At 72.7% G+C, this 56,706-nt stretch carries 47 protein-coding genes (2 of these 47 cut by a window edge); 22 read left to right on the forward strand and 25 right to left on the reverse strand.

The window, feature by feature from the left end:
• Window positions 1-14, forward strand: the 3' portion of a protein-coding gene (locus ACFYM0_RS00770; protein WP_388495268.1) for a DUF5990 family protein. 406 nt of this gene lie to the left of the window's left edge; the window shows 14 of its 420 coding nt (coding positions 407-420); its start codon lies beyond the left edge, outside the window; the stop codon is at window positions 12-14.
• 33 nt (window positions 15-47) lie between these two features.
• On the opposite strand, the gene ACFYM0_RS00775 is transcribed toward ACFYM0_RS00770, so the two are convergent.
• Entirely contained in the window at window positions 48-593 is a 546-nt protein-coding gene (locus ACFYM0_RS00775) for a SixA phosphatase family protein (RefSeq protein WP_388495269.1), read from the reverse strand.
• 67 nt (window positions 594-660) lie between these two features.
• Here ACFYM0_RS00775 and ACFYM0_RS00780 point away from each other — a divergent pair, with 67 nt between their 5' ends.
• From ACFYM0_RS00780 to ACFYM0_RS00790, 3 genes are all read left to right on the forward strand, one after another.
• On the forward strand, window positions 661-1,158 hold the full coding sequence (locus ACFYM0_RS00780) for a MarR family winged helix-turn-helix transcriptional regulator (protein WP_388495270.1): 498 nt from the start codon (window positions 661-663) through the stop codon (window positions 1,156-1,158).
• A 128-nt stretch (window positions 1,159-1,286) separates the two neighbouring features.
• Complete coding sequence (locus ACFYM0_RS00785) at window positions 1,287-3,398, forward strand: MMPL family transporter (protein ID WP_388495271.1); 2,112 nt, start codon at window positions 1,287-1,289, stop codon at window positions 3,396-3,398.
• 125 nt (window positions 3,399-3,523) lie between these two features.
• Window positions 3,524-5,071: a hypothetical protein gene (locus ACFYM0_RS00790; RefSeq protein WP_388495272.1), complete on the forward strand. Its 1,548-nt coding sequence runs from the start codon at window positions 3,524-3,526 to the stop codon at window positions 5,069-5,071.
• 46 nt (window positions 5,072-5,117) lie between these two features.
• On the opposite strand, the gene ACFYM0_RS00795 is transcribed toward ACFYM0_RS00790, so the two are convergent.
• Together ACFYM0_RS00795 and ACFYM0_RS00800 are read right to left on the reverse strand one after the other, a co-directional pair.
• Window positions 5,118-5,495 (reverse strand): FKBP-type peptidyl-prolyl cis-trans isomerase, encoded by a 378-nt coding sequence (locus ACFYM0_RS00795; RefSeq protein WP_388495273.1) that lies wholly within the window; start codon window positions 5,493-5,495, stop codon window positions 5,118-5,120.
• Between the two features lie 127 nt (window positions 5,496-5,622).
• Complete coding sequence (locus ACFYM0_RS00800; protein ID WP_388495274.1) at window positions 5,623-6,045, reverse strand: MarR family winged helix-turn-helix transcriptional regulator; 423 nt, start codon at window positions 6,043-6,045, stop codon at window positions 5,623-5,625.
• Between the two features lie 162 nt (window positions 6,046-6,207).
• Here ACFYM0_RS00800 and eno point away from each other — a divergent pair, with 162 nt between their 5' ends.
• Window positions 6,208-7,524, forward strand: coding sequence for a phosphopyruvate hydratase (eno, locus tag ACFYM0_RS00805; RefSeq protein ID WP_388495275.1), 1,317 nt, complete (start codon window positions 6,208-6,210; stop codon window positions 7,522-7,524).
• A 136-nt stretch (window positions 7,525-7,660) separates the two neighbouring features.
• Here eno and ACFYM0_RS00810 read toward each other — a convergent pair whose 3' ends face one another.
• A complete protein-coding gene (locus ACFYM0_RS00810) occupies window positions 7,661-8,332 on the reverse strand; it encodes a response regulator (protein ID WP_388495276.1) in 672 nt (223 codons plus the stop codon).
• Window positions 8,329-9,288, reverse strand: a complete 960-nt coding sequence (locus tag ACFYM0_RS00815; protein ID WP_388495277.1) for a histidine kinase — start codon at window positions 9,286-9,288, stop codon at window positions 8,329-8,331. The genes ACFYM0_RS00810 and ACFYM0_RS00815 overlap by 4 nt, the downstream gene beginning before the upstream one ends.
• Before the next feature lie 284 nt (window positions 9,289-9,572).
• Here ACFYM0_RS00815 and ACFYM0_RS00820 point away from each other — a divergent pair, with 284 nt between their 5' ends.
• Both ACFYM0_RS00820 and ACFYM0_RS00825 read left to right on the forward strand, forming a co-directional pair.
• Window positions 9,573-10,043 carry a TrkA C-terminal domain-containing protein gene (locus ACFYM0_RS00820; protein WP_327251501.1) on the forward strand — a complete coding sequence of 157 codons (471 nt, stop codon included), beginning with the start codon at window positions 9,573-9,575 and terminating at the stop codon, window positions 10,041-10,043.
• A 5-nt stretch (window positions 10,044-10,048) separates the two neighbouring features.
• Complete coding sequence (locus ACFYM0_RS00825; RefSeq protein ID WP_388495278.1) at window positions 10,049-11,302, forward strand: cation:proton antiporter; 1,254 nt, start codon at window positions 10,049-10,051, stop codon at window positions 11,300-11,302.
• Between the two features lie 55 nt (window positions 11,303-11,357).
• On the opposite strand, the gene ACFYM0_RS00830 is transcribed toward ACFYM0_RS00825, so the two are convergent.
• Window positions 11,358-13,421: a SpoIIE family protein phosphatase gene (locus ACFYM0_RS00830; protein WP_388495279.1), complete on the reverse strand. Its 2,064-nt coding sequence runs from the start codon at window positions 13,419-13,421 to the stop codon at window positions 11,358-11,360.
• 415 nt (window positions 13,422-13,836) lie between these two features.
• On the reverse strand, window positions 13,837-16,542 hold the full coding sequence (gene lanKC / locus ACFYM0_RS00835; RefSeq protein WP_388495280.1) for a class III lanthionine synthetase LanKC: 2,706 nt from the start codon (window positions 16,540-16,542) through the stop codon (window positions 13,837-13,839).
• Between the two features lie 349 nt (window positions 16,543-16,891).
• On the opposite strand from lanKC, the gene ACFYM0_RS00840 reads away from it, so the two are divergent.
• Window positions 16,892-18,151: an FAD-dependent oxidoreductase gene (locus ACFYM0_RS00840; RefSeq protein ID WP_388495281.1), complete on the forward strand. Its 1,260-nt coding sequence runs from the start codon at window positions 16,892-16,894 to the stop codon at window positions 18,149-18,151.
• Window positions 18,152-18,315: 164 nt separating this feature from the next.
• Here ACFYM0_RS00840 and ACFYM0_RS00845 read toward each other — a convergent pair whose 3' ends face one another.
• Together ACFYM0_RS00845 and ACFYM0_RS00850 are read right to left on the reverse strand one after the other, a co-directional pair.
• Complete coding sequence (locus tag ACFYM0_RS00845; RefSeq protein WP_388495282.1) at window positions 18,316-18,699, reverse strand: VOC family protein; 384 nt, start codon at window positions 18,697-18,699, stop codon at window positions 18,316-18,318.
• Window positions 18,700-18,707: 8 nt separating this feature from the next.
• Window positions 18,708-19,664, reverse strand: a complete 957-nt coding sequence (locus ACFYM0_RS00850) for a nucleoside hydrolase (RefSeq protein WP_388495283.1) — start codon at window positions 19,662-19,664, stop codon at window positions 18,708-18,710.
• Window positions 19,665-20,090: 426 nt separating this feature from the next.
• On the opposite strand from ACFYM0_RS00850, the gene ACFYM0_RS00855 reads away from it, so the two are divergent.
• The 3 genes from ACFYM0_RS00855 (at window position 20,091) to ACFYM0_RS00865 (ending at window position 24,183) form a co-directional block, all read left to right on the forward strand.
• Window positions 20,091-20,438 carry a VOC family protein gene (locus tag ACFYM0_RS00855; RefSeq protein ID WP_388495284.1) on the forward strand — a complete coding sequence of 116 codons (348 nt, stop codon included), beginning with the start codon at window positions 20,091-20,093 and terminating at the stop codon, window positions 20,436-20,438.
• 688 nt (window positions 20,439-21,126) lie between these two features.
• Window positions 21,127-21,708, forward strand: a complete 582-nt coding sequence (locus tag ACFYM0_RS00860; RefSeq protein ID WP_388495285.1) for an ATP-binding protein — start codon at window positions 21,127-21,129, stop codon at window positions 21,706-21,708.
• Between the two features lie 402 nt (window positions 21,709-22,110).
• Window positions 22,111-24,183 (forward strand): SpoIIE family protein phosphatase, encoded by a 2,073-nt coding sequence (locus tag ACFYM0_RS00865; RefSeq protein WP_388495286.1) that lies wholly within the window; start codon window positions 22,111-22,113, stop codon window positions 24,181-24,183.
• 354 nt (window positions 24,184-24,537) lie between these two features.
• Here ACFYM0_RS00865 and ACFYM0_RS00870 read toward each other — a convergent pair whose 3' ends face one another.
• The 4 genes from ACFYM0_RS00870 to ACFYM0_RS00885 form a co-directional block, all read right to left on the reverse strand.
• Window positions 24,538-26,061 (reverse strand): aldehyde dehydrogenase family protein, encoded by a 1,524-nt coding sequence (locus ACFYM0_RS00870; protein WP_388495287.1) that lies wholly within the window; start codon window positions 26,059-26,061, stop codon window positions 24,538-24,540.
• Window positions 26,062-26,116: 55 nt separating this feature from the next.
• Window positions 26,117-27,505 carry a GAF domain-containing protein gene (locus tag ACFYM0_RS00875; protein ID WP_388495288.1) on the reverse strand — a complete coding sequence of 463 codons (1,389 nt, stop codon included), beginning with the start codon at window positions 27,503-27,505 and terminating at the stop codon, window positions 26,117-26,119.
• Window positions 27,506-27,628: 123 nt separating this feature from the next.
• Entirely contained in the window at window positions 27,629-28,987 is a 1,359-nt protein-coding gene (locus tag ACFYM0_RS00880) for an SWF or SNF family helicase (RefSeq protein ID WP_388495290.1), read from the reverse strand.
• Between the two features lie 5 nt (window positions 28,988-28,992).
• Entirely contained in the window at window positions 28,993-31,941 is a 2,949-nt protein-coding gene (locus tag ACFYM0_RS00885) for a DEAD/DEAH box helicase (RefSeq protein WP_388495291.1), read from the reverse strand.
• 223 nt (window positions 31,942-32,164) lie between these two features.
• Here ACFYM0_RS00885 and ACFYM0_RS00890 point away from each other — a divergent pair, with 223 nt between their 5' ends.
• Entirely contained in the window at window positions 32,165-32,347 is a 183-nt protein-coding gene (locus tag ACFYM0_RS00890; protein ID WP_266875995.1) for a hypothetical protein, read from the forward strand.
• Window positions 32,348-32,367: 20 nt separating this feature from the next.
• The gene (locus tag ACFYM0_RS00895; protein ID WP_388495293.1) at window positions 32,368-32,913 is read left to right on the forward strand and encodes an MOSC domain-containing protein; all 546 of its coding nucleotides are present in this window, start codon (window positions 32,368-32,370) and stop codon (window positions 32,911-32,913) included.
• A 195-nt stretch (window positions 32,914-33,108) separates the two neighbouring features.
• Here the strand turns inward: ACFYM0_RS00895 and ACFYM0_RS00900 are convergent, their stop codons facing one another.
• From ACFYM0_RS00900 to ACFYM0_RS00915, 4 genes are all read right to left on the reverse strand, one after another.
• Window positions 33,109-33,495, reverse strand: a complete 387-nt coding sequence (locus ACFYM0_RS00900) for a hypothetical protein (RefSeq protein ID WP_388495295.1) — start codon at window positions 33,493-33,495, stop codon at window positions 33,109-33,111.
• Window positions 33,496-33,668: 173 nt separating this feature from the next.
• Window positions 33,669-34,148, reverse strand: a complete 480-nt coding sequence (locus tag ACFYM0_RS00905; RefSeq protein WP_388495297.1) for an SAM-dependent methyltransferase — start codon at window positions 34,146-34,148, stop codon at window positions 33,669-33,671.
• A 102-nt stretch (window positions 34,149-34,250) separates the two neighbouring features.
• The gene (locus ACFYM0_RS00910) at window positions 34,251-35,039 is read right to left on the reverse strand and encodes a hypothetical protein (RefSeq protein WP_388495299.1); all 789 of its coding nucleotides are present in this window, start codon (window positions 35,037-35,039) and stop codon (window positions 34,251-34,253) included.
• Window positions 35,040-35,338: 299 nt separating this feature from the next.
• Window positions 35,339-36,010: a methyltransferase domain-containing protein gene (locus tag ACFYM0_RS00915; RefSeq protein WP_388495300.1), complete on the reverse strand. Its 672-nt coding sequence runs from the start codon at window positions 36,008-36,010 to the stop codon at window positions 35,339-35,341.
• A 167-nt stretch (window positions 36,011-36,177) separates the two neighbouring features.
• Here ACFYM0_RS00915 and ACFYM0_RS00920 point away from each other — a divergent pair, with 167 nt between their 5' ends.
• From ACFYM0_RS00920 to ACFYM0_RS00940, 5 genes are all read left to right on the forward strand, one after another.
• Window positions 36,178-36,981 carry an MHYT domain-containing protein gene (locus ACFYM0_RS00920; RefSeq protein ID WP_388495301.1) on the forward strand — a complete coding sequence of 268 codons (804 nt, stop codon included), beginning with the start codon at window positions 36,178-36,180 and terminating at the stop codon, window positions 36,979-36,981.
• A gap of 86 nt (window positions 36,982-37,067) precedes the next feature.
• The gene (locus ACFYM0_RS00925; RefSeq protein ID WP_388495303.1) at window positions 37,068-39,797 is read left to right on the forward strand and encodes a nitrate- and nitrite sensing domain-containing protein; all 2,730 of its coding nucleotides are present in this window, start codon (window positions 37,068-37,070) and stop codon (window positions 39,795-39,797) included.
• Window positions 39,797-40,240, forward strand: a complete 444-nt coding sequence (locus ACFYM0_RS00930) for a roadblock/LC7 domain-containing protein (RefSeq protein WP_327251413.1) — start codon at window positions 39,797-39,799, stop codon at window positions 40,238-40,240. Before ACFYM0_RS00925 ends, ACFYM0_RS00930 begins: the two co-directional genes overlap by 1 nt.
• Window positions 40,241-40,251: 11 nt before the next feature.
• Entirely contained in the window at window positions 40,252-40,638 is a 387-nt protein-coding gene (locus tag ACFYM0_RS00935; RefSeq protein WP_388495305.1) for a DUF742 domain-containing protein, read from the forward strand.
• Complete coding sequence (locus ACFYM0_RS00940) at window positions 40,638-41,276, forward strand: ATP/GTP-binding protein (RefSeq protein ID WP_327251411.1); 639 nt, start codon at window positions 40,638-40,640, stop codon at window positions 41,274-41,276. The genes ACFYM0_RS00935 and ACFYM0_RS00940 overlap by 1 nt, the downstream gene beginning before the upstream one ends.
• Before the next feature lie 86 nt (window positions 41,277-41,362).
• On the opposite strand, the gene ACFYM0_RS00945 is transcribed toward ACFYM0_RS00940, so the two are convergent.
• Window positions 41,363-41,791 carry a PPOX class F420-dependent oxidoreductase gene (locus ACFYM0_RS00945; RefSeq protein WP_388495307.1) on the reverse strand — a complete coding sequence of 143 codons (429 nt, stop codon included), beginning with the start codon at window positions 41,789-41,791 and terminating at the stop codon, window positions 41,363-41,365.
• Between the two features lie 106 nt (window positions 41,792-41,897).
• On the opposite strand from ACFYM0_RS00945, the gene ACFYM0_RS00950 reads away from it, so the two are divergent.
• Both ACFYM0_RS00950 and ACFYM0_RS00955 read left to right on the forward strand, forming a co-directional pair.
• Window positions 41,898-42,296 carry a roadblock/LC7 domain-containing protein gene (locus tag ACFYM0_RS00950; protein WP_243340556.1) on the forward strand — a complete coding sequence of 133 codons (399 nt, stop codon included), beginning with the start codon at window positions 41,898-41,900 and terminating at the stop codon, window positions 42,294-42,296.
• Between the two features lie 113 nt (window positions 42,297-42,409).
• Window positions 42,410-43,300: a DUF6397 family protein gene (locus ACFYM0_RS00955; RefSeq protein ID WP_388495309.1), complete on the forward strand. Its 891-nt coding sequence runs from the start codon at window positions 42,410-42,412 to the stop codon at window positions 43,298-43,300.
• Here ACFYM0_RS00955 and ACFYM0_RS00960 read toward each other — a convergent pair.
• The 3 genes from ACFYM0_RS00960 to ACFYM0_RS00970 all read right to left on the reverse strand — a co-directional run bounded on the left by ACFYM0_RS00960 (window position 43,264) and on the right by ACFYM0_RS00970 (window position 47,240).
• A complete protein-coding gene (locus ACFYM0_RS00960) occupies window positions 43,264-43,674 on the reverse strand; it encodes a YchJ family protein (RefSeq protein WP_388495311.1) in 411 nt (136 codons plus the stop codon). The two genes, ACFYM0_RS00955 and ACFYM0_RS00960, sit on opposite strands and share 37 nt — an antisense overlap.
• A gap of 34 nt (window positions 43,675-43,708) precedes the next feature.
• Window positions 43,709-44,611, reverse strand: coding sequence for an acyl-CoA thioesterase II (locus tag ACFYM0_RS00965; protein ID WP_327251407.1), 903 nt, complete (start codon window positions 44,609-44,611; stop codon window positions 43,709-43,711).
• A 106-nt stretch (window positions 44,612-44,717) separates the two neighbouring features.
• On the reverse strand, window positions 44,718-47,240 hold the full coding sequence (locus ACFYM0_RS00970; protein WP_388495313.1) for a DEAD/DEAH box helicase: 2,523 nt from the start codon (window positions 47,238-47,240) through the stop codon (window positions 44,718-44,720).
• Window positions 47,241-47,385: 145 nt separating this feature from the next.
• Between ACFYM0_RS00970 and ACFYM0_RS00975 the strand changes: the two genes are divergently transcribed.
• Window positions 47,386-48,177, forward strand: a complete 792-nt coding sequence (locus tag ACFYM0_RS00975; protein WP_388495314.1) for a metal-dependent hydrolase — start codon at window positions 47,386-47,388, stop codon at window positions 48,175-48,177.
• Window positions 48,178-48,265: 88 nt separating this feature from the next.
• On the opposite strand, the gene ACFYM0_RS00980 is transcribed toward ACFYM0_RS00975, so the two are convergent.
• The 4 genes from ACFYM0_RS00980 to ACFYM0_RS00995 all read right to left on the reverse strand — a co-directional run bounded on the left by ACFYM0_RS00980 (window position 48,266) and on the right by ACFYM0_RS00995 (window position 55,583).
• Window positions 48,266-50,047 (reverse strand): ABC transporter ATP-binding protein, encoded by a 1,782-nt coding sequence (locus ACFYM0_RS00980; protein WP_388495316.1) that lies wholly within the window; start codon window positions 50,045-50,047, stop codon window positions 48,266-48,268.
• Window positions 50,044-51,900: an ABC transporter transmembrane domain-containing protein gene (locus ACFYM0_RS00985; protein WP_388495318.1), complete on the reverse strand. Its 1,857-nt coding sequence runs from the start codon at window positions 51,898-51,900 to the stop codon at window positions 50,044-50,046. Before ACFYM0_RS00985 ends, ACFYM0_RS00980 begins: the two co-directional genes overlap by 4 nt.
• Window positions 51,901-52,036: 136 nt before the next feature.
• Complete coding sequence (locus ACFYM0_RS00990; protein ID WP_388495319.1) at window positions 52,037-54,973, reverse strand: FAD-binding and (Fe-S)-binding domain-containing protein; 2,937 nt, start codon at window positions 54,971-54,973, stop codon at window positions 52,037-52,039.
• 85 nt (window positions 54,974-55,058) lie between these two features.
• On the reverse strand, window positions 55,059-55,583 hold the full coding sequence (locus ACFYM0_RS00995; protein ID WP_388495321.1) for a MarR family winged helix-turn-helix transcriptional regulator: 525 nt from the start codon (window positions 55,581-55,583) through the stop codon (window positions 55,059-55,061).
• 107 nt (window positions 55,584-55,690) lie between these two features.
• On the opposite strand from ACFYM0_RS00995, the gene ACFYM0_RS01000 reads away from it, so the two are divergent.
• Window positions 55,691-56,706: the 5' portion of an ABC transporter ATP-binding protein gene (locus tag ACFYM0_RS01000; RefSeq protein WP_388495323.1), read on the forward strand. 937 nt of this gene lie beyond the right edge of the window; the window shows 1,016 of its 1,953 coding nt (coding positions 1-1,016); it begins with the start codon at window positions 55,691-55,693; its stop codon lies beyond the right edge, outside the window.

A 56,706-nucleotide genomic window follows, 5' to 3' on the forward strand; every position in this document is an offset into this window, starting at 1 on the left:
TCGCCTGGAGCTGATCTGAGCTGAGGCGGCCCGGCCGCGTGCGTGCGTCAGGGTTTCGGGCCCCGGGGGACGGCGAAATCGGCCAGCCGGGCCGAGCCCGGTGCGAGTTCCCGCCAGGGACCGGGGCAGGCGAGCACCGCGATCGCAGACGTCGGGAACTTCTCCGACAGACGCGCGATCGCTTCGGCCTCCGCGGCGTCCGCGGCGTCCACGGCCTCCCGGGCGAGGCTCAGGGCCAGATCCTCCAGGCCCGGGTTGTGACCGACGAGCAGCAGCGTCCTGACCTCCTCCGGCGCTTCCGACACCACCTCCAGCAGTTCCTCCGGCTCGGCGGCGTAGACCCGGTCGTCGAAGCGCACCGGTACCGCCGCGCCGAGCTGCGCGGCTGCCAGCGCCCAGGTCTCGCGGGTCCGCCGGGCGGTGGAACAGATGACCAGCGAGGGCACGCAGCCGGCGTCGCGCAGCCAGAGACCTGCCGCGGGCGCATCCCGGAGCCCCCGCGGACCGAGCGGCCGCTCATGGTCCGCGACATCGGGCCAGGCGGACTTGGCGTGGCGCAGCAGCACCAGGCGGGCGGCGGATTCCGCGCTCATGATCTCGGCCTCATGGCCCCAGCCTCGCACGTTCCCGATGCCCGATGCCCTTCTATACGCTGGTCCGATGGCCGACACGGGTGAGCGCAGTTCCGGTGGGAGCGTCCCGGAAGGGACCGGTGAGGTGAGCCTCCAGGCTTTCGCCGTGCAGTTGAGGCGGTTGAACGGAGAGACCAACCGCCTGGTCCACGGCTTCGCGCACGACCAGGGCCTGCATCCCACGGACGTCCATGCCCTGTCCGTCATCCTGGACAGTGCCGAACCCCTCACTCCCGGCGGTCTTCGCGAGCACCTCGGCCTCACCTCGGGCGCCGTCACGGCCTGCCTGGACCGGCTGGAGCGCGCCGGACACGTCACGCGCTCGAGGGAGAGCGAGGACCGCCGCGTCGTGCACGTCCGCTATGCGCAGGGTGCCAGGGCGGCGGCACGCTCGTCCTTCATGCCCCTGGCCGCCGCCACGGACCGCGCCCGGCAGCGCTTCAGCGACGAGGAGCTCGCGATCGCCCTGAGGTTCCTCGGCGCGGTCAACGAGGAACTCGGCGACCTTCGCGCCCCGCGGCGCTGAATCCGAGTCCGCCGCATCCAGACGCGCCGTTCGCGGAGAAGTAGGAGGTGTGCGAACGCGCATGGGCTAATTTATTTCAATCATTGAGATTCTTGATCAGTGAATTGGATCGGATCCACAGGAGCGTCATGTCCGCAGGCTCATCACGGCTCACCCGATGGCTGGTCCCCGTCGTCCTGGTCGTCACCTGGCTGCTCGTCGGAGGCGGTCTCGGCCCGTACGCCGGGAAACTCGGCGAGGTGGCCACCAACGACCAGGCCGCCTTCCTGCCCACGACCGCCGAGTCCACCCGGGTCGTCGAGGAGCAGAAGGCCTTCCGGCAGAGCGAGAGCCTTCCCGCGGTCATCGTGTGGACCGGGAAGACCGCGGGCGGCAAGCTCGCAAGCCGTCAGCAGGAGGAGGCCACCCGGGCCCTGGCCGGTTTCAACGGCACCGACCTGGTGGCCGGACCGTCCACTCCCGCGGTCCTCTCGGACGACGGCGAGGCCCTGCAGGGCGTCGTCCAGCTGAAGCCCGACCTCGGGGAGATGCTGCCCGGGGCCCTGCGGGAGGTCGCGGACGCCGCAGCCCACGTCCCCGGTACCACCGTGCGGATCGCCGGACCGGCGGCCACCCAGGCCGACCTCGCCGACGCGTTCGCCGGGATCGACGGGCTGCTGCTCGCCGTCGCCCTCGTCGCCGTCCTGCTGATCCTGCTCCTGGTCTACCGCAGCGTGCTGCTGCCCTTCGTGATCATCATCGGTGCGGTCTTCTCCCTCGGCCTCGCCTGCGCGATCGTCTACGCCCTCGCCGACCGCGGTGTCGTCCGCGTCGACGGACAGGTGCAGGGGATCCTTTCGATCCTCGTGATCGGCGCGGCCACCGACTACGCCCTCCTGTTCACGGCGCGCTTCCGCGAGGAGCTCCGGAAGCACGAGGACCGCTTCACGGCCGCGCGTGCGGCCCTGCGCCGGTCGGCCGGACCCATCACGGCGAGCGCCGCCACCGTCGCCCTCGGACTGCTGGCCCTGCTGCTGAGCGATCTCACCAACAACCGCGCACTGGGCCCCGTCGGAGCCGTCGGCATCCTCTGCGCACTCCTGAGCACGCTCACCTTCCTGCCGGCCGTCCTGCTCCTCCTCGGCCGCACGGCCTACTGGCCCGCCCGCATCCGACACGCGGGAGAGGAGGGCGCCGGCCGCGGGATCTGGGAAACCATCGCCAAGACCGTCGACCGCGGGCCGCGAAAAGTCTGGGCCGTCAGCCTGGCCGCACTCCTGGCGTGCGCCGCGTTCGCGCCGACCCTCGACGCCAAGGGGGTACCCCTGGACGAGATCTTCGTGAACGACGCCCCGTCCGTTGCCGCCCAGCAGACCCTGAGCAGGCACTTCCCCGGAGGGTCCGGGAACCCCGCGGTCGTCATCGCCAACGAGAAGCAGCTCGCCCAGGTGGTGCAAGCCGCCCTTCGCGTCGGCGGAGTCGCCGGCGTGACCCCGGTGGGCGCGGCCGGACCGGCGGACAGGACCCCGCTCGTGGCGGGCGGCAGAGTCCGCGTCGACGCCACCCTCGAAGCCCCCGCCGACAGCGGCGCCGCGCAGCAGGCCGTCGTCCGGCTGCGGGAGGCCGTCCACGCGGTCCCGGGCGCCGACGCCCTGGTCGGCGGCTACACCGCGCAGCGGTACGACACCCAGCGAACGGCCGAGCACGACCGCACCCTCATCATCCCGGTCGTCCTCGTCATCATCCTGGCCATCCTCATCGCCCTGCTGCGGTCGCTCCTGATGCCCCTGCTGCTGGTGGCCACGGTCGCCCTCAGCTTCGTGGCGACACTGGGGGTTTCCGCGATCGTGTTCCAACAACTGCTGGGATTCAGCGGAACCGACTCCTCCGTACCCCTCTACGGATTCGTCTTCCTGGTCGCCCTCGGCGTCGACTACAACATCTTCCTGATGTCCCGCGTACGCGAGGAATCCTTGCTGCACGGCACCCGCCAGGGAGTGCTGCGCGGCCTCGTCGCCACCGGCGGCGTGATCACCTCCGCGGGCGTCGTCCTCGCCGCCACGTTCGCGGCGCTCGGCGTCATCCCGCTGGCCTTCATGCTGCAGATCGCCTTCATCGTCGCCTTCGGAGTCCTCCTCGACACCCTCGTCGTGCGCTCCCTCCTTGTTCCGGCCCTCGTCCGGGACATCGGCCCGGCGGCCTGGTGGCCCGGCCGCCTCAGTCGCCGCCAGGAAGAGGCCCCGCCCGTACCCGGCGCCTGACGTACCCGGACCCGCGCCCGGTGCGCGTACCGGGCGGCCCGGCGGAGGATCGGCCGTTCGGCCGAGGCCCGCGGTGCGGGGATTGCGGCAACCTGGGCGGTCAGCCTCGGATCGGGACGGACACAGTGGCACGGCACACGCAAGCACGCGGCGGGCAGGACTCTCCCCGCTCCGCCGCGGCCCTGCGCGTGGCCGGGTGGGCGATGCCGGTCCTCGCCTTCGCGCTCGGAGTCCGGGGCAACACGGGCCCGTCCCCGTGGACGGACGAGATCGTCACCATGGACGTGGCGCGTCGGTCGTGGCCGGAGCTGTTCGCGCTGCTCGGCCGGGTCGACGCCGTACACGGTCTGCACTACGCACTGATGCACCTGGTGGGGCAGGTCGCCTCGGTGAACGAGTTCACGATGCGGGTCCCGTCCGCGGCGGCCGTCGCCGTCGCCGTGGCCGGGACGGTGTGGCTGGGCCGGTCGCTCGGCGGGGCCCGACTCGGCGCGTGCGCGGGACTGGCCCTCGCGGTGGCGCCGACGGCGTCCAGGTACGCGCAGGAAGGGCGCTCGTTCGCCTTCGTCATGGCGGCGGCCGTCCTGGCCACCGGAGCCCTGGCCAAGGTCCTGACCGGCGACCGCCGGCGACGGTGGCCGATCACGTACGCGGTACTCGTCGCGGTGTTGGGCTGGTTCAACATCATGGGGCTGCTCCTGCTCGCGGCCCACGCGATCACCGTCGCCTGGATCCGTCCCGGGCGCGGCACGACGCTCCGCCTGGCCGTCGCCCAGGCAGCGGGCATCACTGCCACGGCGCCGCTCCTCTTCCTGGCCCTGACCCAGCGCTCCGCCGTAGGGACGTCCGCCCCGGTCACCGCCGGCACCCCGTTGGCCCTCTGGTCCTGGCTCCTGTATCCCGGCCAGGACACCCTCCTGACCTCGTTCAAGCTGCTGCTCATCGGCTCGACGCTGATCGCCCTGGGAGCTCTCGCCGTACGGCGGCGCACCAGCCCGCCCCTGATCCGTGCCGTGGGCGTCCCATGGCTGGTCGTACCCCCGGCGCTCCTCGCCCTGGCCACCCTGGCCCAGCCCGTGTTCGCCTACCGCTACCTGGTCTTCTGCCTGCCCGCGCCGGCCCTGCTGATCGCCGCCGGAGTCCTCGCACTGCCCTGGTGGTCCCGTGTCGCGCTGGTCCTGGCCGTGTCCGCGCCCCTGGCCTTCTGCCACCGCGCGATCCGGCTGGAGCAGAGCCGTTCCTGGGACACCCTGGCCGTCGTCAGGATCCTGCGCGTCCACGGCGCACCCGGTGACGCCGTCCTGTTCACCGGTGCCCGCTGCGGCCTGATCTCCACCGCGTTTCAGGAGGCGTTCGCCCGGCGCACCGACCTGGGCCGCTCCGGCACGGCCGCCGCGGCCGATGCGCTCGACAATCCGCCCGCCGACCCGGCCACCCTGGCCCACCGCCTGGAAGGCGCGCCCCGCGTGTGGCACGTGATGTGCACCCATCTCTCCGCCGCGGCCCGGACGGCCGCCGAGGAGACCGCCGCCGCCCAGGAACGGGCCATGCGGGCCGCCGGCCTGCACCCGGGTCGCCACTTCAGCATCCGCGGCATCGAGATCACCCTCGAAACCCGGTCCGAAGAGAAGTACGCCACCACGCCGAAGGCCGCCGTCGCGGACGTCCCCTGAGGGCCGGGCGGGCACGGCCGCGGTGCCGGGGAGGGGCAGGTCTTGCTCAGACCACGGAGAGCAGGTCCACCACGAAGACGAGGGTGGAACCCGCCGGGATCAACGGGGAGGGGGACTGGTTGCCGTAGCCGAGGCGCGGGGGAACGACGATCTCGCGCCGGCCGCCGACCTTCATCCCCCGGAGTCCCCGGTCCCAGCCCTTGATGACCCGCCCGCCACCCACGGCGAACTTGAACGGTTCGCCCCGGTCCCAGGAGGCGTCGAACTCCTTGCCGGACTCGAAGGTGACCCCGACGTAGTGGACCCGTACGACCCTGCCCGGCTTCGCCTCGGCCCCGTCCCCGAGGACGAGGTCCCGGATCGTCAGCTCCTGGGGAGCGTCACCCTCCGGACGTTCGATCTCGGGCTTCGTCAGTTCACTCATCGCAGCCTCATCGCTCTCCGCCGGAATCCCTCGTACGGGCCGGCCGGGCGCATGGTCACTCCATGCCGTAGATGATCACGCTACCCAGAACGCCGATCGACCGAAGTACATCAAACCCCACGGGGTCCTAGCGCGTGGCGAGCCGCTCCAGCAGGGCGGCGCTGCGTGCCAGCACCGACCGCTCCTCGTCGTCGAGTTCGGCTTCGATGGCCTGCGCGAGCCAGCCGGCCCTGCGGCCGCGCTCCGCTTCGAGCGCCGCCCGGCCCGCGTCCGACAGCTCGACCAGCGACTTCCGGCCGTCCGTGGGGTGCGCCCGGCGCGTGATCAGGTTCTGTTCCATGAGGAGCCCCACGGCGCGGGCCATCGACTGGGGGCGGACGCGCTGATCGGCGGCGAGGTCGCTGGTGGTCATGGCGCCGTCGCGGTCGAGGGTGCCGAGCACGGCGACCTGGCCCAGCGGGATGCGGTCCTCGTGCTTGATGCGCCGGGTCAGCTTGCCCATCGCGGTGCGCAGTTCTGCGGCGATGGCGGCGGCTTCCGAGGTGGGCATAGGGCACTTTACCCCGCTGTGCAGCATTGCTGTGCACCTGACCTGCACAGCAATGCTGCACAGCAAAACTGAACAGCATTGCTGTAGGGTTTGAGTCGTCGGGCCCAGCGCCAGCGCTGTCGCAGCCGGGGCCACGGCACACGAGAACGGGGAGGAACCACCATGTCCGCACAGGCAGCCGGACCCACCGAAGTCACCGACGCCACCATCGAGAGCGTGACCGCCCGCCGGATCATCGACAGCCGGGGCAACCCCACGGTCGAGGTCGACGTCGTCCTGACGGACGGGTCCCTGGGGCGGGCGGCCGTCCCCTCGGGCGCCTCCACCGGCGCCCGGGAAGCCGTGGAGCTGCGCGACGGGGACTCGACGCGCTGGCACGGCAAGGGCGTCGACCGCGCGGTGGCCCACGTCAACGGGGAGATCGCGGCGACCGTACGCGGCCGGGACGCCGCGGACCAGGCGGGTCTCGACGCCGCCCTCGTCGCCCTCGACGGCACGGCGACGAAGTCCCGGCTCGGCGCCAACGCGATCCTCGGCGTCTCCCTCGCCACCGCGAAGGCCGCCGCAGCGGCCCACCGCCTGCCCCTCTACCGCCACCTCGGCGGCGCCGGTGCCCACCTCCTGCCGCTGCCGATGATGAACATCGTCAACGGCGGGGCCCACGCGGACAATCCGCTGGACTTCCAGGAGTTCATGATCGCGCCCGTCGGCGCGGACACCTTCGCCGAAGCCGTGCGCATGGGCAGCGAGGTCTTCCACACCCTGCGCCGCGACCTGCTGGCCGCCGGCCACTCCACGGGCGTCGGCGACGAGGGCGGCTTCGCGCCCGCGCTGCGTACCGCCGAAGAGGCGCTCGACTTCGTGATGGCCGCCATCGAGCGCACCGGCTACCGCCCCGGCACGGACATCGGGCTGATCATGGACCCGGCGTCCTCGGAGTTCTTCCGCGACGGGGTCTACGACTACGCGGGCGAGGGAGTGCGCCGCACCCCCTCCGAGAACGTCGACTACCTGGTCAAGCTCATCGACTCCTACCCGGTCATCTCCATCGAGGACCCGATGGCGGAGAACGACTGGGACGGCTGGCGCGAGCTCACCGCCCGCGTCGGCGACCGCTGCCAGCTCACCGGCGACGACCTGTTCTGCACCAGTGAGACCTTGCTGCGCGAGGGCATCCGTACCGGAGCCGGCAACTCGATCCTGATCAAGGTCAACCAGATCGGCACCCTGACCGAGGCACTGGCCGCAGTTGCCACGGCCCACCAGGCGGGCTGGACGGCCGTCATGTCGCACCGCTCGGGCGAGACGGAGGACACCACCATCGCGGATCTGGCCGTGGCGACCGGCTGCGGTCAGATCAAGACCGGCTCGCTGTCCCGGTCCGACCGCACGGCGAAGTACAACCAGCTGATCCGGATCGAAGAGGAGCTGGGCTCCTCGGCACGCTACGCGGGCCGCTCCGCACTCCGCCGGGCATGAGGCTGCCGGCGGGGCCCGTCGGGCAACTGCTCGCTGAAGCCGCCGATTCGGCGTCGCACACCGTCCGCCACGGCCTCGACCAGCCAGGACGGGAAAAGGCCCCGGCCGTCCTGCCCGGCTCCTGTCGATTCGGCTCCTACGGCTCGATCAGGCCCACCCGGATCGCATAGCGGGTCAGCTCCACGCGGTCTCGCATCCCCAGCTTCTGGAGCAGGTTCGACCGGTGGCGTTCCACCGTCTTCGCGCTGATCACCAGCAGCTCACCGATCTCCTTGGACGAGTGGCCTTCGGCCACGAGCTTGAGGATCTCCTCCTCGCGCTCGGTGATCGCCCGGGCCGGCAGCGGATCCCGCTGGCGGGCGCCGTCCAGGTAGTTGCGGATCAAGGTGGTCTCGGCGCCCGGGTAGATGAACGGCTCGTCCCGGATCGCCGCGCGGCAGGCCTCGACCAGGTCGCGGTCGGCGACGTACTTGGGGACGTAGCCGGCGGCTCCGGCCTTCAAGGCCTCGAAGAAGTACTGCTCGTTGTCGTACATCGTGAGGATGAGGATCCTCAGCTCCGGCCGCAGTCGGGAGAGCTCCCGGGCGGCCTGGAGGCCGGTCATGCGGGGCATCGAGACGTCCAGAACGGCGAGGTCGACGTCCTGGGTACGGGCCAGGGCGACGGCTTCGGCTCCGTCTCCGGCCTCGGCGACCACCGTCAGGTCCGGCTCGGAGTCGAGGATGAGCCGTACGCCCCGCCGGACGAGGGCGTGGTCGTCGGCGAGCAGGACGCGGGTCGGGGCGGCCGGTCGTCGCGGTGCGGTCATCGGCGGCTTTCCCCGGTCCTGTCCGTGGGGACGTCCAGTCGTACGTCGGTTCCGCCGTGCGGGCCGCCTCCGATGGCGAGATCGGCGCCGATCAGCAGGGCGCGTTCACGCATGCCCTGAACCCCGGCACCCTCGGCCGCCAGGCCGATGCCCGCGCCGTCGTCCCGCACGAGGAGTCGTACGGCTCCCGCGGGCCGGTCGCAGAGGTGCACTTCGACGTTGCTCGCGCCCGCGTGGCGAGCCGCGTTGGTCAGGGCTTCCTGGGCGACCCGGTAGACGACCAGTTCCGTGGCCTCGTCCAGCTCGGGCAATCCCGGCGCGATGAAGTGCCGTACGGAGAGCGACACGGTGCCGAACTCCGTCGTGAGCGCCCGCAGCGCGCTGTGCAGGCCCAGTTCTTCCAGCACGCCCGGGCGCAAGCGCCGGGCGATGCGGCGGATTTCGTCCAGGCTGGTGCGGGTGGTCTCCTGCACCTGGCGCAGTTCCTCGCGCAGAGGGGCCGGGGTCCGGTCGGCGGCGTGCTTGAGCTGGAGCAGGACGGCCGTGAGGGTCTGGCCGACCTCGTCGTGCAGCTCCTGGGCGATGCGGCGCCGTTCGGCCTCCTGCGCGGAGAGGGCCCGGGCACTGCTGCTCGCGCGCTCGGCCTCCAGCCGGCCCAGCATCGCGTTGAACGAGGTGGTCAGCTCGGCGACCTCACCGGGACCCTCCACACGGGTCCGGCCACCGGGACGCAGCAGGTCGACCGAGCTCATGGCCCGGGTCAGCCGGCCGAGGGGTGCGAGGCCGACGCGGAGCAGAACGGCGTTCGCGATCAGCATGGCCGCCAACCCCCCGAGCAGGACGACGGCTTCTCCGAACAGGACCGGGGTGGAGACGGTGACCGGGCCCAGCAGCAGCGACACGGCCGCGACGAGAACGGCGGCGTTCAGCAGGAAGATCCGCCAGTACAGCGACATGTCCGCCTCTCCCTCGTTGCCCGCCCGGTCGGCGCGCTCACCCCCGCTGGTTCGTCAGCACACGCACGCACCCACTGTGAGCTGCGGTGGGGCCGGTGACCCCTGCAGCCTGTCGTCTTGCCGGGCCTATGTCCATCCGTGCCGGCACCCATATTCCGACCGCTCGGAAAATGGCACGATGGGGCTGCCGAGCGGCCGTCTCCTGCCGGGACCAAGCCCACACCGCCGACGGCATCACGCGTACGGAACGAACACGAGGGGGGACAGCTGTGCCTGCTCCACGGATGAGCACCACACCACTGCCCGGCATCGGGGTCCAGTACGACCTCACCACCCGCGAGCGCCGCCACCTGTCCGTGGTCGCGCACCGCGACGGCACACGGACCGTGAACCTCTACCGGGCCGACGACCCCGACGCCTGCGCCCAGTCCCTGCACCTGACGGGTGCGGAGACGGCCTCGCTGATCGACGCGCTGATGCCCGCCCACCACAGCCCCAACGTCCTGCACACCACCGATCTCGGCCTGGTGGCCGAGCGGATCGAGCTGTCGGCCCACTCGTACTGGAACGGACGGGTGCTGGGCGAGACCCGGATGCGCACCGATACCGGCGTCTCGATCGTGGCGGTACTGCGCCGGGCGGAAGCCCGGCCCTCGCCCGCGCCGGACTTCCGCCTCGCGGGCGGGGACACCCTCATCGTGATCGGCACCCGCGAGGGCGTCGATGCCGCCGCCGCGATACTCGGGCGGGAGTGACGCCGGTGCACTCCGCTGTGTTCCTCATCGAGTTCGGCGCGATCATCCTCGGCCTGGGCCTGCTCGGCCGGGTCGCCGGACGCCTGAAGTTCTCCCCCATCCCCCTCTACCTCCTGGCCGGTCTGGCCTTCGGTACCGGCGGACTGCTGCCCATGGGGGCGAGCGAGGAGTTCGTCGCGATCGGCGCCGAGATCGGCGTGATCCTCCTCCTGCTCATGCTCGGCCTGGAGTACACGGCCACCGATCTGGTCTCCAACCTCAAGACCCAGTACCCGGCCGGGTTGGTCGACTTCGGCCTCAACGCGGTTCCCGGCGCGGCCGCCGCCCTGCTCATGGGCTGGAGCCCCGTCGCCGCCGTGGTCCTGGCCGGCGTCACATGGATCTCCTCCTCCGGAGTCATCGCCAAGGTCATGGGAGACCTGGGCCGGGTCGGCAACCGCGAGACTCCGGTCATCCTGTCCATCCTGGTCCTCGAAGACCTCGCGATGGCCGTCTACCTGCCGATCATCACCGCCCTCCTCGCCGGCGTGAGCCTCGCCGCGGGCAGTGCGACCCTGGCCATCGCCCTCGGCGTCGCCGGAGCGGTCCTGTTCATCGCGGTCCGCTACGGACGCCACATCTCCCGCTTCGTGTCCAGCGACGACCCCGAGAAGCTCCTCCTCGTGGTCCTCGGCCTGACCCTGCTCGTCGCGGGCATCGCCCAGCAGCTCCAGGTCTCCGCCGCCGTGGGCGCGTTCCTCGTGGGCATCGCCCTGTCCGGCGAGGTCGCCGAGGGCACCCACACCCTGCTCAGCCCGCTCCGGGACCTCTTCGCCGCCGTGTTCTTCGTCTTCTTCGGCCTGCACACCGACCCCGCGAGCATCCCGCCCGTCCTGCTGCCCGCACTGGCCCTGGCGGTCATCACCGCCGGCACGAAGATCGCAACCGGGTACTGGGCCGCGAAGCGGGCCGGCATCGGGGTCAAGGGGCGCTGGCGGGCCGGGGGCACGCTCGTGGCCCGCGGGGAGTTCTCCATCGTCATCGCCGGTCTCGCCGTCACCTCCGGCATCGAGCCCGCGATGGGCCCGCTCGCCACCGCATACGTGCTGATACTCGTGGTGATCGGCCCGCTGACCGCCCGCTTCACCGAACCCGTGGCCGCCTGGGTCGGCAGCTCCCGCACCCCTGCGGGAGCGGCCACCCCGGCCGCGGTGCCGTCCGGGCAGGGACCCTCGGAGGACCTTCAGGACCAGGCACAGGATCCCGCCGGCCGGGCGTGAGCGGGGACACGGGGGCGGTGGTCGGCGGCAGCCGTCTTCGCCGTCTCGCCGTGTTCTACGGGGCGCGGTGGACGCGGGCGAGGATGAGAACGGTGTCGTCGGTCGGCGGGGAGGGCAGCAGGTTCGCGAGGATGCGGTCCGCCATTTCTTCCAACGCCACTGATTTTCCGGCCAGTTCGATGCGCAGTGCCTCCAGGCCGGCGTCGATGTCCCGGCCGCGTGCCTCGATGAGGCCGTCGGTGTACAGGGCGAGGGTCGCGTTCGCGGGGAGTTCGATCTCGGTCGTCCGGAAGGGGAAGCCGCCGACGCCGAGGGGGACTCCCAGGACCTCGTCGATGGTCTCCACCGTGCCGTCCGGTCGGAGCACCAGGGGCGGGGGATGGCCGGCGCTGGCGATGCGGGCGCGGCCGGTCTTCGGGTCGTAGACGATGTGCAGGCACGTCGCCAGCTCGATGCCGGCTTCCTGGGCACACGCGTCGAGCTCGGCGAGCAGCTCGGCGGGCTCGCTGTCGTGCCTGGCCAGGGCCTTGGTGGTGATGCGGAGGCGGCCCATGGCCGCGGCGGCCGACACCCCGTGCCCCATCACGTCGCCCACCACGAGGACGACCCGGCCGTCGGGCAGGTTGATCACGTCGTACCAGTCGCCGCCGACCTCGGTGATCCGGCTGCCGGGCACGTACCGGTGGGCCACGTCCACGTACGGGCTTGTCGCCAACGCGCTGGGCAGCAGGGCTCGCTGCAGTGTGAGGGCGATGTCCTGGACACGGCTGTACAGACGGGCGTTGTCCAGGCAGATCGCGGCACGTGAGGCGAGCTCACCCGCCAGGCTGACGTCGTCCCGGGTGAAGGCCGGCCGGTCCCCGGACCGGCCGAACATGGCGATCCCCTGGACGGTGCCCCGGGCGATGAGCGGGGCGACGAGGACGCAGGCCAACCCGCTCTCGGCGAAGAGCCGCGCGCGTGACTCGATGAGGACGGTCCGGGCCAGGAACTCCTCGTTCACCACGGCCGAGATCGCACGACCGGTTCGCAGCATGTCGTGGATGACGGAGCCGGGCGGATACCGCACCGTCTCCACGCCGCTCACGAGTTCGGTGGCCGGAGGGGGCAGGATCGTCCCGGAGGCGATCCGGCGGGTGACCAGCAACCTCGCCGGGTCGAAGACCTCGTCCTCGTCCATCCACTCCACGACCTCGACCACGGCGCCGTCGCAGAAGTCCGGCATCGACGCGTCGACCAGCTCCTGGGCCGTGATGTTCACGTCCAGGGTGGTCCCGATGCGCGTGGAGGCCCCGTCCAGCAGAGCCAGTCGCCGACGGCTGGCGGTGGCTTCCAGGATGGCCTGCTCCCGGTCCGTCACGTCCACCATCAGTCCGCCCACCCCGGGGCGCGAGCCGACCGCCTGACTCAGGGGGAAGAAACTCACCGACCGCACCTGGTCACGGTCCGGATGTCCGCGCGGGCGCAGACCCACCAGCGTCCCCACCACCGGCGCTCCGCCCAGCGCGACGGCCCGGAGCATGCGCAGGTACTCGCCGCCATCGGACATGATCATGAATTCGTCCATGTGCCGCCCGAGGTGCGCCTCGATCGGAAGGCCGTCCATGTCGGCGAGCGCCTGGTTGAGGTGGACGTACCGCAGGTCCGGGTCGAGCATGACCAGACCGATGGGGCAGGTCTCGAAGAGCGCGTCGAGGAAGGCGAGGTTGGTCTTGACCCGGTCGAGCTCACCGCTGCGGCTCGCCAGGACCATCACCACCGAACGTCCTCCGGTTCCGGTCACGGAGAAGGCCCGGAAACCGCACTCGAAGACCGTGGCGTCACGATGCCGTGCCGGCAGCCGGCCCCGCCAGTACCCGAGGGTCCGGCCCCGCTCCGTCAGCCGGGTACAGGAATCGGATCCGCTCCGGGCCCCGTCGGCGAAGAGAACGGCGCCGGGCCCGGACAGGACCTCGGTGGAGTCGTACCCGAAGAGGTCCCGTGCGCCGGGCCCCCAGTAACAGACGAGGTCGCCGTCATCGATGCCGAAGACGGCCACGGGCACGTGCTCCAGCAGCGTCCCCGGCTCGGACCAGAACGGGCCGTGAGCCTTCTCGCCCCCCGGCAGAGCCGATGGCACGAGACGTCCCCTTCCACCCGCCGTTCCATCCATTATGCGGGCCCCACCGGCGGTGCGCGGCGGGAAGCGCGCCGCGCCGCGGGGCAGGGGAACGCAGCGGGCCGGGACCCGTGGCTCGGCCACCGGTCCCGGCCCGCAAGGGGTGCCGGCCCGCAAGGGGTCCCGGCCCGCAAGGGGTGCCGGCCCGCAACGGGTGCCGGCCGGTTGCACCGGGCCGGTTACATCGGGTCGGGGAAGATGTCGCTGATGCTCCAGGCAACGCTGAAGCAGGGGAAGTAAGAGGCCTCCGGCTCGGTGTCCAATTCCTGGAGCGCGAGGATCTGGCTCATGGATGTCCTCCACTTTCTTCTCGGGGTCGTGTCGGTTGGCAACTGCATACCTCGGCACGGGGCTGCTCGCCGCCGTGCCCAGGGGTTCATGGGGCGCCCGCCCGGCGCGATCCGGCGGCTGCCGGGATCCCGGGACGTGCGCGGTGGGGGTCCGTCAGGAGCGGGCCGGTCAGCAGGCGGTGGAGGGCCAGCAGGACGCCGGCCCCGCCGCCGGACAGGTCGGCGGTGAACCGCTGCGAACCCGCTCCGAGGAAACGGACACCGCGCCGGTACGGGACGGCGTACTTCAGCAAGCCGGTCGCGGCGCGGACGGCGTCCCCGCGGGCGGTGTTCCCGCGGTCGGCGTTCGAGCCGGCGGTGTCCGCGCCGGCGTGCTCGGCGTGCTCGGTCAGGAACCAGGTCAGTCCGGCCAGCCCCCGGTACAGGCCCGCCTCCTTCGTGGCGCAGGAGACCCGGATGCCGGCGACCAGCCTCGGCAGCGCCGCGGCGCAGCGCTCGTCCGGCGCGGTGGCCACGTAGCGGGTGAGCGCCGTCGCGACACCGGCCGCGCCCGTGGCCAGGTACGGCATGGCACGGGTGAGCCGCGCATGGTCGGATATGGACAGGGAGCCGTCGTCCAGCGGAAAGGTCCGGTCCAGCTCCTGGTGGAGCAGCAGGCGGCCCGCCTCCAGATAGCGGGCCTCGCCGGTGCCGCGGGCCAGGCGGTGGAGGAAGAGGGCGACCCCCGAGCGGCCGTGCAGCAGGCCGCGGGCGTCGTGCTCGCCGAGCGTGGCAGGCAGGTCGGGGGTCCGCAGCAGGCCCTCTCCTGCCGCGGCGGCCCGCTCCAGGTGGCTGCTCTCTCCGGTCAGCCGGTGCAGGGCGAGCCAGCCCAGGCCGACCCCGGCCCGCCCTCCGGCCAGCGTGCCGCAGGAGGCGGTGAGCGGGTGGTCGTCGGCGTCCCGGAGCAGGTCGGCCGCCTCGTCCAGCAGGCCGAGGCCGGCCAGTACCCGGCCGATGCCGGCCGAGCCGACGAGCAGTCCGGGGGGCAGCGCGTCGCGCTGCGCCAGCGTGTCGCGGCGGAGCCGCTCGCGGATCTCCTCCGGCACCGCGGCCCCGGCGCGGTGCAGGGCGTGCACCACCCCGGCCGTGCCGTACGCCAGGCACACGTTGTTGGTCCGGAAGGCTTCCGGCGAGGGCGGGAAGGCCCACTCCGGCCGGTCGGCGTCGGCCATCTCCAGCAGCCCCGCGGCCACCTCCCCGGCCAGCCGGGTGAGGCAGCCCCGCGGATCGGTGTCCAGCTCGGCGGGGGAGGGCAGGCGGTAGGGACCGTCCTGGGTCTGGTCCAGTGCCTGGGCCTGCGCCGGGGCCTGCGCCTGGGTCTGGTCCTGTGCCTGTGCCTGGTTCCCCGTCAGGTGGAAGGCGGTGGCCCGCTGCCACAGGTCCTGCGGCGGAGCCACGTCCGCGAGGTCACGGCGCAGCAGTGCGAGGTTGGCGGGCGCGTGTTCGGCGAGCTCGTTGAAGGGCGCCAGGAAGGCGAGCGCGACCGCCGCCATGCCGTAACGGTCCTGCAGTAGCGGATCGGCGCCGTCCCGGAGCACGCCGGGCGGCGGCGTGAATCCCGGGGTGCCCATCGCGGAGGGTGCCGCGGACAGCGCCGAGGCCGCCTCGAAGTCCACCAGCCGGATCCCGCCCGACGGCGTGACCATGATGTTGCCCAGGCTGAGGTCACCGAACCGGTACCCGGCGGAGTGCAGCCGCTCGAGCGCGGCGTCCAGCGCGGCCAGCAGGTGCCGGCAGGCCCCGTAGTACGAGGCGACGGACCCCGCCGTGCGGTCGGCGCGGGCCAGCGGGGAAGACCTGCTCAGCCAGCCCACCAGCGGCTGCCCGGCGACGTACTCGGTGACGAGGAAGTCGTGCTCCCACTCCGTGAAGTGGTCCAGCGGCTCCGGCCCCACCCCGGGGGCGGCCGCGTGCAGCTCGCGCAGCACGCGGTGCTCGTGTCGCAGCCGCTGCTGCGCGTCGGTCCCGTCGAAGACCAGGCCGTTGTGGGCGCGGGCCTCCTTGACGAAGACGGTGCGGCCGGTCCGCCGGTCCAGGGCCTGGTAGGTGCCGCCGGCGTTGCTCAGGCGCACCGCGCGGGTCACCTCGTAGTCACGGATCAGGATCGGGCCCGAGTGCGGCTGCTCCTCCTGCTCGACGAAGGGGTCCGCGATCCCCGAGGGCAGGTGGAAGGCGGGCAGCCGCAGGTCCGGGACCTCGCGGCCGGAGCCGTCGCGGACCAGCCCCTCCCGGGTGCCGTCGGCCAGCAGCCGGCCGCGGCCGCTGAAGGAGCCGTAGCGGTAGTGGACGGTCCGCGAATCGCGAAAGCGCCGGTCGGTGAGGACGTACGGACCCTCCTCCCCGTCGAGCGCGTCGCGCAGGCGTTCCAGCAGCCGGCGGGCGGTCGCCGTGTCCGGCGGGTAGACGGCGCAGAACTTGCCCGCCTGGGCCCGCCCCGCATGTTTGTGATGGAGGAACAGGAAGAAGAGCCGGGCGCTCAGATGCTTGAACGGCACGCCTTCGGAGAAACAGATCCGGGCGACGGTGTCGAGCACGTGCTGCGCCCGGTCCAGCCGCGCCGACACGTGGATCTTCCAGCCCTGCTCGGCGAACCCGCCCCGCGCACTGCCCCAGGCGGTCCAGATGCCCTGGTCGGCGCCGCGCAGGCCCGGCGGCACCTCGCTGGGAGCGAAGCGCGGCCCGGGGTCGGCCACGCTGGGCAGCGGCAGGTAGTACTCCCGGTCCGCGAGCGCTTCGCCGAAGCCTTCGAGCACGGAATCTCCTCGCGGGGTGGTGGTGGGCCGCCACAACGGTCTCGCGCGCCGGACGCCGGGACCGGCAGTTGTGGAGGCGGTTCAGCGGCGGCATGGGTCCGGTGTCGCCAGGTGGGGTCGGGGTCGAGGAGGGTGATGGCGGCCGGGCCGGGGCACGTCGAACTTTCGTCGTCGCCGGTCGAGCGGTGGTGGTGTGCCGGGCCCGTCGGTGGTGGAGGGGCCAAGGGCGTCCCAACCGGGCCGTGTTCGAGCCGGTGGCCGGCCGACTCGCACGGCGCCACCGCGACCGAGCCCCTCGTGGGGTATACGTCGTTGGGCTTGGCGGATGTCTGCGAAGGGATGGGTTGCCGTGGAGCGTACGACCTGCTGTGTGGTGGGAGGCGGGCCCGCCGGGATGGTGCTGGCCCTGCTGCTGGCGCGGGCCGGGGTGGAGGTCACCGTGCTGGAGAAACACGGCGACTTCCTCCGCGATTTCCGCGGCGACACCGTGCATCCGTCCACCCTGTCGCTACTGGACGACATCGGCCTCGCCGAGCGGTTCGCGCGACTGCCCCAGCGGCGCGTGACCTCCGTCCAGCTGCCCATCGGGCCGGACCGCTCCCTCGTCACGGTCGGGAACATCGGGGCGCTGCCCGGGAAGTACAACTACATCGCGATGGTGCCGCAGTGGGACCTGCTCGACCTGCTCGCCGACGAGGCGCGCAAGGAACCGTCCTTCCGGCTGCGCATGAACACCGAGGCGACGTCCTTCCTCATGGAACGCGGCCGGGTGGCGGGAGTGCGGTACCGCACCGCGGACGGCGCCACCGGCGAACTCCGGGCCACGCTGACCGTCGCCTGCGACGGCCGCGGATCCTTCGCCAGGATGCTGCCCGAGCTCGGCCTGGAGAACTTCCCGTGCCCGATGGACGCCTGGTGGTTCCGGATGCCGCGCCACGAGAGCGATCCCAGCGGGCTCGTGGGAGGCCTGGGCGAGCGGTTCTTCAGCGCACTCATCGACCGCGGCGACTACTGGCAGATCGCCGGGCTCATCCCCAAGGGAACCGATGCCGAGCTTCGCGCGGAAGGCCTGGAACGGTTCATGGACCGGTTCACGGGGGCCGTCCCCTGGCTGGCCGACCGGGCGCACTCGGTCACCTCATGGGACGAGGTCAAGCTGCTCGACGTACGGCTGGACCGGCTGCGCCGCTGGCACCGACCGGGGCTGCTGTGCATCGGCGACGCCGCCCATGCCATGTCGCCGGTCTTCGGCATCGGCATCAACCTCGCCGTCCAGGACGCGGTGGCCGCGGCCCGGCACCTCGTGGAACCGCTCCGGGCGAGGACCGTGGGGCTGCACGACGTGCGCCGCGTACAGCACCGCCGCATGCCCACGACGGTGGCGACACAGGGCCTGCAACGCCTGGCCCACGCCCGGGTCATCGAACCCCTGCTGGCCGGGCGCACCGCGTTCGGTCACCCGCAGGCGGCGCAGCGGCTGACCGAGCTCGTCACCGACTCGCGGTGGCTGAACCGGGTGCCGGCCTACTTCATCGCCTACGGGGCCCTGCGCGAGCGGCCGCCGGCGCAATCCCTCCGGGGCGGCTCCGTCGTGCGGGAGGCGCCGTGAGCGGGCGCCGCCCGGTCGTTCTCCCCTGCGCCGCCCCGGCCAGCTCGACCTGCTGCGCTGCGATCCCGTCCTGCTGCCGGGCGCGATCGAGGAGTTCCTCCGCCACGACGGCCCGGTCAGCCCCGGCATCGCCCGCTTCGCGCCGGCGGCGAGCCCGTACCCGGTCAGGGGCGAAAGCGCAGCGGGTGGTCCGCCGGCACCTCCACCACCGCGATGCGCACGCCGTCGGGGTCGGCGATCCACATCTCGATCAGGCCCCAGGCCTCGCGCCGTGGCGGCCGCAGCACTTCGGTGCCCCGGACGCGCAGTTCCTCGTACGCGGCCTGCACGTCCGCGACTTGGAGCCACAGTCGCAGGCCGGGCGCGGGCGGAGCCTGGGCGCGCCCCGATACCTCGAGGAACCCGCCCCCGAGGAAGTAGACCGTTCCCCGCTCGGGGCCGGTGCCGAACTCGCGGTAGACGGCGAGCCCCAGGGTGTCGCCGTAGAAGGCGCGCGAGCGCTCGGGGTCCGTGGGACGCAGCAGAATCCTGCTGCCCAGTACGTGCACCGTGGCCCCTATCCTCGCTCGCGCGGCGTACGGGCTCCGAGGGCCGTGACGGCGGCGATCATCCGGTCCCAGAACCGGTCGGTCTCCAGACCCACCGCGACTCGGGCGTTGACCGGGCGGTCGACGTCACGCAGCAGGTCCACCACGGTGGCGCCGCGTGTGTACCGGCCGTGCAACTCCACGACGACGTTCGCGTCCACGCAGTGCACGAGCCCGGGATCGATGACCCGGGCCACCGCGACGGGGTCGTGCAACGGCGGGTGCGGGAACCCCCACAGCGTGCGGTACGTGGACGCGAAGAAGGTCAACAACTCGGCGCACATGTCTCCGAGGGGCGTACCGAGCCCCTCGAAGCGGGCCACCACCTCGGGCGTGGCCAGCGCCTGGTGCGTCACGTTGAGACCGCACATGGTGACGGGCACGCCACTGCGGAAGACGATGTCCGCGGCCTCCGGATCCGTGAGGATGTTGAACTCGGCTGCCGGGGTCCGGTTGCCCCGCTCCGTCGATCCGCCCATCAGGACGATCTCGCGGATACGGGAAGCGTCCTGAGGAAAGCGGGTCAGCAGGAGGGCGATATTGGTCAACGGCGCCGTGGGTACGAGGGTGACCGGCTCCGGATGCCCGTTCAGCATCCGGTGGATGAGGTCCACCGCGTGCTCCGGGACGACGTCCACGGTGGGCTCCGGGAACATCGGCCCGTCGAGGCCGGAGACGCCGTGCACGTCCTCCGCGACGCTGAGCGCCTGGACGAGCGGCCTGCCGCAGCCCGCCGCGATGGGCACATCGGTGATCCCGGCGACCGTGCACACGCGCCGCGCGTTCAGGGTGGTCTTGTCGAGCGTCTGATTGCCCGCGACCGTGGTGATGGCGAGCAGATCGACCGCGGGGTCCCCGGCCGCCAGCATGATCGCGAGGGCGTCGTCGTGTCCGGGATCGCAGTCGATGATGATCGGGACGGGCACGTCGCTCCTACCGGTGCGGGGTCGTGGCCCCTCCAGTGTGGCGCCGCCCGGGGCCCGTGACCAGGAGGCGCCCGGGGAGCGGCCGGGACGAGCCGGAGGAGCTGGGGGAAGGCCGGCGTCCGGATGCCCGAGGCCTATGGGGAGTACGCCGGCTCGGCCCCTCCAGAACGGGTCAGTCGGCTGATTCATGGTCTGAAGTCGTAAACGTACAGACCGCGTTCGCCCCCGACCGCCGGGGTCCCGGGGTCCGACCGCCGGGGTCCGGCCATCGGGGTCCAGGCGAGCGAGCCGGCGCCGTTCGCCGTCCAGATCGTCGAAGACGTCCGGCGGAATTGAACCACGGGGTGGGGCTGCGTGCGCGGAGGGCTGCGACGTAGTACTCCTGGGTAGTCCCGCAGGTGCCCTTCCCTCACGTGGAGTCGTCGGATGTCCGTTCGTCGTGTCGTGCCCAACGTCCGGTCGCAGGCAGTGCAGGAGAGCCGGGAGTTCTACGGATTGCTGGGGTTCGAGGAGGTCATGAACCACGGCTGGATCATGACGCTCGCCTCTCCCTCCCACCCGGCAGCGCAGATCAGCTTCATGGCCGCCGACCGGACCGCGCCGGTCGTTCCGGACCTGAGCGTGGAGGTGGACGACGTGGACGCGGCCTACGCGGTCATGCGGGAGCGCGGCGCCGAGATCGTCCACCCCCTGCAGGACGAGGAGTGGGGAGTGCGGCGGTTCTTCGTCCGCGACCCCAGCGGCCGGGTGATCAACGTGCTGGGCCACCGCTGACGGCGCCCGCCCGCCCTCGCCACCACGACTGTCAGCGGCGAGATGCCCGACGACTGGGAGAGCCGCGTCACTTGACCGACCCGGCGGTGAGCCCTGAGACGACCCGGCGTTCGATGAGTGCGAGGGGGACGGCGAGGGGCAGGACGGCGACCACCGAGCCCTCGAAGAGGTAGTTCCACCGCACTCGGTAGTTCCCGATGAAAGCCAGAGGTCTAGTCCAGCGTGTGAGATGGAGCCTCCCGAGTGAAACTCACCCACTGAGGCCGAGGCGATGCATACCGCAACGGCACCCTCGCTGAACTGCGACGTCACCCAAAGATCCAAGATGGTCCGCACCTTCCACCGGGAGGCCGTGAATTCGGGATATTTCCATTCCGGCCGCCTCGTGCTAGAACTGGGGTTCGTGGCCAGTGGTATAGACCGGTTTGATGCGGTTTTGTGGTCCAACACCCCAAGGCGTCGCCTGGATGTGGGGGCATGCAGGGCAGGTCCCGCCGGTGCCTGGAGAGCCTGGGAACCTCGGCGGATTTCACTGGGTCCGGGCGAATGGAGGTCCGGGGTCGGTCGGCCACCGCACGTGACGTACCAGGACTTGATTCCAGGTCCTGTCGCATGACGGCACCACACGCAAGCAACCGCAGTGGGAGTCGACGACCGGCCCCGGCCCTGCCACCCTCAGGAATGCGCCATGTACTCATCCGCTCCTCTACCGCAGCGCCCCATCGTCCGGTCCGCCCCCCGCTGGGACCTGTCCGCCTGTCCCAAGTCCCCTGGTGCGGCGCGTCGGCAGGTGGCCGCGACGCTGACGCTCTGGAATCTGGAGGGCCTGGTCGATGACGCCCTTCTCATCGTCTCGGAACTCGTCACCAATGCCGCCACACATGGTCTCGGCCCCATTTGGCACAGTCTGACCACGGTCGCCGTCGACGAAGCCACGATGTCGGTGCACATGGTCGTGGGCGACTCGGGCCCCGGGTGGCGCAGCCCTGAACCGGTTCGGGCCACCTCACTGGATACGTCCGGTCGTGGACTGGGCATCGTCGACGCACTCGCCACTTTCTGGGGCACGGTCCAGACGGCAGTCGGCCACGAAGTCTGGGCCGACCTGCTCACACCGGTGACAGTGGCCCGAGAACCCCAAAGGCTCGCCGCGCTGCCGGAACGGCTCGTCACGGACGGTGCCGGGTGCGCATGTGCCGATATTCCCGGCGGGGGCGTACGGCGGACTTCACAACGAGTTCGCCGAGCCGGGCCCACTGATCGTCGTTGAGCCGGGGCCAGTCCCGGCTTTGGGTGGCGAGCCACCGGCCGATGTCCTCAGTGAAGTGGTTCGACTGGTGCGGTGGCCGCGGCGACGCCCCGCCCCGGCATCACGTCGCCGGCGAGGTGCAGCGTGATCAGATCATCCTGCGTCCGCCAAGGCCGGGAACCCTGTCGCCGGGTATGTCACGGCATGCGGGCCGGGGAAGTCCTGATCTTCGGTGCCCGTGGAAGACGTGCTGCGCGTTCTGGAGCGTGCCTGCCCGGATGGCCCCGGGAGGCGGTGTCATGCCGACCGGGCAGACGATGGATCCGTAGGACCCGGTTCCCGGAGGGCCCGCCTGAGCGGCGGGGCCCTACGGCGACCGTGGACGCAGGCCAAGGACGTTGCGGCGTGGGGCACAGGTGCCAGATGAATGAGCGCATCCCGGTTGACGAGCTGATCAGCGGAGCCGCGCAGGCTGCCGGCGGATGGTTGGGAGCGTTGCCGGTCGCGCTGGTGGCCACCAGCGCGACCGGCACGATTGTCCGCTGGAACCAGGTCGCGCAGGAATTGCTCGGCTATGCGCCGCCGCAGATGGTGGGGCGCAACCTCGCAGACCTCCTCCATCCGGGATCCGATCGCAGTCTCGGCCGCTCTCTTTGGGAAGCCGCGGCCGCAGGTCGGGGCGTGATGGGCACGGTGACCGCCTGGCACCGCGACGGGCACCCACTGGAGCTGGAGATCTGGGCCTCTCCGGTGTCCGACCGCGGGCACGGCGTGGCCACGGTGCTGGTCTTCGCTGCCGATGCCCACGCGGCACGCCGTATCCGGGGATCTTCGGCGGTGTGGGAAGGCTTGTTCGCCCGTTCCCCGGTCGGCATCGCGATCCTCGACTCGCAGCTGCGGTTCCTGCAGGTCAACGCCGCACTCGAAGCCATGAACGGGCTGCCGGAATCGGCACACGTGGGACGTCGCCTGGCCCAGATCCTCCCGGAGGTGAACGCCCGCGAGATGGAGGAGGCCATGCTGCAGGTGCTGGAGACCGGGCGGCCGGTCCTTGACCGTCGCCGTGTCGGACGGACGCCGGCGGAACCGGACCACGATCGTGTGTGGTCGTGTTCCTACGTCCGGGTGGAGGATCCCGCCGGCATGCCGATCGGTGTCATCGCCTCGCTCGTCGACATCACCGAACAGCAGCGCGACCACGTCGAAGCCGAAGCCGCACGGCACCGGCTCGCCATGCTCAGTGAGGCCAGCATCCGGGTCGGCTCCAGCCTGGACCTGGAGCGCACCGCGCAGGAACTCGCCGATCTCGCGGTGCCGCGCCTCGCCGATGCCGTCACCGTGGACGTCCTGGATGCGCTGGCGCGCGGGGACGAGCCCGGCATGGGGCTGACCGGTGGTGTCGCCCTGCGGCGCCTCGGCAAGGCCCCGCTGTCCGGATCCAAGGTGACCGACATCCTCGCGCCCCTCGGCAGGACGCTCGTCTTCCCCGTCGCCGCCCCCTACACGCAGGCCCTCGCGGCCCGGCAGCCCTTCCTGACCGCCCGTCTCGACGAACAGGCCGTTGCCCCCGCCGCCCGGCAGTCGGCCAAGCCCGCCGAACTGGTCGCGGTCGGTGTGCATTCATTGGTCATGGCGCCCCTGGTGGCCCGGGAGACGGTCCTCGGCGTCGCCACCTTCTACCGCACCCGCCCGATAGGACCCTTCGGGTCCGAAGACGTCACCCTCGCCGGTGAACTCGCCGCCCGCGCCGCGCTCAGTATCGACAACGCCCGCCTCTACCACCGTGAGCACGACACTGCGGTCATCCTCCAGCGCAGCATGCTCCCCCAGCACATCACCCCGCCACCCGGCATCGCGGTCAGCCACCGCTACCTCCCCGCGAGCGACGTCAACGAGATCGGCGGCGACTGGTACGACGTGCTGGCTCTGGCCGACGGCAAGGCCGCCCTGCTCATCGGCGACGTCATGGGGCACGGCATCGCCGCCGCCGCGGTCATGGGCCGACTGTCCGCCTCCGTGCGGGCCCTCGCACGCCTGGACCTGTCGCCCGTACGGCTGTTGCACCAGCTGGAAGCCGTCCTCGGCGACCTCGCCGAGCCGATGCTGGCCACCTTCCTGTACGTCGTCTGCGACCCGGTCACCGGACACTGCACCGTCACCAGGGCCGGACACCCGCCGCCCGCACTCGTACTCCCCGACGGCACGGTCCGACTTCTGGACACCCCGCCGGGTGTCCCCCTGGGGGTCGGGGGCATCGCCTTCACTCCCACCGAGATCGACGTGCCTCCCGGCAGCCTTCTCGTGCTCTACACCGACGGCCTGATCGAAGCCCGAGGCCGTGACCTGGACGAGCGGCTCGCCGAGTTGACGCAACTGCTCGCGGATCCACAGCGGCAGCTGGACCACCTGTGCGACTCGCTGATCACCCACCTCGTTCCGGCGGCGGCCGATGACGACGTCGCCCTCCTGGTCGCCCGCATCGGCGGGGTGCCGTGAGCAGTCGTCGTGCACCCGGCTCGCCCGCCCCGTCCCCGGCAGCGGGACGGCCCGTGCCGGTCCGGCCGGGCCCCATACGGGCGGCGGGCATGTCGCGCGGCATCACCGGCGGCAGCTTCCGCCAGGTGCAGCCCGAGGTTGCCACGAGACGCCGTCATGGCCCCGGCCCGACACACGGCCTCACCGGCGCCTTCTCCGACCGGTTCCCCGGCAGGCCTCCCGGCCGGCAGCGGAGGCTCGCCTTTCTCACACCTGAAGGCCTGCGGGGCTGGTCGGAGGTGCTCGTGAGTACTTCCAGGAAGGTGCGCGGCGTGACCTGCTGTTCTTCCGCAGGTCAGGCCCCGTGCTCTTCTCTTAGAAGAAGCCGAGCTTCTTCGGCGAGTAGCTGACCAGGAGGTTCTTCGTCTGCTGGTAGTGCTCCAGCATCATCTTGTGGGTCTCGCGGCCGATGCCCGACTGCTTGTAGCCGCCGAAGGCGGCGTGGGCGGGGTAGGCGTGGTAGCAGTTCGTCCAGACCCGGCCCGCCTGGATCGAGCGGCCGGCGCGGTAGGCCGTGTTGATGTCGCGGGTCCAGACGCCGGCGCCCAGGCCGTACGCCGTGTCGTTTGCGATGCGCACCGCGTCGTCGAAGTCCTGGAAGGAGGTCACCGACACCACCGGGCCGAAGATCTCCTCCTGGAAGATCCGCATGCGGTTGTCGCCCTCGAAGATGGTCGGCTGGACGTAGAAGCCGCCCGCCAGTTCACCGCCGTGGTCGATGCGTCCGCCGCCGGTCAGGATCTTCGCGCCCTCCTGCTGGCCGATCTCCACGTAGGAGAGGACCTTCTTCAGCTGCTCCGCCGAGGCCTGCGCGCCGATCATGGTGTCCGTGTCCAACGGGTGCCCCGGCACGATCAGTTCGGTGCGGGCCACGGCCGCGTCGAGGAAGTCGCCGTACCGGCCGCGCTCGATCAGGGCGCGGGAGGGGCTGGTGCACACCTCGCCCTGGTTGAGGGCGAACATCGTGAAGCCTTCGAGGGCCTTGTCCCGCAGGTCGTCGTCGGCGGTCCAGATGTCGTCGAAGAAGAGGTTGGGGCTCTTGCCGCCCAACTCCAGTGTGACCGGCTTGAGATGCTCCGCCGCGTACTGCATGATCAGCCGCCCGGTGGAGGTCTCCCCGGTGAAGGCCACCTTCGCCACGCGAGGGCTGGACGCGAGCGGCTTGCCCGCCTCCTCGCCGAAGCCGTTGACGATGTTCACCACGCCCGGCGGCAGCAGGTCGCCGATCAGGCTCATCAGGTAGTGCACCGACACCGGGGTCTGCTCGGCCGGTTTCAGCACCACCGTGTTGCCCGCGGCCAGGGCCGGCGCCAGCTTCCACACGGCCATCAGGATGGGGAAGTTCCACGGGATGATCTGGGCGACCACGCCCAGCGGTTCGTGGAAGTGATAGGCCACCGTGTCTTCGTCGATCTGGCTGAGAGCCCCCTCCTGGGCGCGCAACGCACCCGCGAAGTAGCGGAACTGGTCGACGGCCAGCGGCATGTCGGCGGCCAGGGTCTCGCGGATCGGCTTGCCGTTCTCCCAGGTCTCCGCGACCGCGAGCGCCTCCAGGTGTTGTTCCATCCGGTCCGCGACGCGCAGCAGGATCGTGGAACGCTCGGTGATCGAGGTGCGTCCCCACGCGGGCGCGGCGGCGTGCGCCGCGTCCAGTGCGCGCTCGATGTCCTCGGCCGTTCCGCGCGCGACCTCGGTGAAGGTCTCGCCGGTCACGGGGGAGGGGTTGGCGAAGTACCGTCCGAGGGCGGGCTCGACGTACTCGCCCCCGATGAAGTGGTCGTAGCGCGACGCGTACGACATGAGCGCGCCTTCGGTACCGGGCGCAGCGTAGCGGGCCATGGACGGTCCTCCCTTGCCGGGCGCCGGCCGCCGTTGGCCGGTGCTCGCCGTGAGGCTAGGGGCGGGCAGGTTGCCGGTACGTTGCACGGCCGCGCGGTGAAGGGGCCGCGGGCGGTGGCGCGATGGTCCTCTCCGGGGAGTTCCTCTCCGGGGTGGTGCGACCCCGCCGGTCTTCCGGTACGTCCCGTCGCCGAACGCCGAGTTCCGCGTCGAGGGCCCGTACGCGGGCCAGCGCGGCCGTCCGGGCGGCAGCCGGCAGTACGGCGGCCAGGGCTCGCCAGACGTCGGCGTCCTCCGCACCCCACGGGCTGCACACCCAGTCGGTCAGCAGCCCCGGGTCGGCCCGCGCGATCACGGCCGCCCGGGCCTGCTCCTCGATGCGGCGCCGGAGCCGGACGACGCCGGGCGCCGTGGAAGCGGGCAGCAGCGGGCCCGGGTACCGGGCCAGCGCCGCCGAGACGGCGCCCGAGGCCAGGTGGCGGGTGACGGCGGTGAAATCGGCCTCCAGCGGTGCGGCGGTGCGGTAGGGGCGGGAGAGCGGGGCCAGGGGACCCAACAGGCCGCGCAGTCGTGACATTTCGGCGCGCAGGGTCACCGGTGACACCGACTCGTCCTCGTACAGGGCGATCGCCAGTTCCTCTCCCGCCAGTCCCTCCGGGTGGTGCGCGAGCAGCGCCATGATCTCGCTGTGCCGCCGCCCGAGCCGGACCTCACGGCCGCCACCGGTCAACAGCGCCTCGTCGCGGCCGAGCGCGGTGAGGCAGTCCCCGGGAGCCTGCGGCGCCGGATCCAGCAACGCGAGCCGGGCCTCCGCCGCGTACGCCACCGCCCGCACGAAGGCCAGGGAGTGCGGATGGGCCAGCCAGTCGCCCCCGGTGACGTCGACGGCGCCCAGCAGCCTTCCGGTGTGCGGATCGCGGACCGGAGCCGCCGCGCAGGTCCACGGGTGCACCCGGCGGCTGAAGTGCTCGGCGCCGAAGACCTGGACCGGCTCCCCGACCGCCACCGCCGTGCCGGGGGCGTTGGTGCCCATCTCCGTCTCCGACCAGCGGGCACCCGGCACGAAGCCGAGGCCCTCCGCGCGCCGCATCGTGGCGGGTTCGCCCTCCACCCAGAGCAGGCTGCCCCGCGCGTCGCACACCGCGAGGAGGTGGGCCCCGTCCGAGGCGAAGGCCCCCACGAGGTCCCGGAACAGCGGGAGCACCCGGGCCAGCGGGTGCTGCTCCCGGTAGGACCGCAGGTCCGCCCCGGCCAGCTCCACGCGGGGCGTGCACTCCGGGCTGACCCGGGCCCGGGCGCAGCGGCGCCAGGACCTCGCGATGACCGCCCGCACCGGGGCCTCGACCCGCCCGTCCCGGGTGAACGCGGCGTGGGCCCGCCGTAGTTCCCGCGTCCGCTCGGCGGGGTCGGCCCCACCCGGCAGAGCCACCGAAGGATCGTCCATGTCGCCCTCTCGCGGTGCCTTGGTACCCGGAGCGCCCCATCGTCGTACCGGCCCGCCGCCCCGACAAGCGGTACGTCGGCCAGTGCGGGCCACAGGTCGGCCGGTCCGCGCCGGTCCGGCGGCCTAGCCCTCCGGCTCCTCCCGCTCCTCCGGCTCGTCCGGGTCCAGCGCGGCCAGCGCCGCCGCCGGGTCCGTGGACGGGGGGCCCGCAGGGAGCCAGTGGTCCGCCGCCCGGCGGTACGGCCACCAGCGGCCCTCGCGGCCCAGGCGGAGCTGGCGGTCGCCGCCCGGCTCCGTCCAGCGGGCGCGGATCCGGCGCAGCACCGGGGCCGGGGTGCCGGTGTCGCCGTCGGTGCCGGCGTCGTCGGGCCAGGCCGACGCCAGCGCGGCCCGGGCCCGGGCGAGTGACGCCCGGTCGGGGACCCAGTCCTCCTCCAGTACCGCGACGGCCCGCGCCCCGCCGAAGCCCCAGGCGAGTACGGCCCGGTCCATGGCGGCCCGGTCCCTGTCGGAAGCCGCCGACAGGCGGGAGCGCACCCGAAGGTCGTGGGCCTGCGCCGTGAGCCGTACGGCGTCCTGCGCGATCGTGAGCCCGGGATGCGGGGCGCGCTCCGCGTGGCCCGCAGCGAGCGCCTCCGCGAGCAGCCGGTACGCCTGCGTCGCGGCCGCCTGCGCCAGGAACTCCACCCCGTCCACGTCCAGGCCCGGCGGCTCCGTCCCCGTCTCCGTGTCCAGCGTCGGAGGCTGGCCCGGCGCGTCCGGCAGCCGCGCGGGCGGGGGCAGCGGGGGCAGGGCGGCAGCCGCCGCGTAAACCTCCGACGCGCAGACCTCGGACGCGGGCACGCCCGCGTCGGCGGCGGATTGCGGAGCCTCCGCTTCCGCCGTGCTGCGCTCCTCCAGCTCGGCCACCAGACCGGCCTCCGCACGCCCGCGCAGCAGCAACAGCACGAAGGGGTCCTGGTCCAGCAGCCGCGCCACCTGGTAGCAGAGCGCCGCCGTGTGCGGGCAGTGGTCCCACTCGTCGCAGTCGCAGCGCGGGTCGAGGTCGCCGATCCCGGGCAGCAGCTCCACCCCGGCCGCCGCCGCGTCCTCCACGAGCTCCGGCGGCACCTCCCGGTCGAGCAGCGCCGCGATGTGACCCGACTCGGCGGCCGCCAGCCCGAGCAGCCGGTCCCACTGCGCTTCCGTGAACTCCTGCACCAGCACGTCGGTCCGGTGCGCCGTCCCGTCCGGGTCGCGCACCACGGCCGTCAGCCCGCCCGGCCGTACGGACACGGCCCCGACCGCGCCCGAACGCGCGTACCGGCGGCCCTGCTTGACCTGCTGCCCGTCCAGCGCGCTGTCCTCCAGGGCGCGCAGCCAGGCATGGCCCCACCAGGTGCGGGCGAAGCCGCGGCCGGGGGCGGGCGGGAGCGGCGGGAAGGTCTTCTCGTACGGGTCCTTCGCGTACGGGGCCTTGGCGTACGGGTCCTTCGCGTTCATCCGTGTCACTCTCCGGAGGCGGTCGGGCGGAGCGCGACGAGTTCGGCCAGCTCCGCGTCGCTCAGTTCGGTCAGTGCGGACTCGCCGCCCGCCAGCACCGCATCGGCCAGGGCCCTTTTGCGTTGCAGGAGTTCGGCGATCCGGTCCTCGACGGTGCCCTCCGCGATGATGCGGTGCACCTGGACGGGCTGGGTCTGGCCGATTCGGTAGGCGCGGTCGGTGGCCTGTTCCTCGACGGCCGGGTTCCACCAGCGGTCGTAGTGGATGACGTGCCCGGCCCGGGTGAGGTTGAGGCCGGTGCCGGCCGCCTTGAGGGACAGCAGGAACACGGGCACCTCGCCCGCCTGGAACCGGTCCACGAGCTCTTCCCGGCGCGGAACGGGCGTGCCCCCGTGCAGCAGTTGGGACGCGATGCCGCGCGCCGTCAAGTGGCGTTCGATGATGCGGGCCATCGCCACGTACTGGGTGAAGACCAGCACCGAGCCGCCCTCGGCCAGGATCGTGTCGAGCAGCTCGTCGAGGAGCTCCAGCTTGCCGGAAGCCGCCCCGGTGGCCTCCTTCGGGCCCGGCTGCTCCTTCGTGTACTGCGCGGGGTGGTTGCAGATCTGCTTCAGCGAGGTCAGCAGCTTCACGACGAGCCCGCGGCGCTCCATCCCGTCCGCCCCGGCGATCGCGGCGAGGGTCTCGCGCACGACCGCCTCGTACAGCCCGGCCTGTTCGCGGGTCAGGGACACGGCGTGGTCGGTCTCGGTCTTGGGCGGCAGTTCGGGGGCGATTCCGGGGTCCGACTTCTTGCGGCGGAGCAGGAACGGCCTGACGAGCGCCCCCAGCCGGGCCGCCGCGCGCGGGTCGCGGCCGCTTTCGACCGGCTCGGCGTAGCGCGTGCGGAAGGTGCCGAGGCGGCCGAGGAGGCCGGGCGTGGTCCAGTCGAGGACGGCCCACAGCTCGGACAGGTTGTTCTCGACCGGGGTGCCGGTGAGGGCCACGCGGGCGGCCGAGGGGATGGTGCGCAGGGCCTTGGCGGTCGAGGAGCGCGGGTTCTTGACGTGCTGGGCCTCGTCCGCCACGACCATGCCCCAGGGCACGGCGGCGAGCCGGGGCGCGTCCAGGCGCATCGTGCCGTAGGTGGTGAGGACGAACCCGCCGGCCGTCCCTTCCAGGCCGCGGCCCGAGCCGTGGAAGCGGCGCACCGGCGTGCCGGGGGCGAACTTCTCGATCTCCCGCTGCCAGTTGCCCAGCAGCGAGGCCGGGCAGACCACCAGGGTCGGCCCCTCGTGCCCGTGCTCCTGGCGGTGCAGGTGGAGCGCGATCAGCGTGACGGTCTTGCCCAGACCCATGTCGTCGGCGAGGCAGGCTCCGAAGCCGAGCCCGGTCAGGCGGTCGAGCCAGCGCAGGCCGCGGAGCTGGTAGTCGCGCAGGGTGGCGCGGAGGGCGGCCGGGGCCTGTAGGTCGGCCCGTACGCCGGCCGGCGCGGCGGCGTGCTCCGGGGCGAAGTGCCCGGGCTCTGGGTGCTCAGGCTTTGGGTGCCCGGGGCCGGGGTGCCCGGGATCTGCCGGGTCCGGGTCCGCACCCTCGGGGTCGGCGGTGAGGAGCGTGCGGAGCCGTTCCAGCGCGCCGGTGGCCTCTACGTCGTACCGCGTGCCGTTGAGCTCCGCCGAGCCGGTCAGTACGGCGGCCAGCGCATCGGCGGCCGTCACCTCGTGGTCCTGGCGGGCGAGGGCCCGGGCCCGGCGGGCCGCGGCCGGATCGATCAGGACCCACTGGTCGCGCAGCCGGACCAGGGGCCGCTTCGCTTCTGCGAGCCGGTCCAGCTCGTCGGCGGTCAGATCGCCCTGGCCGCTCAGGGCGTAGCGCCAGCCGACGGGGTGCGCCGCGGTGGCGGAGAGCGGGCCGGGCAGGTCGGAGCCGGATGCGGCCCGGCCCACGACGGCCCGCGCGGTGAGCGTCGTACGGGCGAGCCCGCGCGGCCAGTGCACCTGAACCCCGTCGGCCGCCAAGGCACCGGAGGCCTCCCCGAGCAGCTCCGCGACCTCCTCGTCGGCGAGGTCCACCGCGTCGGGGACGGCCGCGCCGAGCAGCGGCGCGAGCGGCGGCCACAGGCGGGCGGCACGGCGCAGGGCGCGGAGCGCGTCCAGGCGGGCGCGGGGCGGGAAGGCGGCCGCGGCGGGCCCGGAGCCGGCCCAGACGTCGGCGGCGTCCGCGACGAGGGTGGCGTCCGCGAGGCCGTGCATCTGCAGGACGGCGCGGAAGGCGGGGGGTTCGGCGTCCGGGTCCACCTCGATGCGGAGCGAGACCCTCACCCCGGCGTCGTGCCCGGCCGCTACCTCCGCGGCCCAGTCGCGCAGCTCGGGGTGGAGCCGGGCCGGGCGCGCGGCGAAGGCGGGGCCGCCTGCGGCGGCGGGTGCGGCGGGGGAGCGGGGCAGGGTGTCGGCGACCGCGTCGAGGAAGGCGCGCAGCAGCGGCTCGGGGGCGGGCAGCCGGGGCGGGGCGCCACGGTCGCCGTCCCCGTGGGGGCCGGCCGGTACGCAGTGCGCTTCGGGGGGCATGGCCGCGGCCAGCTCCCGGACCTCCTCCAGGTCGGCGCCGTCCAGCGGCCCGAGCCGCCAGGCGTCGTACCCGGCGGGGCTCAGGCCGGGCAGCAGCAGCCCGCGGGCGGCGAAGCGCAGGGCCAGCAGGGCGGCGGCGCCCCAGAAGGGCGCGGCGCCGGCCTGGGCGGCGGCCCGGACCCGGGTGAGCAGGGGCAGGGCTTCGGCGAGGGGCAGCACGAGGGCCGTCACCGTGGTGCGCCGCAGATCGGGCGTGATGACGGTGAGCTGCTCGGAGGAGCCGTGGCCGTCCAGCTGGAGGCCCTCGGCCGACTCGGCCCGCCAGAAGGCGACGCGGCCGTCGCGGGCCGGTTCGGCGGGGAGGAAGACGGCGGAGCAGGGGATGAGGCCGGAGATCGTCGGGAGCACACATTCCTCAAACTTGACTACTGGATACAGGGTGGCCGAGACTAACCCACCCCCTCGTGTGCCCGCCCGTGGCGGAGAAGTGACCCGGGTCACTCCCCGGTTCTTCCGCGCGAGCGAAAAGGTGCGGGCACGGGCGCGCGAGCGCACATGCGGGGGCGGGAACGCGGGGGCGGGAACGCGCGTTGTGTGGGGTAGTGGCCGACGGAGAAAGAGGGTGCCGCAGATGTCCACGAGCGGAAAGATCGCGGTTGCCGGTGTGGTGGCAGCCATCGTGCTGTTCTGGGCGGTCGGGTTCTGGGCCGGACTGCTGGTCCTGATCGGTGTTCCTGTGGCCGCCTACCTGCTGTTGGACTCCTCCCAGCGTCGTAGGCTGCGGGGTATATCCAGGAAGCAGATCGGCCGCTGACGGCGGCAGGGGGGACAACCATGAGCACGGCGCAGGTCTCGGCGGTCAGCAGCAACGGGGTCTACTCGTTCACCAAGCCCACGCGCGCGAGCATCACGCTCCTCGAAGGGCTCGGCGTCGAGGGGGACGTCCACGCGGGGGTCACGGTCAAGCACCGTTCCCGCGTGGCCCAGGACCCCACGCAGCCGAACCTCCGGCAGGTGCACCTGATTCACCGGGAGCTCTTCGAGGAGGTGGCCGAGGCCGGCCACGCGGTCGAGCCGGGCCAGCTCGGGGAGAACGTCACCACCGAAGGCATAGACCTGCTCGCCCTGCCGACCGGCACGTTGCTGCGCCTCGGTTCGGATGCGGTGGTGGAGGTGACCGGGCTGCGCAACCCGTGCCTGCAGATCGACACCTTCCAGCACGGCCTGCTCAAGCGGGTGGTGAGCCGGGACGAGGAGGGCAACCTGCTCCGCAAGGCCGGAATCATGGGCGTGGTCCACCGGGGCGGCACCATCCACCCCGGCGACACCATCGAGGTCACCCTCCCACCGACCCCGCACATCCCCCTCGACCGCGTCTGAGCCGCATCCCCCGCGCCCCGCACTGCGAGCGCGGGGGAGCCACGGCTCGACCACCGGGTGCCGGTCAGCGCGCCGGCCGGACGGCGCCGACCGATCCGACGCTGACCGGTGCCGCGTCGACCGATCCGACGCCGACAGGTCCCGCGCCGACCGATGGGCGCTCACCGACCGGCGCCCAGTCCCTCCGCCGGTCCATCAGCCGATCCACGCGCGAAGGCGTTCGCTGAGCACCACGTCATGGGGCAGAAGCTCCAGCTCGTGCGCGGGCACGTCCACTCCGTGCCGCCCGAGGACCCCGGCCAGGTAGCCCCAGTGCCCGGCGGCCATCTGCTCCTGCGTCATGCCGTCGAAGGGTTCGTCCGGCCCGACCACCGTCCGGGCCGTCTCCTCGATGTCCTCCGTGGAGGTCAGCGCCGGGATGTCCCCCAGCCCCGAGCTGCTCCAGCCGCGATCGTCGAGCAACACCACGCTGCGCCCGTCCGCGAGTACGGCCTCCAGCCGTGCCGACACCGACAACTGCCGGGCGTTCGTGGTGCCGACGTCCAGATCGGTGTAAGTGACCAAACGGGTCACCGCAGTCATGCCGTACTCCTGTCGGCTCGCCCAACGCGGCCGGCGGTCCGGCCCTGTTCCCCGAGCTCCCCGGTGCGGTCCGTCGCACCTGCGCTCACGGGATCTCGGAGCCTACACTCGGCGACGCTCGGCCCGGCCGCACCCCGCCCGGCCGCACCCCGCCCCGCCCGCCCCCGCGCGACTCAGTAGTAGTCGCGCATCAGCTCCGTGGCCCACTCCGGCTGGCGGTGCTCGCCGCGCGGGCCGAATTCCGTCATGTACGGCTTGAGGTCGAGCACGGGAGTCCCCGCCACCGCGTCCAGCCCCTCCACGTGCAACTCCGGGCCGTCCGCCGCCAGGACGTCCACCTTCAGGACGCGGCAGCGCGAGAGGCCCAGCCGGTTGGGGCGGTTCTTGCCGCGCTGGGCGAAGATGCCGACGAGCGGCCAGTCCGGATTCCCCCGGGGGCGCCGCGCCCCCGTCTCGATCTTGGCCTCCGGCACCCGGTCGAAGTGGAAGACCACCTCGACGTGCGAGAAGTCCTCCATTCCGTACAGGGCTTGCGGACCGAACCGCTCCGGGTCCAGGCGGATCACCGCCGTTTCCCGCCCCCAGTCGTCGTCGACGACCGCCGACCGGCCACCCACCACCACACCCACCGGGACCACTTCCACCGGATCCATCAGCGCATCCTCCCCCTCACACCCACCTCGGACACCACACGTGCCTCGCACGCGCACCCATGCACCCGGTCCCGCCCCGCCTCGTCCCGCCCCCGGCCCCGCTCAGGCCGGCCGCACGGCGACCCGGTCCAGTGCCGTGAGCAGCTCCGACAGTTCCGGAAGCTTTCCGTGCGCCTCGTGCGGTACGGCCAGCACCTCGCTCGGCTCCTCGTCCAGCAGGACGAAGGCGGCCCCGCCGGTGCGGGCCACCAGCGACCACCCAGGCCCGTCGACGCGCAGGGTCCGCGCCTCGTCGCCCGCGAAGGACGACCGCACCCTGCCGGGCGGCGGCGGGCTCTGGGTGTACCCCAGGGCTTCCTCCAGGGCCCGCGCCAGCCCCGGGTGCGCGGCAGCGGCGGCCCCGCCGTCCGTGGCCACGCGCTCGCTCCAGTCGGCCCACTCCCGGGCTATCTGGTCGGCGCCCATCCTCCGCTGCACCGGGCCCCAGGCCTCGGCTGACGGCGGGGCCAGCGGGACCCGCCCGGTGCCGTCGGCGCCCTGCTCGGGGTCGTGCGGATCGGGGATCCCGGCCGTCGCCACCGCGAGGTCCAGCGGCCAGCCCGCCAGGGAAACCACGATGGACCGTTCGTCGGGGGACAGGTCGTACTCCATCCCGCAGTCCCACGAGGCGATGGCCATGGCCACGAGCGAGACGTCGTCGACCACGACCGTCCAGCGCGCGCCCTCCTCGTCCTGTCCCAGCACCAGGCCGTACCCGGCGGCCGCCGGCGGCACGCCCAGCAGCGAGCAGGCCTCGGGGTAGTCGTCACCCAGGATGCTCGGGAACTGCGCGGGGGTCAGCAGCACGGCGGTCAGCACGTACAGCGACCCGCCGTCCTCCTCTTCGGACACGTGGCCTCCCGGTCGTTCTCTCGTCGGCGCACCCTAACCAGCGAGTAACCACCGCGTCGAGAGCTGGCGGGAGTCGATTTCCAAGCCCGCCACCTGCACGGAGGCCCGGACACCCGCCACGGAATCGCCCGCCGCAGGCGTCGGCGCGCCCAGGGCGACCGCGGCGCGCGTCGGAGCAGACCACGCATCCCGCCGCCGTCGGCGGCCCGACCGTCCCGTGCCGGCCGGCCGCGGGCCGCGGCGGGGCGTGCCGCACCGGCCCGGCACCGGGCAAGTGGCCGACGTAAAGCATGTGTCGGTCAGGAGGTGCGGACCGCCAGCGCGAGGAAGCGGGTGTCCTCGTCGGCGTACGAGGTCAGCTGCCAGCCCGAACCGGCCAGGAGCGGGCCGAGGTTGTGCTCGGCGCGCATGTCGTCCGGGGTCAGCTCGCGGCCGTGGCGCGCGGCGAGGGCAGCCCTGCCGATCGGGTGGAACAGCGCGAGCCGGCCTCCCGGGCGGACCACGCGGGCGAGCTCGCGCAAGTTGGCCCCCGGGTCGGGCAGATGGGCGATGAGACCGGCGGCGAACACGGCGTCGAGCACCCCGTCGCGCAGCGGCAGCAGGGCCACGTCCGCCAGGAGCAGAGCGCCCTCGGCGGCCCGGCCGGCCTCCTGCGCGGCGGTCAGCATCTGCGGAGTGACATCGGCGCCGAGCACCGTTCCCGACGGGCCGACGGCCGCGCGGAGCGCGGTCAGTGCCCGCCCGGTGCCGCAGCCCGCGTCGAGCACCCGGTCCCCGGGACGCAGCCCGAACTCGCCCACGGCGGTCGCGAAGGCGGGCTCGTCCCCGGGGAACTTGCGGTCCCAGCCGGCCGCGCGCGCCCCGAAGAACTCCTGGACGTGGCCGCGGTCCCGCGACTGGTCCCGGGGCCGGTCCCGAGCCGGGTCCTGCGACCGGTCCTGGGCGTGGTCCTGTGTGCGGTCTTCGCTCATGTGCCCATGATCCCCCACCGGGGCTCCGGCACATGCCTGCGGAACGTGTGCAAGGTGGTACGCGGCGTGATCGAAGATGAACGTATCTCTGTCATATTCCAGCAGTTCCAGTGGCTTTCGAAATGCTGCCCGTGTTCGCTCCCTCACCCGGACTAGCTTCCGTGGCCATGGGACACCTGGACCACGCCGCCTATGGCTGGCTTACCCCCGCGCTGTCATACGTGATGGCTTCGCTCGGCGCCGCCCTCGGCCTGCGCTGCACCGTCCGCGCGCTCGCCGCGACCACCCGAGCCTCCCGCCGCAACTGGCTCCTCACCGCGGCCTCGGCCATCGGCACCGGGATCTGGACGATGCACTTCGTCGCCATGCTCGGTTTCCACGTCACCGGGACCGAGATCCGCTACAACGTGCCGCTGACCATCCTCAGCCTCCTCGTCGCGATGCTCGTCGTCGGCGCCGGAGTCTTCGCCGTCGGCTACGGGAAGGACCGCGGCCGGGCCCTCGTTCTCGGCGGCCTCACCACCGGCCTCGGCGTCGCCAGCATGCACTACCTCGGCATGGCGGCCCTGCGCCTGCACGGCTCGGTCTCCTACGAGCCGCTCACGGTCGGGCTCTCCGTCGCCATCGCGGTCGTCGCGGCCACCGCCGCCCTGTGGGCCGCCCTCAACATCAAGTCCCCGGTGGCCGTGGCCGTCGCCTCGCTCGTCATGGGCGCCGCCGTCAGCAGCATGCACTACACCGGCATGCTCGCGGTCGCCGTCGAGGTCACCCCCTCGGACGCGGCCCTGCCGGGCGCCACCGCCATGCAGTTCATCTTCCCGCTCGCCGTCGGCCTCGGCTCCTACCTCTTCATCACCTCCGCGTTCGTCGCCCTCTCGCCGACCGCCGACGAGCGGGAGGCCTCCGCGATGGCCTCCGCCGACCTGCGCATGGGGGAGCGGGCCGCCACCGCCACCGCCCCCGCGGGCTGAGGCGGCGCCGCCCGCGCCCCCACCGACACCACGCCACCGCCCCCGCGACCGTCACGTACGTCCGCACCGCCCGGAACGAGGAGCCCATGCGCAGAGCCCGCAGAACACCGGAAGCAGCGGCGTCGCGGCCGCCCGCGCCCGCGCCGGCGGGCGGCCGCGACAAGGGGCCGGGCCGCCGGGCACACGCCGGACCGCCCGCCCGGGAGCCGGCGGAGCACGAGGGCTCCGGCGTGCTCGCGGCGATACCCGGCGCGGCCGGGGCCGGTGGCCGCGGTCCGCGCCTGCGGCTGCGCCCCGCCACCGTCCGGGCGAAGATCGTCTCGCTGCTGATGGTGCCGGTGGTCTCCCTCCTCGCCCTCTGGGCCTTCGCGACCGTCGACGCGGCCCAGGACGTCGCCCGCCTCGGCCGCGCCCAGCACGTCGACCGGGAACTGCGGGCACCGCTGGACACCACCGTCACCGCGCTGCAGGCCGAACGGCGCACGGCCGTACGGCTGCTGGCCGACCCCACCGGCGGCCAGGCGGCCGCCGCCCAGGCGCCCGGCCAGGCCGCCGCCCTGGACGAACAGGCACGCCGTACCGACGGAGCCGTACGGACGCTGCGGCTCGGCGACCGCAACACCGTGGCCGACTCCGGCGACTACCGCACCGACATCGTCGTCAGGCTGCGTGCCTTCATCGCCGCTGCCGAGGGGCTCGGCCCGGCGCGCAAGGACGTCGCCGAGCACCGGGCGACCCCGGAGGCGGCCTACGAGACCTACACCCGGGTGATCGACGCGGCGCTGGAAGTCGGCGGAGCCCTCTCCGGCGGCGGCCAGGACGCCGAACTGGGCGTCGACGCCCGGGTCCTGCTGGAGTTCGCCCGGGCCGGGGAGCAGCTGTCCCGGGAGGACGCCCTGCTGACGGCGCCGGGGCCGCGCACCGCCGAAACGCTTCGCCGGCTGACCGGCGCGGTCGAGACCCGGCGGGCCCTGACCGCCTCCGCCGCCCGGGACCTGCCCGCCGCCCAGCAGGACGCCTGGCAGTCGGTGGCCAAGAGCGCCGCCTATGCCGACCTCACCGGAGCCGAGGACCGGGCGCTGGCCGCCGCGGCCGGTGCCGGGGCGGCCGGCCCGCCCTCCGGCTGGGAGGCGGCCTACACCTCGGTCGCCGGCTCGATGCGGGAGATCGCGGACGCCGCCCACGCGGCGTCCGCGGACCGCGCCGACCCGTTCGGCGCGGGCGCGCTGAGTCCGGCCGGAGCCGCCGTCGTCCTGGGTCTGGCCGCCGTGGCCGCCTCGCTCGTCATCTCGGTCCGCATCGGCCGGGCCCTCGTCGTCGAGCTGGTCTCGCTGCGCAACACCGCGCTGGAGATCGCGCACCGCAAACTCCCGCAGGCCATGGACCGGTTGCGGGCCGGCCAGGACATCGACGTGTCCGCCGAAACCCCGCGGGGACCGGCCGCCGACGACGAGATCGCCCAGGTCGGCGAAGCCCTGGCCACGGTCCACCGGGCCGCGCTCAGCGCCGCCGTCGAACGCGCCGAACTGGCCAGCGGCGTGAGCGGGGTCTTCGTCAACCTCGCCCGGCGCAGCCAGGTCCTGGTCCACAAGCAGCTCACCCTGCTCGACTCGATGGAGCGGCGCGCCGACGACCCGAACGAGCTCGGTGACCTGTTCCGCCTCGACCACCTCACCACCCGGATGCGGCGGCACGCGGAAAGCCTGATCATCCTTTCGGGCGCCGCCCCCGGGCGCGCCTGGAGGATGCCGATCCCGCTGACGAACGTCGTACGGGCCGCCGTCTCGGAGATCGAGGACTACCCGCGCGTCGAGGTACGCCAGCTCGCCGAGGCCGCCGTCGTCGGCGGAGCCGTCGCCGACCTCACCCATCTGCTCGCGGAACTCATCGAGAACGCCACCCAGTTCTCCCCGCCCCACACCAAGGTCCGGGTCAGCGGAGAACCCGTCGGCGCCGGCTACGTCCTCGAGGTCGAGGACCGGGGGCTCGGCATGGGCCGCGAATCCCTCCAGGAGGCCAACCGGCGCATCGAGCAGTCCGAGGCGCTCGACCTCTTCGACAGCGACCGGCTCGGGCTCTTCGTGGTCAGCCGCCTCTCGGCCCGCCACGGTGTGAAGGTGCACCTGCGCATGTCACCGTACGGCGGCACCACCGCGGTGGTGCTGCTCCCGAACTCCCTGCTCCAGGGCGCCCTCACGGCCGCCGCCCCGCAGCCCGAGGAGCAGGCGTCCCCGGCCCCCGCCCCGGCTCCGGAGCAGGTCACCGAACCGGTGCGGGAGCGGTTCAGGGAGCCGTCCCAGGCCATCAGCGTCGTACGGGACGACGCGCGCGGGGTCCCGGTCCCGGACCGGAGCCCTGTACGGGAGGAGCCCCGGCCCTCCCCGGTGGCCCCACTGCGGCCGCGCGGCTCATCGGGCGCGGTCCCCCGTACGCCCGCCCCGGCGGTCACGGCGGCGCCCTCGGGTCCTACGGCCCCCTCGGCCCCCTCGGCCTCCGCGGGCCCGGCCGCCTCGGTCACCGAACTGCCGCGCCGGGTACGGCAGGCGAGCCTCGTCCCGCAGCTGCGCGAAGCCCCCGCGCCCAAGGCCCCGGCCGGTGTCAGGGGGGCGGAGGAGCCGCGCGGCCGCAGCCCCGAGCAGGCGCGCGAGCGGATGGCGGCGTACCGGGCGGGCTGGGTGCGGGGTACGCAGGCGAGCGGCGAAGCCGGCGCGGACGGTCCGGGCGGTGCGGGTGGACCGGGCGGTGCGGGGCGACCGGGCAGTGCGGGCGGCACGGGCGGGACAGGCAGTACTGGCGAAGGCGAAGGAGCACGATGATGATCGAACATCAGAGGATCGACCTCGACGGCGTCCGCAGATCGGGCGAACTCGACTGGCTCCTGGACGACCTCGTGGTCCGGGTGCCCGAGGTCCGGCACGTCGTGGTCCTGTCCAACGACGGCCTGGCGGTGGGCGCTTCCAGCGCGCTCAGCCGGGAGGACGCCGAACACCTGGCGGCCGTGGCCTCCGGCTTCCACAGCCTGGCCAAGGGTGCGGGCCGGCACTTCCACGCCGGGGGCGTGCGCCAGACCATGGTGGAGATGGACGAGGGCTTCCTCTTCGTCGCGGCCGCGGGGGACGGCTCCTGCCTGGCGGTGCTCAGCGGGGCTGGCGCCGACATGGGGCTGATCGCCTACGAAATGGCCCGGCTGGTCAAGCGGGTCGGCGAGCACCTGTACACCCCGGCCCGGTTCGCGGCGCGCCCGCCGGCCGCCGGTTGAGGGCGGCGGTCTTGAGCACGAACGGCCAGTGGTACGACGCCGAAGCGGGCCCGCTCGTCCGTCCGTACGCCATGACGGGCGGACGCACGAAGCCGGGACCGCACGGGGTCCGGTTCGACCTGATCGCGCTGGTAGCCGTGGACCCGTCGGGAACGGACGAGGCGGCGGAGTCGCTGCTGGGACCCGAGCACCGTGCGCTGCTCGGCCTGTGCCGGGACGAGACCCAGTCGGTGGCCGAGCTCGCGGCGGACGCGGACCTGCCCGTGGGCGTGGTGCGCGTACTGCTCGGGGACCTGCTGGAGGCCGGACACGTCAAGGTCAGCAGGCCGGTTCCACCCGCACAGCTGCCGGACGAGCGGATTCTGCGTGAAGTCATCGAGGGATTGCGAGCGCTGTGATGGGACTGAACGACAACGGGCCGGCGCCGGCCGCCGAGGGCGGAGAGGAGCTGGCAGCGCTCGCGCTGAAGATACTCGTGGCGGGCGGCTTCGGCGTCGGGAAGACGACCCTGGTCGGCTCGGTCAGCGAGATCCGGCCGCTGCGGACGGAGGAACTGCTCAGCGAGGCCGGGGAACTGGTCGACGATACGGGCGGGGTCGACCAGAAGACGACGACCACCGTGGCCATGGACTTCGGGCGGATCACGATCAGGTCGGGTCTGTCGCTCTACCTGTTCGGGACCCCGGGGCAGGACCGGTTCTGGTTCCTGTGGGACGAGCTGTCGCAGGGCGCGCTGGGCGCGGTGGTCCTCGCCGACACGCGGCGGCTGGAGGACTGCTTCCCGGCGGTGGACTACTTCGAGCACCGCAAGATCCCCTTCGTGGTGGCCGTCAACTGCTTCGCGAACGCCCGGCGGTACGCCTCCAACGAGGTTGCGCGGGCGCTGGACCTGGATCAGGGGACGCCGGTGGTGCTGTGCGACGCGCGGGACAAGGACTCGGGGAAGGAAGTGCTGATCCGGCTGGTGGAGTACGCGGGACGGGTGCACACGGCGCGGCTGCTGGAGTCGGTGGAACCGCGGGCCGATTCGGTGTGAACCGGCCCGCGGCGAAGGGCCGGCGCGGGTTGGCGCGGGGATGGCGCAGGTCAGAGCGGCGGGTGCGGGCGGTGCGGGCGGTGCGGTCAGTCGGCCACGCCGGCTGCCGAGATCACCTTGTCGATGGCGACCCGCACGAGGAGTTCGCCGGGGACGGCGTTGCGGCGGCCGAAGGCCTCGCCGTGTTCCTCTCCCATGTAACGGGCGCCGATCCTGGTCGACCAGGGGAGCATCGCGTCCAGGTCCTCGCTGATCTCTGCCCGGCCCTGGAGGACGACGTAGGAGAAGGGTGGCCGGTCGTCGTCCACGCAGAGCGCGACGCGGCCGTCGCGGGCCAGATTGCGCCCCTTGACGGTGTTCTTCCCGGTGTTGAACACGAAGGAATCGCCGTCGAGAACGAACCAGATGGGAGCGATGTGAGGGCTTCCGTCCTCACGGACGGTGGACAGTTTCCCGGTGCGGGTGGAGCGGGAGACGAACTCCCGCCATTCCTCTTCAGTCATCTTCTTCACCATGGGTCCATCCTCCTTGCCGGAAAGCCGCTGGTGGGGAAGGCTGGCGGCACGAGTACGCGGGGTGGGGCGCGGCCGGTCCGGCCGCGTCGACGGGGAGGGACTGAATATGGCGCTGGACAAGCAGCTTGACTGGCTGCTGGACGACTTGACGCGGCGGGTGCAGCAGGTGCGGCACGCGGTGGTGCTCTCCAACGACGGCCTGGTGACGGGCGCGAGCGCGGGGCTGGCACGGGAGGACGCGGAGCACCTGGCGGCCGTCGCGGCGGGGCTGCAGAGCCTGGCGAAGGGCTCGGGGCGGCACTTCAGGGCCGGTGAGGTCCGTCAGACGATGGTCGAGTACGACGACGGGGTCCTCTTCGTCATGGCGGCGGGTGCGGGCAGCTGCCTGTGCGTGCTGAGCGCCTCCGAGGCCGACATCGGGCACGTGGCGTACGAGATGACGCTGCTGGTCAACCGGGTGGGGGAACACCTGGGTGTCGCGGAGCGGCGGATCACCGGCGGCTGAGAGCGGCGGGCGGCGCGGTCGGCCCGTTCGGAGTTGTCCACAGGACCGGCGGAGCGTCGTCGCTCTGCGTTACGTTCTTCACACACAGTAATCACTCTGGTGGGGAGAGCGTGATGACACGGACGGTTCAGGCACCGCAGACAGTGCGGACCCTGCAGGCGCTGCAGGCAGTACGGACACCGCAAGAACCACGGGCGACGGACGCCACGGACGCCACGGACGCGACGCGCATGGCGCAGGCCGCCGGGCTGGTGGGCGGCGGGCGGGCCGCAGGAGAGCTGGGGCTGAGCCGCAGCGAGTTCGCCCGCGCCGTTCAGCTGGGCATCGTACGGTCCGGGCCCCAGGGGGCCGCAGGCTCCGCGCGGTACACCCGGACCGAGCTCGACCGGGTCCGGTCGGCCGAGGGATTCCCGGACGCGCTGCGCGAGCGCGTGGAGACGGCCGCGGGAGCGGAGGCCGCGGCCGCTGTCCTGGGGGTCGGCCCGAGCCGGTTCACCCGGCTCGCACGCTGTGGGCACCTCACCCCGGTGGGATACCGGATCAACCGCTACCGAGCGGTGGTGTGGCTCTATCTGACCGCGGAGCTACGGGACTTCGCGGCCCGCGAGCCGGGAATGCTCCGCGGGAGCGCGCCGCCGGGGGACCGGGAGCTGATCGAGGCCAGGGCCGACCTGCGACCCAGGAAGTGGCGCGAGCGGCACGTCGGGCTGTTGCTGAGACGGACCGCCGACCCCTGGGAGCGGGCTGCCGTTCTGGCCTCCGTGCTCCCCGAAGACGACCTGCGCGCGACCGTGCCCGACGCTGCGGAGCGGATCCTGCTCGGGGCACTCGCCCCGCCCCCGCCCTTCGGACACCCGCAGGTCCCGCCGGCCGCCGAGGTGGCGGCCCGGCTGCTGCGGGCCGGGCCACCGGACGAGGTCGGCTGGTACCGCACCAGCCTCGACTTCGCCCTGACCGGAGCGAGGGGTCAGTCGAAGTCGACGGGGGAGAGGGGGCCGACGTAGACCCAGGCCCCGTTCTCCCGGGCGAAGGAACTGTGCTCGTGCAGCGAGCCGGTGTGCCGGCCTTCGCGGTAGTGCGCCCGGAACTCCACCGAGCCCTCCGTCTCGAATATCCCGCCGCGCTCGGTGGCCAGGATCTCCAGCCGTTCCCAGCGCTGCCCGGGATCCAGGTCGAGCCCGCCCGGCCGGGTCGTCGGGTGCCAGGAGCGCAGGAGGTAGGCGGTGTCGCCGACGGCGAAGGCGCTGAAGCGGGAGCGCATCAGCAGCTCGGCGGTGGGTGCCTGCCGCTCGCCGGAGTGGAAGCGGCCGCAGCACTCCGGATAGGCGGCGGGCAGCCCGCAGGGGCAGGGCAGGGCTGGAGTGGCCGGGGTGGGCATGGGAACTCGCTCAGTTCGTCGAGGACGGGAGGGACTACTGGGGCGACACGGCCGGCTTGGATGCCTTGGCGCCGTAGGGACGGAAGAGCCCCTCCTGGACGACCGACACCAGCAGCCTGCCTTCGAGGTCGTAGATGCGGCCGCGGGCCAGGCCCCGGCCGCCGTGCGCGATGGGCGATTCCTGGTCGTACAGGAACCACTCGTCCGCCCGGAACGGCCGGTGGAACCACATGGCGTGGTCGAGGGAGGCCATGTCGAAACCGCGCATGCCCCACAGGGGCTCCACGGGGATGCGCACGGCGTCGAGGAGGGTCATGTCACTGGCGTAGGTGAGGGCGCAGGTGTGCACGAGCGGGTCGTCGCCCAGCGGGCCGACGGCGCGCATCCACACCGCGCTGCGCGGATCGGCGTCCTTCAGCTCCTCGGGGGTCCAGCGGAGCCGGTCCACGTAACGGATGTCGAAGGGCTGGCGGCGGGCCATCCGCTCCAGCGCCTCCGGCAGCGTGCCCAGGTGCTCCCGGATCTCGTCCACGACCTTCGGGAGCGTGTCCGGGTGCGGGAAGTCGAGGCGGGGCGGCAGCTGGTGCTCGATGCTGCCCTCCTCCGGGTGATGGAAGGAGGCGGTCAGATTGAAGATGGTCTTGCCCTGCTGGACCGCGGTGACCCGGCGGGTGGTGAAGGAGCGCCCGTCGCGCACCCGCTCCACCTGGTACACGATCGGCACTCCGGGGATGCCCGGGCGCAGGAAGTACGAGTGGAGGGAATGGACGGGCCGGTCGCCCTCCGTGGTGCGGCCGGCCGCCACCAGCGCCTGGCCGGCGACCTGGCCGCCGAAGACGCGCTGGAGGGACTCCTGGGGGCTGGCGCCCCGGAAGATGTTGACCTCGATCTGCTCCAGGTCGAGCAGATCGACCAGCCTCTCGGCGGGGTTCGTCATCAGAGGATCTCCACGGTCGGGCCCGGCGGCCGGGACGGCGCCGGTCGGGTGCGGGTCGGGGGTCGGGTGCGGATCGGGTGGCCGCCCGGGCGGCTCCGGGAGGCGGTCAGAGCTGGCCGAGTTCGCCGACCGAGGTGACGCGCAGGACCGCACGGCCCTCCTCGTCGGAGGCGGCGAGGTCCACCTCGGCGCTGATGCCCCAGCCATGGTCCCCGTTGGGGTCGGCGAAGGTCTGCCGGACGCGCCACAGGCCGTGCGCCGGGTCCTCTTCGATCTGGAGCAGCTTGGGGCCGCGCGCGTCGGGGCCCGTACCCAGGTCGTCGTACTCGTCCCAGTAGCGGTCCATGGCCTCGCCCCAGGCGTCGGCGTCCCAGCCGGAGTCACCGTCCAGCTCGCCCAGCACGTTGACGTGGTCCAGGGCCGCCAGCTCCACCCGGCGGAACATGGCGTTGCGGACCAGGACGCGGAAGGCGCGGGCGTTCGCGGTGACCGGCTTGACCTGGTCGGCCTTCTCCTGGGCCTGCTCCGCCGTCTCCACCTCCGGGTTCGCCAGCTGCTCCCACTCGTCGAGCAGGCTGGAGTCGACCTGGCGGACCAGCTCGCCGAGCCACTCGATCAGGTCCTGGAGGTCCTCGGACTTGAGGTCGTCGGGGATGGTGTGGTCCAGAGCCTTGAAGGCGCTCGCCAGGTAGCGCAGGACGATGCCCTCGGTGCGCGCCAGTTCGTAGTACGAGGTGAACTCGGTGAAGGTCATCGCGCGTTCGTACATGTCGCGGATGATCGACTTCGGGGAGACGGGGTGGTCGCGGACCCAGGGGTGGCTCTTGCTGTACACGTCGTAGGCGTGCAGGAGCAGCTCTTCGAGGGGCTTGGGATAGGTGATCTCCTGGAGCCGCTCCATCCGCTCCTCGTACTCGACCCCGTCGGCCTTCATCGCGCCCACGGCCATGCCGCGTTCCTTGTTCTGCTGGGCGGCGAGGATCTGGCGGGGGTCGTCCAGCGTGGACTCCACCACGGAGACCATGTCCAGCGCGTAGGACGGGGACTCCGGGTCCAGCAGGTCGAAGGAGGCCAGCGCGAAGGTGGACAGCGGCTGGTTCAGCGCGAAGTCCTGCTGAAGGTCGACGGTCAGCCGGATGGTACGGCCCTCGGCGTCCGGGGTGTCGAGCTTCTCGACGACGCCGCCGTCCAGCAGGGAGCGGTAGATGGCGATGGCCCGCCGGATGTGGCGCAGCTGGGCCTTGCGCGGCTCGTGGTTGTCCTCGAGCAGGTGGCGCATCGCCTTGAAGGCGTCGCCGGGCCGGGCGATGACCGACAGGAGCATGATGTTGGTGACCTTGAAGCGCGAGGTCAGCGCCTCCGGGTCGGCGCCGATGAGCTTCTCGAAGGTGGTGTCCGACCAGGCCACGAAGCCCTCGGGGGCCTTCTTGCGGACCACCTTGCGGCGCTTCTTCGGGTCGTCGCCCGCCTTGGCGAGGGCCTTCTCGTTCTCGATGACGTGCTCGGGCGCCTGGGCCACCACATAACCGGCGGTGTCGAAGCCGGCCCGGCCGGCGCGGCCGGCGATCTGGTGGAACTCGCGGGCGCGCAGCGTGCGGACCCGGGTGCCGTCGTACTTCGTCAGTGCCGTGAACAGCACCGTGCGGATCGGGACGTTGACGCCGACGCCGAGGGTGTCGGTGCCGCAGATGACCTTCAGCAGACCGGCCTGGGCCAGCTTCTCCACCAGGCGGCGGTACTTGGGCAGCATGCCCGCGTGGTGCACGCCGATGCCGTGGCGGACGTAGCGCGAGAGGTTCTGGCCGAACTTGGTGGTGAAGCGGAAGTTGCCGATCAGCTCGGCGATCTTGTCCTTCTCCTCGCGGGTGCACATGTTGATGCTCATCAGCGACTGCGCCCGCTCGACCGCCTGGGCCTGGGTGAAGTGCACGATGTAGACGGGCGCCTGCCGGGTCTCCAGCAGCTCGGTGATGGTGTCGGTGATCGGCGTCGTGACGTACTCGTAGGACAGCGGAACGGGCCGGGTCGCGGAGCGGACCACCGAGGTGGGCCGGCCCGTGCGCCGGGTCAGGTCCTCCTCGAACCGCTTCATGTCGCCGAGCGTCGCCGACATCAGGATGAACTGCGCCTGCGGCAGCTCCAGGATCGGGATCTGCCAGGCCCAGCCGCGATCCGGTTCCGCGTAGAAGTGGAACTCGTCCATCACGACCTGGCCGATGTCGGCGTACTTGCCGTCGCGCAGGGCGATCGAGGCCAGCACCTCGGCGGTGCAGCAGATCACCGGCGCGTCCGAGTTCACCGAGGCGTCGCCGGTCAGCATGCCGACGTTCTCGGTGCCGAAGAGCTTGCACAGGTCGAAGAACTTCTCCGAGACCAGCGCCTTGATCGGCGCGGTGTAGAAGGTGACCTTGTCCTGGGCCAGGGCGGTGAAGTGCGCGCCCGCCGCCACCAGGCTCTTGCCGGAGCCGGTCGGGGTGGACAGGACCACGTTCGCGCCCGAGACGACCTCGATCAGCGCTTCCTCCTGGGCCGGGTACAGGGTGATGCCCTGGTCCTCCGCCCACGAGGAGAAAGCCTCGAAGAGGGCGTCGGGGTCGGCGTTCGGCGGGAGCTGATCAATGAGGGTCACACCCCCCATCTTGCCTGGCTTCCCGCCGGATCAGGGAACCGGCGGAAAGAAGGAAGATCATCGGCGGTACGCTGTGCCGTCGATGCGGCCCGAACGACACCGTCAACAGGGCCCGACCAGCACACCACCGGGGCGGGGAACGACCATGATGGGTCCGGCGCACTCACTGTCCGGGGCAGCGGCCTGGCTGGGGGTGGGTGCCGCGGCGGCCGCCTCCGGGCACCCGATGCCCTGGCCCGTCCTCGTCGTCGGCGCGCTCATCTGCGCCGGAGCCGCCCTCGCCCCCGACCTGGACCACAAGTCGGCGACGATCTCCCGCGCCTTCGGTCCGCTCTCCCGGGGCCTGTGCGAGGTGGTCGACAAGATCTCCTACGGGGTCTACAAAGCCACCCGGGCCCCGCGCGACGCCCGCCGCACCGGCGGCCACCGCACCCTGACCCACACCTGGGTCTGGGCCGTCCTGATCGGCGCCGGCGCCTCCGCCATCGCCGTCACCGCGGACCGGTGGGGCGTCCTCGCCCTCCTCTTCATCCACCTGGTCCTCGCCGTCGAAGGCCTGCTGTGGCGCGCCGCCCGCATGTCCAGCGACGTTCTGGTCTGGCTGCTCGGCGCGACCAGCGCCTGGATACTGGCCGGCGTGCTCGACCAGCCCGGCAACGGTTCCGACTGGCTCTTCACCGCCCCCGGCCAGGAGTACCTCTGGCTCGGCCTGCCGATCGTGCTCGGCGCCCTGGTCCACGACATCGGCGACGCCCTGACCGTCTCCGGCTGCCCGATCCTGTGGCCCCTGCCCATCGCGGGCAAGCGCTGGTACCCGATCGGCCCGCCGAAGATGATGCGCTTCCGCGCCGGCAGCTGGGTGGAGCTCAAGGTCCTCATGCCCGTGTTCATGCTCCTCGGCGGAGTCGGTGGAGCCTCGGCCCTCGGCTTCTTCTAGGTCTTCCAGGCTCCTCATGGCGATGGCCCGGTGCCGTCCGCAGCTGCGGACGGCACCGGGCCATCGCCATGAGGAGACCCGGCGGGCGTCAGCCGTGCCAGGAGCGCCACAGGGCGGCGTACGCGCCGTCGGCCTCGACCAGGGCGTCGTGCGAGCCGAGCTCGGTGATGCGGCCGGCCTCGACCACCGCGATCACGTCCGCGTCGTGCGCGGTGTGCAGCCGGTGAGCGATCGCGATCACCGTGCGGCCGTCCAGCACCCGGGCCAGCGAACGCTCCAAGTGCCGGGCCGCGCGCGGGTCCAGCAGCGAGGTGGCCTCGTCCAGTACGAGCGTGTGCGGATCGGCCAGCACCAGTCGGGCCAGCGCGATCTGCTGCGCCTGCGCCGGGGTCAGCGCCGAGGCTCCCGAGCCGACCTCGGTGTCCAGACCGGCGTCCAGCGCCCGCGCCCAGTCCTCCGCGTCGACCGCGCCGAGCGCCGCCCACAGCTCGGCGTCACCGGCCTCCGTGCGCGCGAGCCGCAGGTTGTCCCGCAGGGAGCCCACGAACACGTGGTGCTCCTGGTTGACCAGGGCCACGTGCTCGCGCACCCGCTCCGCCGGCATCTGCGACAGCCGCGCCCCGCCGAGGGTGATCTCACCGGTCCGCGGCGCGTAGATGCCCGCCAGGAGCCGGCCCAGGGTGGACTTGCCGGCGCCCGAGGGCCCGACCAGGGCCATCCGGGTGCCCGGCGGCACCGACATCGACACCTGGTGCAGTACGTCGACGCCCTCGCGGTACCCGAAGTGCACCTGGTCGGCCCTGACGTCCCGGCCGTCCGGGGCGACACCCGCGTCGCCCGCGTCCGGCTCGATCTCCCGCACGCCCACCAGCCGGGCCAGCGAGACCTGCGCGACCTGCAGTTCGTCGTACCAGCGCAGGATCAGGCCGATCGGATCGACCATCATCTGCGCGAGCAGGGCGCCCGTGGTCAGCTGCCCCACCGACATCCAGCCCTGGATCACGCAGTACCCGCCGATCATCAGCACCGAGCCGAGGATCGTCACGTAGGTGACGTTGACGACGGGGAAGAGGACCGTCCGCAGGAACAGCGTGTACCGCTCCCACGCCACCCACTCCTTGATCCGCCGCTCCGACAGCTCGATCCGCTGCCCGCCCAGGCGGTGCGCCTCGACGGTGCGGCCCGCGTCCACCGTCTCGGTGAGCACGGCGGCGACCGCCGCGTACCCGGCCGCCTCGGAACGGTAGGCCCGGGGCGCCCGCTTGAAGTACCAGCGGCAGCCGATCACCAGCACCGGCAGCGCCACCAGCGCGGCCAGCGCCAGCGGCGGCGCGGTCACGGCGAGGGCCCCGTAGAGCAGACCCGCCCAGACCACGCCGATGGCCAGCTGCGGCACGGCTTCGCGCATCGCGTTGGCCAGCCGGTCGATGTCGGTGGTGATCCGCGACAGCAGGTCACCGGTTCCCGCACGCTCCAGCACGCCCGGCGGCAGGCCCACCGACCGCACGAGGAAGTCCTCGCGCAGATCGGCCAGCATCTCCTCGCCGAGCATCGCCCCGCGCAGCCGGACCAGCCGCACGAACACGGTCTGGACGCCGAGCGCCAGGGCGAACAGCAGGCCGACCTGCCCCAGATGGAGTTCGCGGGCCCCTTCCGAGAGCCGGTCCACGACCTGGCCCAGCAGGTACGGGCCGACCATGGAGGCGATGACCGCGACGGTGTTGACCCCCACCAGGACCAGGAAGGCCCGCCGGTGGCGGCGGAACAGGCCGCGCACATAGCCCCGTACCGTCGCGGAGCTGCCCACGGGCAGGGTCGCGGCCGTTTCCGGGGCGGCCGGATCGTATTGCGGCGGAGCGACGCCGATCATGCTGATTCCTCGATCTCGGTCAGTACGGATTCCAGCCGCGGGAGCCGCTGTTCTGCCCCGGTCCGCTGTTCTTCCTCGGTCTCGCGGGTGACGACCGCCCGGTAGCGCGGGTCGCCGTGCAGCAGTTCACGGTGGGTGCCGCTCGCCACCGCCTTGCCCTCGTCGATCAGCACGACCCGGTCGGCGCGGTCCAGCAGCAGGGGTGAGGAGGCCAGCACCACCGTCGTGCGACCGGCGCGCAGGGCCGAGATCCCGTCCGCGATCCGGGCCTCCGTGTGCGAGTCGACCGCCGAGGTCGGCTCGTCCAGTACCAGCACCTCGGGATCGGTCACCAGGGACCGCGCCAGGGCCAGCCGCTGGCGCTGCCCTCCGGACAGCGAGCGGCCGCGCTCGGTGATCCTGGCGTCCATCGGGTCGTTCACCCCGTCCGGTGCGGACTGGAGCAGGGCGTCCAGCACGTCCGCGCACTGGGCCGCCGCGAGCGCCGCCGGAGCTTCGACCGCCCCGGACGCCGGTACGTCGAACAGTGCGCGCAGCGTCCCGGACAGCAGCACCGGATCCTTGTCCTGTACGAGGACCAGCGTGCGCGCGGTGTCCAGCGCGAGCTCGTCCAGCGCGACCCCGCCCAGCAGGACGGACGGCCCGGCCGCGGCGTCCATCGGGTGCCCGCCCAGGCGCTCCGCGAGGCGGCCCGCCAGGTCGGGATCCCCGCACACCACGGCGGTCAACCGGCCCGCCGGGACCAGAAGCCCGGTCTCCGGGTCGTACAGGTCTCCGCCGGGGGCCGGGGTACGGGCCACCTCGGCGGCGACAGCCGGTTCCGCGGCGGCCTCCGCCTCCGCCTCCGCCTCCGCGTCGGTCCGGGTCAGCGACAGCACCCGGGCCGCCCGCTTGGCGGAGGGGCGCGAGAAGGAGTACGCCATCGCGATCTCCTCGAAGTGCCGCAGCGGGTAGAGCATGGTCGCCACCGCGCTGAAGGCGGCGACGAGCTCGCCGACGTCCAGGCGGCCGTCCAGCACCAGAGCGGCCCCGTACCAGACCACCGTGACCAGCAGCGCTCCTGGCAGCAGCACCTGGACCGCGGAGATCAGCGCCCACATCCGGGCACTGTGCACGGCTGCTTCGCGGACCTGCTGCGAGGCCTCTCGGTAGCGGCCGAGGAAGAGTTCCTCACCGCCGATGCCGCGCAGGACCCGGAGTCCCGCCACGGTGTCCGAGGCCAGTTCGGTGGCCTTGCCCGCCTTCTCCCGCTGGAGGTCGGCGCGTTGGGTGGCGCGCGGCAGCAGGGGCAGGACGGCCAGGGCGAGCACCGGCATGCCGAGGGCCACGACCACGCCGATCGTGGGTGCGTAGAACAGCAGGACGACACAGCCGATGACCAGGGTCAGGGCGGCGGCCAGGAAGCGGGAGACCGCCTCGACGAACCAGCCGATCTTCTCCACGTCACCCGTGGAGACGGCCACCACCTCGCCCGCCGCGACCCGCCGGGTCAGGGCGGAGCCCAGCTCGGCGGTCTTGCGGGCGAGCAGTTGCTGGACCCGCGCGGCGGCGGTGATCCAGTTGGTGACGGCCGTGCGGTGCAGCATCGCGTCGCCGAGCGAGATCGCGACGCCGAGCAGCGCGATCAGACCGCCTACCCACAGCAGCCGGGCGCCGTCGCCGTCCACGACCGCGTCGATGCCCATGCCCACGGTGTACGGCAGGCCGGCGATGCCGCCGAAGTGGAGCAGCCCCCAGCACAGGCTTTTGGCCTGTCCGCCGAGTTGGCCCCGCCCCAGCCACCAGAGGAACCGGGGGCCGGAGCGAGCATCGGGTACCCCTGGGTCCGGATACGGAAGATCGCTGATCTGCATGACGCCCCATGACTGGTCGAGTGTTCCAAACCGTGCAAGGTTCGCGTTCCGGACCGGTCCAGGGCAATCGATTTTCCGTTGGCCAAAGCTCTGCGCGGGCAGGCTTGTGGCCCGAGCGGCCAGAGGGGCGGCGGTCTCAGGGACGGGTGGCGCGCTCCAGTTCCAGCAGCGCCGAGTAGTAGCTGCGGCCGGTGGCCCGGTCCATGCCCACCTCGCACATCCGGTTCGCCGACAGGTGCGCGTCGAACTGCCGCGCCGTCACCTCGGTGGCCTCGCGGGCCGTCGCCGACTCCGTCAGCTCCGGGTGCAGCATGCCGCGGTCGCCCGCGAAGGCGCAGCACCCGGCATCGTACGGGACCACCACCTCGTCGGCGCAGGCCTCGGCGACCGCCCGAAGCTGTGCCTCGTCGTCCAGGTGCCGCATCGAACAGGTGGGGTGGAGCACCGCCGAGCCCACCGTGCGCCGGACCTTCAGGCGCGGCAGCAGTTCCTCGGCGGCCCAGACGACGGAGTCGACGATCCGCAGCTCCGCGTGGAGCGAGCGGTTGTCGTCGGTCAGGTACGGGACCACCTCGTGCGCGATGCCCAGGGTGCAGGAGGACGCGTCGACCACGAGCGGCAGCCGTCCGCCGGCCGTCCAGCCCCAGGCGGCCTCCACGATCCGGTTGGCCATCACATGGTTGCCGGCGTCGTACCCCTTGGAGTGCCAGATCGTCGCGCAGCAGGTGCCCCGGACGTCCCCGGGGATCCACACGGGCCTGCCCGCCCGCTCCGACACCGCCACCACGGCCTCGGGAAGGGAGGGCCCGGGTGCGCCGTCGGGGCCGCCGAAGATCCGGTTGACGCAGGCCGGGTAGTACACCGCGGCGGCGCCCACGCGCCGGGTGGCGGGCAGCTTGCCGTCCGCGGCGCCGGGGACCTGCGGCAGCCACTCCGGAACCAGGTCGGGCCGTACGGCCTTGCGCGCGGCCCCCGTCAGGGCCCGCAGGATCCGGTCCCCGACGGCGTCGGTGATCTTGTCGGCGGCGGCCACCGCCAGCCGCGCGGCCACCTCGACCGCGCCGAACCGCAGGGCGGCGAGTTCGGCCGCACGCTCCTCGCGCGGGCTGTGCCGGCGATGGCGGAAGTCCTTCATCAGGGCGCCGGTGTCGATGCCGACGGGACAGGCGAGCTTGCAGGTGGAGTCGCCGGCGCAGGTGTCCACGGCGTCGTACCCGTACGCGTCGAGCAGACCGCCGAGCACGGGGGAGCCGGGCTGCTGGCGCATCATCTCCCGGCGCAGCACGATCCGCTGGCGCGGGGTGGTCGTCAGGTCCTCGCTGGGGCAGGTCGGTTCGCAGAACCCGCACTCGATGCAGGGGTCGGCGACGGCCTCCACCTGCGGGATCGTCTTGAGGCCGCGCAGGTGCGCCTTCGGGTCGCGGTCCAGGAGGATCCGCGGGGCGAGCACCAGGTCGGGGTCGATGACCCGCTTGGTGCGCCACATCATCTCGGTGGCCCGGGGCCCCCACTCCAGTTCCAGGAAGGGGGCCATGTTGCGGCCGGTGGAGTGCTCGGCCTTCAGGGAGCCGTCGAAGCGCTCGACTGTGAGCCGGCAGAAGGCATCCATGAAGGCGGCGTACCGGTCCACGTCGGCCGGCCGGGCGGCGTCGAAGGCGAGCAGGAAGTGCAGGTTTCCGTGGGCGGCGTGACCGGCGACGGCGGCGTCGAAGCCGTGCTCCGCCTGGAGTTCGAGGAGGGCCTCGCAGGCCTCGGCCAGCCGGGACGGAGGGACCGCGAAGTCCTCGGTGATCAGGGTGGTGCCGGAGGCGCGGGCGCCGCCGACGGCGGTGACGAAGGCCTTGCGGGCCTTCCAGTAGCCGGAGATGGTCCTGGCGTCGCGGGTGAAGGCGTTGGTCACCGAGGCCACCGGGGCCACCAGGTCCAGGCCGGCCAGCACCACGGCGGCCCGGCGTTCGTACTCCGCGCGGCCGGCCTCGTCGGGGGCCCGGAACTCCACCAGCAGCGCGGTGGTGTCCTTCGGCAGAGCGGCCCAGTCGGCGGGGACGCCCGCGACGCTCACCGAGGCGCGCAGGGTGTTGCCGTCCATCAGCTCGACGGCCAGTGCCCCCGCCTCGTTGAAGAGCGGTACGGCGGCGGCCGCGGCGGGCAGCGAGGGGAAGAAGAGCAGGGCGCTGGTGAGCTCGCGGTCCAGCGGCAGGGTGTCGAAGACGACCTCGGCGATGAAGCCGAGGGTGCCTTCGGAGCCGACCATCAGACCGCGCAGGATCTCCACCGGGGTGGCGCCGTCGAGGTAGGCGTCGAGGCGGTAGCCGGTGGTGTTCTTGATCTCGTACTTGGCCCGGATGCGGGCGACGAGCCCCGGATCGGCCTCGATCTCCTTCTTGATCTCCATCAGGCCGTGGCACAGGGCCGGCTCGGCGTGCGCCAGCTCCTCGTCGGCGCGCGGGTCGGCGGTGTCCACGACGGTGCCGCTCGGCAGGACGAAGGTGAGGGACGACAGGGTGCGGTACGAGTTCCTCGTGGTGCCCGCCGTCATGCCGGAGGCGTTGTTCGCGACGACGCCGCCGAGGGTGCAGGCGATGGCGCTGGCCGGGTCCGGGCCCAGGACGCGGCCGTGCCGGGCGAGCGCGGCGTTGGCGCGCACGACGGTGGTGCCGGGCTGGATCCGGGCCCGCAGGCCCTCCTCCAGCACCTCGACCCCGGCCCAGTGACGGCGGACGTCGACGAGGATGTCCTCGCCCTGGGCCTGGCCGTTGAGTGAGGTCCCGGCGGCCCGGAAGACCACCTCGCGCTGCTTGCCGTGGGCGTAGGACAGGACGGCGGAGACGTCGTCGATGTCCTCGGCGATCACGACGACCTGCGGCAGGAACCGGTACGGGGAGGCGTCGGAGGCGTAGCGGACCAGGTCGGAGACGCCCGAGAGCACCTTGCCGGCGCCCAGCAGCTCGGCCAGCTCGCCCCGCAGCGGCTCGGGGGTGCCCGTCGACCTGTGGTCGGGCACCCGGTCGGGGGCGGGGCCGCCGATGGTGCGCGGGCGCAGGGCCCCCGGCTTCGGTTCCAGCAGTGGCATCTGCAGCCCCTCAACTCGCGCCGTGTGGGTCGTTCTCACTCGTTCGGCGCAGCCACCGGCCCTGTCCCGGCCGGACCGTCGCCCGTCAGCAGCCGTGCTCCGCCGGAGCGTCCGCCAGAGCGTTCAGCAGGCCGCCGAGCACCTCGCGCTGATCGGCGGTCAATGGAGCCAGGATCTCCTCTGCGGCGCCGGTTCGCGCGTTGCGCAGGCGGCGCAGCGTGGCGCGGCCGGTGTCGGTGAGCTCGATCCTTATGACACGGCGGTTCTCCGGGTCGGGCACGCGGCGGACGCAGTCGGCGCTCTCCAGGCCGTCGACCAGTGTGGTCACGGCACGGGGCACCACCTCCAGGCGGGCGGCGAGGTCCGCCATCCGGGGCGGACGCGCCGTGGAGAGGTGGGCGACGGTGCGCAGCAGCCGGGACTGGGCCGGGGTGATGCCGAGCGGCTCCAGATGGCGCTTCTGGATGCGGTGGAGCCGCCGGGTCAGGCGGAGCAGCTGCTCGGCGAGCACGCCGTCGGTGGTGTCGGTGGTGCCCGTCGTGTCGGCGCCGTCGGTGCCGTCGGTGCTCTCGGCCGTCAGGGAGCTGTCGGTCTCGGAAGCGGTGCTCATGCTGCGGTCCTCATAATGGGAACGATATCAGGACCAGATTCATTGTGAGCATAGGTAACAATGAGCTATGCTCATTAGAGTCTCGTCACCTGTCATGAAGGAGGCCCATGCGCCCCAAAGAACCCGAGTGGGAACCCTCGAAAGAATCCCTCGACCCCAGCGGCCCCGCCCCGGACGAGCGGCCGCGTGAGCTCCGCCGCATCGTCCGCCTCTTCCGGCCCTACCGGGGCCGCCTCGCCGTCGTCGGCGTGCTGGTCGCCGCCTCCTCGCTGGTCGGAGTCGCCACCCCCTTCCTGCTCAAGGAGATCCTGGACGTAGCGATCCCGCAGGGCCGCACCGGGCTGCTCAGCCTGCTCGCCCTCGGCATGATCGCGACCGCGGTCGTCACCAGCATCTTCGGCGTGCTCCAGACCCTGATATCCACCACCGTCGGCCAGCGCGTCATGCACGATCTGCGCACCGCCGTCTACGCGCAGCTCCAGCGGATGCCGCTGGCCTTCTTCACCCGTACGCGCACCGGCGAAGTGCAGTCCCGCATCGCCAATGACATCGGCGGCATGCAGGCCACGGTCACCTCCACGGCGACCTCACTCGTCTCGAACGCGACGGCCGTCATCGCCTCCGTCGTCGCCATGCTCGCGCTCGACTGGCGGCTCACGCTCGTCTCGCTCGCCCTGCTGCCCGTCTTCGTGTGGATCAGCCGCCGAGTCGGCGGCGAGCGCAAGAAGATCACCGCTCAGCGTCAGAAGCAGATGGCCGCCATGGCCGCGACGGTCACCGAGTCCCTGTCGGTCAGCGGCATCCTCCTCGGCCGCACGATGGGCCGCGCCGATTCGCTCACCACCTCCTTCGCGGAGGAGTCCGAGAAGCTCGTCGACCTCGAAGTGCGCTCCAGCATGGCCGGGCGCTGGCGGATGTCCACCATCGGCATCGTCATGGCCGCCATGCCCGCGCTCATCTACTGGGCGGCCGGCATAGCCCTGCAGACCGGAGCGCCCTCGCTGTCGGTCGGTACCCTCGTCGCCTTCGTCACCCTCCAGCAGGGCCTGTTCCGGCCCGCCGTGAGCCTGTTGTCGACCGGCGTCCAGATCCAGACCTCACTGGCGCTGTTCGCCCGCATCTT

The organism is Streptomyces sp. NPDC006487, from assembly GCF_042870555.1.
GTDB lineage: Bacteria > Actinomycetota > Actinomycetes > Streptomycetales > Streptomycetaceae > Streptomyces.

Excerpts from the sequence above, each read along its gene's own strand:
- ACFYM0_RS00775 (WP_388495269.1), bottom strand. The coding sequence starts at position 593 with ATGAGCGCGGAATCCGCCGCCCGCCTGGTGCTGCTGCGCCACGCCAAG.
- ACFYM0_RS00780 (WP_388495270.1), top strand. The coding sequence starts at position 661 with ATGGCCGACACGGGTGAGCGCAGTTCCGGTGGGAGCGTCCCGGAAGGG.
- ACFYM0_RS00785 (WP_388495271.1), top strand. The coding sequence starts at position 1,287 with ATGTCCGCAGGCTCATCACGGCTCACCCGATGGCTGGTCCCCGTCGTC.
- ACFYM0_RS00795 (WP_388495273.1), bottom strand. The coding sequence starts at position 5,495 with ATGAGTGAACTGACGAAGCCCGAGATCGAACGTCCGGAGGGTGACGCT.
- ACFYM0_RS00800 (WP_388495274.1), bottom strand. The coding sequence starts at position 6,045 with ATGCCCACCTCGGAAGCCGCCGCCATCGCCGCAGAACTGCGCACCGCG.
- eno (WP_388495275.1), top strand. The coding sequence starts at position 6,208 with ATGTCCGCACAGGCAGCCGGACCCACCGAAGTCACCGACGCCACCATC.
- ACFYM0_RS00810 (WP_388495276.1), bottom strand. The coding sequence starts at position 8,332 with ATGACCGCACCGCGACGACCGGCCGCCCCGACCCGCGTCCTGCTCGCC.
- ACFYM0_RS00815 (WP_388495277.1), bottom strand. The coding sequence starts at position 9,288 with ATGTCGCTGTACTGGCGGATCTTCCTGCTGAACGCCGCCGTTCTCGTC.
- ACFYM0_RS00820 (WP_327251501.1), top strand. The coding sequence starts at position 9,573 with ATGAGCACCACACCACTGCCCGGCATCGGGGTCCAGTACGACCTCACC.
- ACFYM0_RS00855 (WP_388495284.1), top strand. The coding sequence starts at position 20,091 with ATGTCCGTTCGTCGTGTCGTGCCCAACGTCCGGTCGCAGGCAGTGCAG.
- ACFYM0_RS00860 (WP_388495285.1), top strand. The coding sequence starts at position 21,127 with ATGTACTCATCCGCTCCTCTACCGCAGCGCCCCATCGTCCGGTCCGCC.
- ACFYM0_RS00865 (WP_388495286.1), top strand. The coding sequence starts at position 22,111 with ATGAATGAGCGCATCCCGGTTGACGAGCTGATCAGCGGAGCCGCGCAG.
- ACFYM0_RS00870 (WP_388495287.1), bottom strand. The coding sequence starts at position 26,061 with ATGGCCCGCTACGCTGCGCCCGGTACCGAAGGCGCGCTCATGTCGTAC.
- ACFYM0_RS00875 (WP_388495288.1), bottom strand. The coding sequence starts at position 27,505 with ATGGACGATCCTTCGGTGGCTCTGCCGGGTGGGGCCGACCCCGCCGAG.
- ACFYM0_RS00880 (WP_388495290.1), bottom strand. The coding sequence starts at position 28,987 with ATGAACGCGAAGGACCCGTACGCCAAGGCCCCGTACGCGAAGGACCCG.
- ACFYM0_RS00890 (WP_266875995.1), top strand. The coding sequence starts at position 32,165 with ATGTCCACGAGCGGAAAGATCGCGGTTGCCGGTGTGGTGGCAGCCATC.
- ACFYM0_RS00895 (WP_388495293.1), top strand. The coding sequence starts at position 32,368 with ATGAGCACGGCGCAGGTCTCGGCGGTCAGCAGCAACGGGGTCTACTCG.
- ACFYM0_RS00900 (WP_388495295.1), bottom strand. The coding sequence starts at position 33,495 with ATGACTGCGGTGACCCGTTTGGTCACTTACACCGATCTGGACGTCGGC.
- ACFYM0_RS00905 (WP_388495297.1), bottom strand. The coding sequence starts at position 34,148 with ATGGATCCGGTGGAAGTGGTCCCGGTGGGTGTGGTGGTGGGTGGCCGG.
- ACFYM0_RS00915 (WP_388495300.1), bottom strand. The coding sequence starts at position 36,010 with ATGAGCGAAGACCGCACACAGGACCACGCCCAGGACCGGTCGCAGGAC.
- ACFYM0_RS00920 (WP_388495301.1), top strand. The coding sequence starts at position 36,178 with ATGGGACACCTGGACCACGCCGCCTATGGCTGGCTTACCCCCGCGCTG.
- ACFYM0_RS00925 (WP_388495303.1), top strand. The coding sequence starts at position 37,068 with ATGCGCAGAGCCCGCAGAACACCGGAAGCAGCGGCGTCGCGGCCGCCC.
- ACFYM0_RS00930 (WP_327251413.1), top strand. The coding sequence starts at position 39,797 with ATGATCGAACATCAGAGGATCGACCTCGACGGCGTCCGCAGATCGGGC.
- ACFYM0_RS00940 (WP_327251411.1), top strand. The coding sequence starts at position 40,638 with ATGGGACTGAACGACAACGGGCCGGCGCCGGCCGCCGAGGGCGGAGAG.
- ACFYM0_RS00945 (WP_388495307.1), bottom strand. The coding sequence starts at position 41,791 with ATGGTGAAGAAGATGACTGAAGAGGAATGGCGGGAGTTCGTCTCCCGC.
- ACFYM0_RS00950 (WP_243340556.1), top strand. The coding sequence starts at position 41,898 with ATGGCGCTGGACAAGCAGCTTGACTGGCTGCTGGACGACTTGACGCGG.
- ACFYM0_RS00955 (WP_388495309.1), top strand. The coding sequence starts at position 42,410 with ATGACACGGACGGTTCAGGCACCGCAGACAGTGCGGACCCTGCAGGCG.
- ACFYM0_RS00960 (WP_388495311.1), bottom strand. The coding sequence starts at position 43,674 with ATGCCCACCCCGGCCACTCCAGCCCTGCCCTGCCCCTGCGGGCTGCCC.
- ACFYM0_RS00965 (WP_327251407.1), bottom strand. The coding sequence starts at position 44,611 with ATGACGAACCCCGCCGAGAGGCTGGTCGATCTGCTCGACCTGGAGCAG.
- ACFYM0_RS00975 (WP_388495314.1), top strand. The coding sequence starts at position 47,386 with ATGATGGGTCCGGCGCACTCACTGTCCGGGGCAGCGGCCTGGCTGGGG.
- ACFYM0_RS00980 (WP_388495316.1), bottom strand. The coding sequence starts at position 50,047 with ATGATCGGCGTCGCTCCGCCGCAATACGATCCGGCCGCCCCGGAAACG.
- ACFYM0_RS00985 (WP_388495318.1), bottom strand. The coding sequence starts at position 51,900 with ATGCAGATCAGCGATCTTCCGTATCCGGACCCAGGGGTACCCGATGCT.
- ACFYM0_RS00990 (WP_388495319.1), bottom strand. The coding sequence starts at position 54,973 with ATGCCACTGCTGGAACCGAAGCCGGGGGCCCTGCGCCCGCGCACCATC.
- ACFYM0_RS00995 (WP_388495321.1), bottom strand. The coding sequence starts at position 55,583 with ATGAGCACCGCTTCCGAGACCGACAGCTCCCTGACGGCCGAGAGCACC.